The sequence below is a fragment of the Pseudomonas sp. Yb2C2 genome (assembly GCF_052112325.1).
GTDB classification, from domain to species: Bacteria; Pseudomonadota; Gammaproteobacteria; order Pseudomonadales; family Pseudomonadaceae; genus Aquipseudomonas; species Aquipseudomonas marginalis.
This window is the reverse complement of sequence record NZ_JAVAJK010000004.1, coordinates 335,071-380,382: the sequence shown is the minus strand read 5'-3', so window position 1 is coordinate 380,382 and position 45,312 is coordinate 335,071. Positions and strand designations below refer to the sequence as shown.

Below are 45,312 nucleotides of genomic sequence, written 5' to 3'. Positions count from 1 at the left end.
GACCATAGAGCATTGGAACCACCTGATCCCATCCCGAACTCAGCAGTGAAACGATGCATCGCCGATGGTAGTGTGGGGTTTCCCCATGTGAGAGTAGGTCATCGTCAAGATTAAATTCCGAAACCCCATTTGCGAGAGCAGATGGGGTTTTGTTTTGGGCGGTCGAAAAGTGCGGAAAGATGCACGACAAATTTGCACAGTTATTTCTGAACCAGACCACTAGAATAGGCACCTAACCTTTTTTAGAGTCAGAGCCCTATCTATGCCGGATCCGGTTGATGCCCTTGAGGTGTCGGATTTACCACTGGACAACTTGGTGGCATGCCATGAGTGCGACTTGCTGATGCGCAAACCCATGCTCGCCCTCGGTGAAAAAGCCCAATGCCCGCGTTGCGGTTATGAACTCTACGCTCACCGCCATAATGTCGTTGAGCGCAGCCTCGCTCTGGTACTCGCCGCGCTGTTGCTCTACGTCCCGGCGAACTTTCTGCCCATCATGCAGCTCAATCTGCTCGGGCAGTCCTCAGAGGACACTGTGTGGAGTGGCGTAGTCGGTCTATTCGATACCGGGATGCAAGGCGTCGCCGCCGTGGTGTTCCTATGCAGCATGGGTATTCCGCTGCTCAAGCTGCTTTGCCAGCTGGCGGTGCTGCTCAGTATTCGTTGGAAGATCGGCCGTAGTTACGGCCTGCTGCTGTACCGCATTTACCACCACATGAAAGATTGGGGAATGTTGGAGGTCTACTTGATGGGCGTACTGGTGGCGATCGTGAAACTCGCCGACATGGCCTCAATCACCATCGGCCTGGGTCTGGTTTGCTTTGTCAGCCTATTAATGGTTCAGGTTCTGCTTGAGGTGGTGATGTCGCCGCACCAGATCTGGCAAGCACTGTCAGGGGAAGATGATCATGCGGGCGATTGATGCGGGCATTCTGATTTGTACTGAATGTCACGAGCTGAACAAACAAGAGCCTGACACCGATGAGCAAACCTGCACCCGATGCGGTGCGCTGATCCACGGCCGTCGCCCCAACAGCCTCACTCGCACCTGGGCCTTGCTGATCACGGCGGCCATTCTGTATATCCCCGCCAACCTGTTGCCGATCATGACCGTCAACTCCCTCGGCCAGGGCGAGCCAAGCACCATCATGGCCGGTGTGATCCAGTTGGTGCAGCACGGCATGTTCCCGATTGCGGCTGTGGTGTTCATCGCCAGCATCCTGGTGCCGACGTTCAAGCTGGTGGGCATTGGCCTGTTACTGTTCTCGGTTCAACGTCACCAACCGCTTTCCGCGCAGCAGCGCATTATCATGTACCGCTTTATCGAATTCATTGGCCGCTGGTCCATGCTGGATATCTTCGTGATCGCCATCCTGGTGGCGGTCGTAAACTTTGGGCGGCTTGCCAGCGTCGAGGCCAACCTCGGCGCTGCAGCGTTCGCCAGTGTGGTGATCTTGACGATGCTTGCCGCAGTAACTTTTGATCCCCGACTGATTTGGGATAATACGGAGTCGGACGACGACCATGAGTGATTTGCCTAAAGCTAAAACCCGCCCGGCCTCCAACTGGTCAGCCATTTGGGTTCTTCCCCTGATTGCCTTGATCATCGGCGGTTGGCTGGGGTGGCGTGCCTATTCCCAGCAGGGTATTGAGATCCAGGTGCGCTTTGAAAGCGGCGAAGGCATCCAGGCCAACAAAACCGAAGTGGTCTACAAAGGCATGTCCGTGGGTAAGGTCAAGACCCTTGCCCTTGACGACGAGGGCAATAATCGCGGGGTGATTGCCACCATCGAGATGAACAAGGATGTCGAGCAATACCTCAAGACCAACACGCGTTTCTGGCTGGTCAAGCCCAGTGTCAGCCTTGCCGGTATCACCGGCCTGGAAACCCTGGTCTCGGGTAACTACATCGCCGCCAGCCCCGGTGACGGTGAGCCCACACGCAAATTCAAGGCGCTCTCCGAAGAGCCGCCTTTGTCCGACGCCAAGCCTGGCCTGCACCTGACCATCAAGGCCGACCGCCTCGGCTCGCTCAACCGTGGCAGTCCGGTGTTCTATAAGCAGATACAGGTCGGCCAGGTCAAAAGCTACTTGCTCTCCGAGGACCAGAGCACCGTCGAGATCAAGGTCTACATCGAGCCGACCTACGCCAACCTTGTGCGCAAACACACCCGTTTCTGGAACGCCAGCGGCATCAGCATCGATGCCAATCTCTCCGGCGTGAAGGTGCGCAGCGAATCCCTCTCCAGTATCGTCGCCGGCGGCATTGCCTTCGCCACGCCGGAGAATCGCAAGGACAGCCCGCCGACCGATCCGAGCCTGCCGTTCCGCCTGTACGAAGATTTCGATGCGGCCGCTGCCGGTATCAAGGCCAAGGTCAAGCTCACGGACTTCGAAGGCCTGCAAGCCGGTCGTACACCGGTGATGTACAAAGGCATTCAGGTGGGCAGCCTGAAAACCTTGAAGATCGACCCGGACCTGTCCAGCGCCAACGCCGAGCTGACCCTCGACCCATTGGCCGAAGACTACCTGGTTCAAGACACCCAGTTCTGGGTGGTCAAACCTTCCATCTCGCTGGCCGGCATTACCGGCCTGGAAGCCCTGGTCAAAGGTAATTACATCGCCATTCGTCCTGGCGACAAAGGCAGCGCCCCGCAACGCGAATTCGTCGCCCGCGCCAAGGCGCCACCGCTGGACCTGCGTTCCCCGGGCCTGCACATGGTGCTGTTCACCGACAACCTCGGCTCCCTGGATGTCGGCAGCCCGATACTCTACAAACAGGTCAAGGTCGGCTCGGTGCAGAGCTACCAGTTCTCGCGCAAGAACAAGCAGCTGGTGATCGGCGTTCATATCGAGAAGGAATACGAAAACCTGGTTAACGGTTCGACACGTTTCTGGAATGCCAGCGGCGTGACCCTGACCGGCGGCCTCACCGGTGGTATCCAGGTGAAGAGTGAGTCCCTGGCCAGCCTGATGGCCGGTGGTATTGCCTTCGAAACACCGCAGCCGAACGTACCACTGAAAAAGCGCATTCCACGATTCCGCTTGTTTGCCGACCGTGAGGCGGCCAATCAGCATGGCACCCTGGTAACCATCAGGGTCGAGCGTGCTGACGGTATGCGTCCAGGCACACCGGTACGTTTCAAAGGCCTGGATGTGGGCAAGATCGAGAGCGTGGACCTCAGTGCCGATATGCAATCGGTGCTGCTCAGCGCACGTATTACCCAAGTAGCGGACCGCATCGCGCGCGTCGGCAGCCAGTTCTGGGTGGTCAAGCCAGAACTGGGCCTGATGAAAACCTCCAACCTGGAAACCCTGGTCACCGGGCAATACATCGAGGTGCAGCCGGCTGCGAAAAACGCCGGTCCACAGAAGAGCTTCGTCGCACTGGCCCAACCCCCTGAAGCTGTCCGCCAGGAGGCCGGCCTGAGCCTGACACTCAGCGCCGCACGCCGTGGCTCGTTGAAGGAAGGTGTGCCGGTGACCTACCGTGAAGTCACCGTGGGCAAAGTGACCGGCTACGAGTTGGGCCAGACCGCCGACCGTGTACTGATCCACATCCTCATCGAACCCAAGTACGCGCCGCTGGTACGCAGTGGCAGCCGCTTCTGGAACACCAGCGGCTTTGGCCTCGACTTTGGCCTGTTCAAGGGGGCGACGGTGCGCACCGAGTCCCTGGAGACTCTTGTGGCCGGCGGTATCGCATTTGCCACGCCAGACGGCGAGCGTATGGGCAACGCCGCGCGGCCGCAGCAAACCTTCCCGCTGTTCGACAAATTCGAAGAGGAATGGCTGACCTGGGCACCGAAAATCCCACTCGGCAAATAAAGCTACAAAAAAGGCCGCGATCCATCGGATCGCGGCCTTTTTGCATTTCAGCGCAAAACGTCAGACCTCATCCAGCTCCGGCTCATCCGCCTGCACATTCACTGTCGCCTTCACCACATCATGGCGACGGATGTACTTCCAGTCCGCCTCATCGATGTAGATACCGTTCGGCCCGCTGCCGCCTTCCAGGTCGATTGCCACCTGGGCAGACACCTGTGGCTTCACACTGGCGAGGATCGGCACAAAGCCCAGTTGCAAACTGGTTTCCAGCAACGCCGCCTGGTTCTTCTCATCGATATCCGCTGCTTCGTCGAGGTAGTACGGCAAGCGCACACGCCCGGCCTGGTCACGGTCCATCAAGTGCAGCAACAAGTACATGTTGGTCAGCGCCTTGATGGTCATGGTGGTGCCGTTGGACGCCGCGCCGTCGATGTCGGTGTGGATCACCGGCTGACCGTGCACCTTGGTGATCTCGAAAGCCAGTTCGAACAGGTCCTTGAGGCCCAACTGGTTATGGTTGGCCGCCACCAGGCGGGCCAGGTATTCCTTGGCTTCTTCGTTCTTGTTGTCCTGCTCGGCACTTTGGCTGAGGTCGAACACCGACAGGGTTTCGCCTTCTTCGTACTGGCCAGCACTGTGGATGATCTGGTCGATATGTTTGAGGGCTTCCTTGTTCGGCGCGAGTACGATGCGGAAGCTTTGCAGGTTGGACACCTGACGCTTGTTGATCTCGCGGTTGAACAGCGCCAGCTGGTGTTCCAGGCTGTCGTAGTCGCTGCGGATATTGCGCAGGGTTCGTGCAATGTCAGTGACCGCCGCCCGGCGCGCCTTGCCCAGTGTCAGCGCCTCATCGGTGCGGTGCGCATAAGCGTTGATCAACAATTGCAGGCGACGCTCTACGTCATCCTCGCTGTCGAACTTGGCCACGCCCTTGAGGCGCACCTGAGCGTACAGCGCCTCGATCTGGCCATCGGCACGCAGCAAGCCCTGCCAGCTGTCCTGATAGTCATTGAGCAGCGGCAGCAGGTTATCCATGGAGTCATCGACCGGGTCCATGAACGGCGTGCCAAACGGCAAGTCGGCCGGCAACAGCTGCCGGCGGCGCAAGGCGTCATCCAGCGTACGTTGCTTGGCCTCCATATCGCCGATCTGGCGGCCCACCAGCTGCAGCTTGGCGGACAGTTGCTGGACGCGCTCGGTGAACGCATCGCTGGATCGTTTCAACTCATCCTGGGCCGCTTCCATCTGTGCCAGGTTTTCCAGTTTTTCGCCTTCTTCGGCACTCAGGGTTTGCGCGCGACGGAAGTCTTCCAGCGCCTTTTGCGCGTCCAGCACCTGCTGGTACAGCGCTTCGGTCTGGGTCTTGCTCGCCGCGCGGTCGGAGGCCACGGCTTGCTGGGTTTTCAGCTGCTTGAGTTCTTTCTCCAGGCGTTCCTTTTGGTCGCGCAACGCTGCGCGGTCCGCCAGGGCCTGCAGCGCCGGTGGTTCGATGTGGGAGATGTCGATGGACAGCCCCGGCACTTCAAAACGTTCGCCCTTGAAGCCATCGAGGATCTGCTCCAGGGATTTGACCCACTGGCCGTCCTCATCCAGCGTGATGCCGTGTTCACCCAATGGCAGGCTGAACAACGAACTGTTGAACAGGCGCATCAGGCGCTCGACGTCCTGCTGCGAAAACTCTTCGCGCAGCTTGGCATAGCTGTTGTTATCCGCGTGATCCAGCTGCTGCTTGACCGACTTCAAGCGTTTTTCCAGATCGCGCAGACGCTCGTCCAGATCCTCGGCGCTGAACTGCCGCGACTGCGCCAGTGCGCCCGCCAGTTCATCGTGAGCGTCCTTGGCCGCCAGCAATTGCTGCTCCAGGACCCTGACGTCATCCACCAGGGCAAAGCGATGCTTGAGCACCGACAATTCGCCCAGCCAACGCTGGATGCCGCTGATTTCCCGCTCCAGGCGCATCAGCTCCTGGGTGCCGCCACGCTGGTCGTTCTGCAGTGCGTCCTGCTCGTTGCGGTAGTGCTCGGCCTGGATGGTCAGCTCTTCCTTGCGCGCACTGGCATAGTCCGACCAGGTGCCGAGCAGCGAATCCAGCAGCGGCGACAGGCGATGCAGCTTGCCGCGCAGGGCGTCGCGCTGGCGAACGCCATTGGCCAGGGCTTCCACCAGCGGGCCGGCAGCGACCAGGGCGTTGTAGTCCTGCTCCATGCGTCGCACATCGCGGAAGGCTTCTTCGCACGCTGCGATGTAATCCACACTACCCGAACGCAGGCTGTGCTCGAACGCATCGAGGAACAGCTGCTTGAGCTTGGCCGCGGTGATTTCGCGCATGTGCAGCAGGTTGATAAACAACGCGCGGAAAGTTTTCAGGCTTTGCTCACTGGTGGAGCGCAGCGGGATCAGGGTCAGGTCCAGCGGGATCGACGTATGACCACCCACCAGCAAACGGCGCAGTTCATCCGGCTTGAGTTCGTAGGCTTTCAGGCCTTCGCGCTCAAGGTTGGTGAACAGCTCCTTCTGACGCAGGCAGGTGTCGTTTTTCTGATAGTGGGCCAGGTCCAGCTTGCCGGCGTAGGCAAAGAACTGGTGCCCGAAACCACCGCCCGGGCCGCGCCCGACCACGCCGATTACGTGGGGGCCATGGGGCAGGGAGACTTCCACCAGGATGTAGCTGGTGTCGGTGGCGAAGTAGAAGCGTCGCGATTGCTCCAGGGTGTACTTGCCGAAACTCATGTCCGACATGCGCGCCAGGATCGGGAACTGCAAGGCGTTGATCGACGCGGATTTACCCAGGTTATTAGCGCCATACACCGACAGCGGTTCTTCCAGCGGGAACAAGCCCAAGCTGTAGCCGGCAGTGTTCAATAGCGCGAAGCGGCGGATGCCGTAGCGTTCCTTGCTCATGCGTCGGTCTCCTGTTCTTCGGCAATGGCGCGGGCCAGTGCGTCTTCTTCGCTTTCGTCCGCGAAGTCGCTGAGGTCCAGCGGGTCATCGGTCTTCAGCAGTTTTTCATCGCTGTCTTCGTCAATGATCACCGGCACCGGCAGTGGCAACACGCTGTGTACGCTGGCCGCCAGGTCGCGGTCCTGCTGCACCGAAAGGCACACGTCGAGGAAGCGGTGCATCGGCGGCAGGAAGCGGTAAATGCCGTTGTCTTCGCTGGCAAAACCCAGCTGGGTCATACGGCGCATGATTTTTTCTTCGAGTTCTTCCTGGGTCTGCACTTCGGCCTGGATAAACAGGTCGCGGTACTTTTCCAGCAGGGACGGCAGTTCATCACGGCCGAGGCTGCCACCGTCGAGCACGGCGATCGGGTCGCGGCCCTGGTCGGCCAGGTGCTCGACAATGATGAAGGTGAACAGCGCCAGGCGCTGGGCGGTCTTGTTGACCTGCGCACTGGCAATCGCGGAGTCCGGCACGAAGTAGTAGAAGCCACGGGTATCGCACACCAGCTCAAAGCCCAGGGCCTTGAACAGCGTGCGGTACTGGTCCTGGAAGTTCGACAGTTGCGCGTACAGCTCGGGGTCGCGGCGGCTGACGTGGTAACCCTTGAACAGCTCGCGAAAGATCGGCGCCAGCTGGGACAGTTCGGATAGATCAAGATGCATGAGGTGTACTCGCAGGATGCTCGGCGGCGTCGGTGCCGGCCGGGAGCAGGGCGAATGAGCGCAGGCTGACCTGGTGCTCGTGTGTGTGGTAGTCGCGGCGTTCCAGGCGCTCGCGCTTGAAGCGTTTCTCCCGCGAGAGCCGCGAGAACCAGTACAGCAATTCGTCGGTGGCACCGTCCGGTTCCTGCTCCAGCAGCCAGGTCATCAGGTCCGGCATCGGCAGCGCGTCTTCGCAGCGCTCGAGCATTTCCTTGACCGTCCGAGGTGCGCGCTGGGCTTCGCCCTTGTGGGACTTGTGCGCCTTGGGGAACCGGGCCGGTTTCGGCTCGAAGTTCGCTAGGGCATACACATAGGCCTCGACCTGGCTGGCACTGCCGAGGAAGGTGCTTTGCGGTCGGGTAAACATCGGCATCGCCGCCTGCGGCACCGCGTCCAGGCCTTTACGGCGGATGGCCGACAGCGCCAGCGCCGCACCGCGGGTCACGGCATTGTGCCGACGCGCTTCTTCGCGCAGCGGCAACAGCAGCTCGCGGGCATGCCGCAAGGTCAGCTGGGCGCTGGTCTGCATTTCGAGGATGCGCGCGTGGGTGCGCAGCAGCATGTCGTCGTCCACCAGGTGGCCGAGGCGCTGTTGCTCGGTGAGCATGCGCAGCAGCACGTTTTCCACCTTGCGCACGCCTTGCTCGAAGGCACCGTCGGCGTTCACCAGCTGGATCATCGGTTCGACGTACTCGTCCCAGGTCGCCAGGACTTCGGCGTAACGCTGGCGCAGCGGGATCTGCCGGTCGCTGGTCTTGGCACGGTCGGCCACGGCCGCGAGGGCCTGTTCGTCGTTGGCGAGTTTTTTCAGTACGTCGCGTACGCGCATGTCGAGCAGGCGCAGTTGGCGGGCCAGGTCGTGGCCATCACGGATGTCGAAGGCATCCTGGATATAACCGGCCAGGCGCTCAAGATGGCGCAGGTAGGCTTCGATTTCCAGGCACAGGCCAAGCCGGTGCTCCTTGCGAAGATAAGCCAGGAAGTCGTGGATCTGCGCGTTGAGCTCGAAACGGTTCGGGCTCTTGGCGACAGGCACCAGGATATCCAGGCGAATCCACACGTCCAGCAGGCTGGTGATGTCCTGGGGCGTGCTGTCCAGTTGTTGGGCGGCCAGTTGTGCGCGCAGCTCGCCGAGGCTCAGGGTGCCTTGGTCGAAGTGTTCGCACAGTGGCTCAAGTAAGGCCCAGTGTTCGGCGAGGGCGCGCAGGACGCGCTTGGGTTCGATCATGGGAATGGCCGGCTGGTTGGCGATTAAAAGTCGCGATTGTACTGCATCAGGCGCGGGATTTATCCACAGCCGGTCAGTGCACAGTGGGCGATTGTTACCGAACAGCGGTAGAATCCCCGCTCTTTACTTATCCACAAGTGGCCGAGCTGTGCTTATCGAGTCCCGACGTCGCGCTTACTTGGCCGCCATGCAGGTGGTCAACTGGCTGCCCCGCACCGAACTGCCGTTCGCCGCCCCGTCGCGGCCCGAGCTGTTAGCGGCGCTTGAGCCCTATGAAGCGTTCGAGGTTTCGGGGGAGGAGGCGGCTGCACCGGTGGCCGTGGTCAAACCCGTACTGGAAGCTCGTCCTGCGGTTGAACGCGTCAAGGTCGAGGTGCCGCGCCCGGGGCCAATGGCCAAGCCCGTGGTGGCCGAAGCGGCTGCGCCGGTTGCCAAGGCCCCCGTGGTGCCGCCGCCACGCTTTGCCCTGCAGTTATTGCGGGCCGGGCGTTGCCTGCTATTGGTGGAGTTACCCACCGGCGAGCGCTTCCAGACCCGCGACCCCGCCTACATGCTGCTCAAGGACATGCTGCGCGCCGCCGGCCTGCCCGACAGCCCGCAAATCGTCGGCGACCCGGTCCGTTGGCCGCTGCTGGTACGCGGCACCATGGACCAGGGCCCGGAAGCGGCGCGGGATTTCGTGCAAGGCTTCGTCTCGGCACGCCTGGAGGACGAACCCTGCGTGTGCCTGTGGCTGATCGGCCTGCCCGCCGTACGGTTTGCCGGTGAAGCGAACGCCGAAGCCTGGTACCGCGAACTGCAGGTCGAGGGCCTGGGCTCTGTATGGGCCCTCCCGGGCCTGGAATTATTAATGGAAGAGCCACAGCGTAAGGCTGATGTCTGGCAAGCCATGCGCCGGCTGATGGCGCGCTGGAAAACAACCGATGAGTGAGGCTTTATCCTTCCGCCCGATGACCGAGGCCGACCTCGACGCCGTGCTGAAAATCGAATACGCGGCATTCAGCCATCCCTGGACCCGGGGGATCTTTCTCGACGGGCTGGGCAAGTACCAGATCTGGCTGATGTTCGAAGGCGAGCAGCAGGTAGGCCACGGCGTGGTGCAGATCATCCTCGATGAAGCGCATTTGCTGAACATCACCGTCAAGCCGGAAAACCAGGGCCGTGGCCTGGGCCTGGCACTGCTGGAACACCTGATGTCCCGCGCCTATGCCGCCAACGCGCGGGAATGCTTCCTGGAAGTGCGCGACAGCAATACCGGAGCGTTCCGCCTCTATGAGCGCTATGGCTTCAACGAGATTGGGCGTCGCCGGGACTACTACCCGGCTGTCGGCGGGCGCGAAGATGCGGTTGTCATGGCCTGCACCCTCGTCGATTAAACACACGAACCAATGTGGGAGGAGGGCAAGTCGAATCGTCGCACCGCACCTCCCACATTTGGATTTGCGCAGTGTCAGCGGTTTCCGTCTACCGGGTCCAGATCAGCCAGTTCCGCTTCATCCAGGCCATTTCCGCCGCCAATGTCATCTTCATCGACAATGCTCAGGTCAAAATCCGCCGGGTTGTCTTCCCCCGCCTCCCGAGCGTCCCGCGCACCGTCTTCATGGATCAGGGTTTCCGGGCTCATATCATCATCGGTCGACTCATGATCAGCCGTTGAAGCCCCGGTCAGTCCGGCCTCGCGCACCCGTTCGTCGGGCATCAGCTGTTCTCGCTCGCCACGGGGGATCTCATTGCCAATCTCCGCCGTCGGTTCTTCCTCGTCAAAATCCAGCTCGCGCATCGAGCCCATGCGGTCTTCGTTGTCGTCAATCGGTTCGGGCTGTGTAGCGCCGTAGGGACGTCGTGATTCAGTCATGGCCAATCCTCATACTGTGGGGCTTATAGTGTGTGGACAGGCATGGCCCCCCAAGATTCAAGTAATTGCCCGCCGGCTATCTTTATCATCGGCGTGACCCGGACGGGCGGTCGTCTGTCAAAGCTGCGCATCATTCCTGAGGCTTTCCCTGATGAACGAACTACAAGACCTGCTTGATAACAACGAACGCTGGGCGGATGCGATCAAACAGGAAGATCCCGAATTCTTCGCCAAGCTCGCCCGCCAGCAGACCCCTGAATACCTGTGGATCGGTTGTTCCGATGCGCGGGTACCGGCCAACGAGATCGTCGGCATGCTGCCCGGTGATCTGTTCGTACACCGCAACGTGGCCAACGTGGTGCTGCACACTGACCTCAATTGCCTGTCGGTGATCCAGTACGCGGTCGATGTACTCAAGGTCAAACATATCCTCGTCACCGGCCACTATGGCTGCGGCGGCGTGCGCGCCTCGATGCAGGACCGCCAGTTCGGCCTGATCGACGGCTGGCTGCGCACCATCCGCGATCTCTACTACGAAAACCGTGACGTGCTGGCCCAACTGCCGACCGAAGAGGAACGTGTGGACCGCATGTGCGAGCTGAACGTGATCCAGCAGGTGGCCAACGTCGGCCACACCAGCATTGTGCAAAATGCCTGGCACCGTGGGCAGAGCCTGTCTATCCACGGCTGCATCTACGGCATCAAGGACGGCCGTTGGAAAAGCTTGAACACCACCATCAGTGGCTTCGAGCAGCTGCCTCCGCAGTATCGCCTGCGTCCGCTGGGCGAAGCCTAAGGCCGTTTGCGGTCGCGCCAATGGGTCATGAACGCCTGGCCTTCGGCGTTCAAACACTCTGTGCTGCCGGTGATCCAGCCCCGGCAGTTCAGCTCGCCGCATTGGCAGGCGAACTGTCGGAACAAGGCGTCCTCGGTACTGGCGTAGTCCAGGGTCAGCGGGGCGCCAGCGACTATGGGCTGCACGGTCCATAGCTCCAGGTAGGTGGTGTCGAAAAACACATTCGGGTTGCAGGAGTGTCGCAGCAGGCCGCAGAACCAGCTGTCATACAGGTGGATGCGGGCGGACAGCTGCAGCGTACGTGGGCGTCGCTCGTTCACGGCGTAACCGGACACCCGGGCAATGCGCACGCGGCCGTCGAAACCCACGCGAGCCCTGACGCCGCCGCCGTCGCGCTCAACCTTAAAGTGCTTGGCCGAGGGATAGCCCTGTTCAACGAGCAGTGTCTTGAACGGGTACAAACCATCACTCACAGTGGTTTTAGCCTGGTCCATGGCTTGAGTTTTCATAACTCTCCTTGGTTAGGCTGCATCGACCTGCGGGTGGTGGCTGACTACCAGTCTTGCAGCGGATGGGCCCGGCTCAAGACTCGCTGAACGTGGAGCCGATTTCTACTGTCAACTTTGACAGTAGAAATCGGATTTTCTGCTGTCTACAGCGCAGGCGCCATGATGCTGGGGGCGGGCGCTGCGTTCTTCAGTTGCTTGAGCTGCGTCTTGATCGAAGGCGTGGCGCATTTGGCGTTCGCCTGTTCCGGGGTCAGGTTGCGCACCGAGGTGTAGAACAATTCGCAGGTCTGCTCTTTGCGCGTGACCTGCCAGGTGTTCATGCAGGCCTTGAGCAGCACATTCGGATCGCTCGCGGGTTTCTGGCCCATTCCGGCCTGCCAGCAGGCGGCGCTCAAGTCCTGGCCCATCACTTTTAAACCCGCGTCGTCGGCTTTCTGCTCGTTACCGTCATAGGTGTCCGGGCTGGCCGCGTACCAGATGTAGCTGGGGTGGTTGGCGCCCAGCACCGAGACGGTCTTGCCCGCGGCAGGGCTGATCTGCGCCAGGCCCAGTACACCCACGGTTTGTCCGTATTGCTGCTTGATCCAACTGCGCACCGGCGCGCCGAACGCGACCATTGGCAGCGAGCCGTTGGGGTGCAGGCTCAGTTCGCTGACCATGCGGGTCTGGTAGTCGGTGAAGTAGCCGTAGACGTTCTCCAGGTCCTTGCCCGCATTGGAAGGGGCGGCGATGGGGGCGATATCGATGATGGTCTGGTAGGCCGGGGTTTCGGTGGCCGGCACGCCGTTATCGGTGAGCAGGCTGGCCCAGCGGTCGGTGGTGGCCGACTCCAGGTAATCCTGGGCCTGGGTCAGCGAATAATCCGGCGGGAAATGCAGCAACTCGATGCTCTTGCGGTTTTCCAGGGCCATGCCCAGTGGCAGGAACAGGTACCAGTTGTACGCCCACTTGCCGTCGCTGTTGAGTCTGCTCGCGCCCTGGTAGGCCAGGTCAGCGGTATTGAGCAGCGCGGTCAGGGGCTGGCCGTAACTGTCGGGTACACCGCTGAAGGTCGCGGCGAGCTGCCCTTCATGGTTCTTGACGCTGACCTTGGCTCGGCTGTAGCCATCGCGCTGCAGGCTTTGGTTCAGGTAGTGCTCGGCGGTCTGCTCCAGCGTCCATGGCCGAAAGCAGATCACATTGCAGTTATTGGGGTAAGCGAACAACTGGGTCACCCGTTGAGTGCTGCCCAGCGGTACTTCGATGTCGGCGTGTACGACCGCACTGGCCATCAGTGCGGCCAGGGTGAAGGACAACCTGGTCGGTTTGAACATACTTGATTCCTTGTCAGCGAAAGCCCGTCTGCGCGGGGTGAAAGCCCACCTCCTCACAGTAGCGGTTGGCCAGGAAAACCGCGTGCTAAATCGCCAGGCATGTCGCTATTGGATAAGCGTCCTACACGCTGAACTGCAACGCGTTGCTCAAATCCCCCATGGGTTTCTGGCCTCGGGCAATCATGGCGTCATCGCGTTGCTTGAGCCCGTCCAGGGTCTCCAGCTGGAAGACCCGCGTAATCAAGCGCAGGATCGACGCGGTGTCGTACACCGTATGGTCCACGGTGCCTTTACGCGCGAAGGGCGAGACCACCAGCGCCGGAACCCGTGTGCCTGGGCCCCAGCGGTCGCCTTTGGGCGGGGCGACGTGGTCCCACCAGCCGCCGTTTTCATCGACGGTCACCACCACCACCATGTTTTTCCACTGCGGGCTTTCCTGCAGCACCTTCAAGGCGCGGACGATATGGCGGTCGCCCGACGCCACGTCGGCGTAACCGGCGTGCATATTCAGGTTGCCCTGGGGCTTGTAGAAGCTCACGGCTGGCAGCTTGCCGGCCTGGGCATCGGCGAAGAACTTATTGGTGCTCGCCTCATCGCCCAAACCGCCATCGCGCAGGCGCTTGTCACGCTCGGCACGGTTCTCGGGGCCCTGCTGCTTGAAATAGTTGAACGGCTGGTGGTGGTACTGGAAGTTAGGGATCTTCGGGATACCGCCCGAATCCTTGAACTGATCCAGCGTTGCCTGCCATGCCCCGGCGTACCACGCCCAGTCGACGTTCTTTTTCGACAGCTTGTCGCCGATGTGCTCATGGGTCTGCGGCACCAGTACGTTGGGCAGGTCGGCTTTTGCGTAGTCCGGGTTTTCCGGGTCACGAATCCAGGTTGGCCAATACGGCGGCGCCAGGGTGTTCACGCCGTAACCGTCCGGGGTCAGCGCGCTGGGGCCGAACTGCGGCGGGCCGGTCATGGCGCTCGCCGGGGATTTATCCAGCGGTTTGAGACGCGGGTCGGTGGGGTCATCGCTTTGCAGCGTGGCGATCTGCGCCTTGGCCACCGACTGCGCGGCATTCGGGTAGAACGGCGCGGTGGCGCTGATCAGGTATTGATGGTTGAGGAACGAGCCACCAAACGCCCCCTGGAAGAAGTTATCGCAGAGCACAAACTCCTTGGCCACGTCCCACAGGCGCAGGGAATAGCGACTTTGGGCGTAATGGCCCATGACCAGGCCGCCGGAGTCGGCCCAGGCGACGAAACCGTCGTTCTTGCCGCCGTTGATCTGCATCTGGTTCTGGTAGAACACGTGCCACAAGTCGCGGGTGACCAGGCTCAACGGCAGGTCTTCGGCGTTCGGGCCCTTGAGGGCGAACGGGGCGTTGGGCAGGTTTTCCTGGAATTGCACTTCGCTGGGGTAAGTCACCCCGTCCACGCTTTGCGGGCCCACTTGCAGCACACCGCCCCAGGCCGGGGGCAGGGTGGTCAACAGGCTGCCGTCGCGGTCGCGTTGCTGTGTGTCGGCGGCGGAAAGCGCCGACAGCGGTTTCTCAACGCCTGGGAAGTCCGCAAACAGATTGTTGAAGCTGCGGTTCTCGGCATAGATCACCACCACGGTCTTCACCTGGTCGTGCAATGCCTTGTCCAGCTCCTGGGGCGTGAGCGGCCGCGCTACCGGCTTGCCCGGCGTCTCACTGCTGTTGCCGCAGGCACTCAAGGTCGCGCCAACCCCCAACACCGCCGCGCCCCCCAGGAAGCGCCGACGGCCGGTGTCTACCGGCGGTTGGGCCATGGAGTCGGGGGAAGGGCGGTCTTCGTGATCATCACTCATTGCGGGGAGTCCTTGCTGGCGAGATGTTGCAAGATATTTCGCAGGACGGTAGCAATGCAATGTGACGGAATTAAGGCAGCTGCAAGCCATCAGCCTCAAGCTACAAGCTTGAAGCTAACGACTTGAAGCTTGCAACTGATCCTACGGCATGACGGGCGGCAAATACTTCAACGTCGTCCCCAACGCCCACAACAGGAACAACACCAGCGGCGTGTGCACCAGCAACTGCACAAACGAAAACCCGATCAAATCCCGCGCCTTCAACCCCAACACTCCCAGCAACGGCAGCATGTAGAACGGGTTGATCAGGTTCGGCAGCGCCTCGGCCGCGTTGTAGATCTGCACCGCCCAGCCCAGGTGGTATTGCAGGTCATTGGCCACTTGCATCACATAAGGCGCTTCGATGATCCACTTGCCGCCGCCTGACGGAATAAAGAAGCCCAGCACCGCCGAGTACACGCCCATCAGCAGTGCATACGTGTCGTGGGAGGCGATGGACGTGAAGAAGGTCGAGATATGGTGCGCCAGGGTCTGGCCGTCGCCGCCCTTGACCACGGTCATCAGCGCCGCAATCGAGCCGTACAGCGGGAACTGGATCAACACGCCGGTGGTGGTCGGCACTGCACGGGCCACCGCATCGAGGAAGCTGCGCGGGCGCCAGTGCAGCAGGGCACCGACCATGATGAACAGGAAGTTGTAGGTGTTCAGCCCCGAAATCGCGCTGATCGCCGGCTTGGTCGAGAACTCATGGAACAACCAGCCCGCCGCCAGCAATGCCAGCAGAATGGTCAGCAACGGGCTGTGTTCCAGCCATTCGCCGGGGCGGCCCGGTGGTTGCAGCTTGGGCAGGTTGAAGGCCGGGTCGACGCCACAGGCCTTGGCATCACGGGCGCTGTTGGGGCCGGGCGCGGTGGCGTAGGCGATGATCAGCGACACCACGATCAGCGCCAGCAACAGCACGCCGGATTGCCACAGGAAGATCGTGTCGGTAAACGGGATCACCCCAGTGATCGACAGGATCGACGGCGGCAAGCTGGCCGGGTTGGCCTGCAATTGTGCGGCTGACGACGACAGCCCCAGCGCCCACACCGCGCCCAACCCAAGATAGGCCGCCGCACCCGCAGCACGGTAGTCCATGCGCAAATCCGTACGACGGGCCAGCGCACGCACCAGCAAACCGCCGAACACCAGGGACAGGCCCCAGTTGAGCAATGACGCCACCATGGAAATCAACGCAACCCACGCCACGGCTGAGCGGCCGTTCTTCGGGATACGCGCCAGGCGGTCGATCAGCTTGACCGCCGGTGGCGAGCTGGCGACCACGTAGCCACCGATCACCACGAAGGCCATTTGCATGGTGAACGGGATCAGGCTCCAGAACCCGTCGCCAAAGGCCTTGGCGGCTTCGGTCGGCGCGGCGCCCATGCCCAGGGTCGCCACGGCGACGATGATCACGGCGAGGGCGGCGAACACCCAGGAGTCGGGGAACCAGCGCTCGGCAAAGTTCGAGCAGCGCAGGGCAAAGCGGGCATAGCGGCTTTCTTCGATAGCATCGGCCACGAGTCTTTCCTCTTGTATTTATTATGGTGTCGGCAATTTTTCGGCATGTTCCTCCACGGCCATTGATATGGGAATGCAGTTATCTTCATCGATCCATGAGGAAAACAAATATATCTGCCGCGATTGCCATCAACCGGCTCAGCTCATAACCTGCACGCCATTTTGTTTGTCTGCCGAGCCTCAACATGACTGCCACCTCTGTTCCACAGGCGCAGCGTTTTTCCCGCTCCGACTACAAGACCCTGGGCCTGGCCGCCCTGGGCGGCGCCTTGGAAATCTACGACTTCATTATCTTTGTGTTCTTCGCGCTGACCCTCAGCCAACTGTTCTTCCCGCCGGAAATGCCCGAGTGGCTGCGCCTGCTGCAAAGCTTCGGCATCTTCGTCACCGGCTACCTCGCGCGTCCGCTGGGCGGCATCCTGATGGCGCACTTCGCCGACCACCTGGGGCGCAAGCGCGTGTTCAGCCTGAGCATCCTGATGATGGCGTTGCCGTGCCTGCTGATCGGGATCATGCCCACCTACGCACAGATCGGTTATTTCGCACCGCTGATCCTGCTGGTGCTGCGCGTGCTGCAAGGTGCGGCGGTGGGCGGTGAAGTACCCAGCGCCTGGACCTTCGTCGCCGAACACGCACCGCGCAACCATCGTGGTTATGCCCTGGGCTTCCTGCAAGCCGGCCTGACCTTCGGCTACCTGCTCGGTGCGCTGACTGCCACGCTGCTGGCACAGGTCTTCACCCCGGCCGAAATCCTCGACTACGCCTGGCGCTTCCCCTTCCTGCTCGGCGGTGTGTTCGGCGTGATCGGCGTGTGGCTGCGGCGCTGGCTCAGCGAAACCCCGGTCTTCCTCGAAATGCAGGCCCGCCGCCAGGCCGCTGCCGAGCTGCCGCTGCGCACCGTACTGCGTGACCATCGCGCCGTACTGTTGCCGGCGATGATCCTCACCTGCGTGCTCACCTCCGCCGTGGTGGTGCTGGTGGTCATCACCCCGACCATGATGCAGAAAACCTTCGGCATGAGCCCCAGCCACACCTTTGCCTTGAGCGCCCTGGGCATCGTCTTCCTGAATATCGGCTGCGTCCTCGCCGGCCTGCTGGTGGACCGCATCGGCGCCTGGCGCGCGGTGCTGGTCTACAGCCTGCTGCTGCCGGTGGGTATTTTCCTGCTGTACGCCAGCCTGATCAGCGGCGGCATCTGGCTTGGCGCGGCGTACGCGCTGGCGGGCTTGAGTTGCGGGGTAGTGGGCGCGGTGCCGTCGGTGATGGTCGGCCTGTTTCCGGCGCAGGTGCGGGTGTCGGGCATTTCCTTCACCTACAACATCGCTTACGCACTGTGGGCGAGTACCACGCCGCTGATGCTGATCGCGCTGATGCCGACCAGCCCGTGGATTTGCGTGGGGTATTGCGTGGTTATGGGCGCGGTGGGGGTGGGGTGTGTAGCGCTGTTTGGCAAGCGCCACACCTTGGCGGCCTGAAGGTCAGGTCAAGAAGTGCCACAGCAACAGCGTACCGACCAACCCGACCACCGAAACAATCGTCTGCAACACCGACCACACCCAAATCGTCTGCTTCAGCTGCAAGCCAAAGTACTCGCGCACCATCCAGAACCCCGCATCATTGACGTGGCAGAAGAACACCGAACCTGCGCCGATCGCCAGCGCCACCAGTGAGCTTTGTGTCGCCGCCAACCCGGCCATCATCGGCGCGAGGATGCCGGCGGTCGTGGTGGTGGCGACCGTGGCCGAGCCGGTGGCCTGGCGCAGCGCCACGGCGATCAACCAGGCCAGCAGCAGGTACGGCATGTGCGCTCCTTCGGCGACTTTGCTGATGGTTTGGCTGACGCCGGCATCCAGCAAGGTTTGCTTGAGGCCGCCGCCGGCGCCGATGGTCAGCAGCAACACGGCGATGGGGGCAAGGGCCTTGCGCAGGGTGTTGCCGACCTCAGCGCGCGGCATCCCGGCGGCCCAGCCCAGGCAGATCACGGCGGCGATCACCGCCAGGCCCAGGGCGATCAGCGGTTCGCCGAGGAATTTCAGGGTCAGGCCCACGCTGCTTTCCGCTGGCAGCGCGACTTTGGCCAAGGTGCTGCCGAGCATCAGAATTACCGGCAACAGAATGATCAGCAATGACACGCCAAAGCTCGGCTGGCGCGGGGCCTTGGGCGGGGCGCTGAACAGCGCGCCAATGTCGGCCGGCTCATCCACATGCAGGCGCTTGGACAGCCAGTTGCCATAGAGCGGCCCGGCGAGGATCACCGCCGGCACCGCCAGGCAAAAGCCCAGCAACATGGTCAGGCCCAGGTCGGCGTGCAACGCGCCCACCGCAATCAGCGGCCCTGGGTGCGGTGGCATCAAGGCGTGCAAGGTGGTCATGCCCGCCAGCGCCGGGATGGCGATTTTCAACAGCGGCTGGTTCGAACGTTTGGCCATCACAAAGATGATCGGCACCATCATCACCAGGCCCACTTCGAAGAACAGCGGCAGGCCGATCACCATCGCCACCAGCGCCATCACCCATGGCAACGACTTGCCCTTGCCCAGCCCGAGCAGGGTGGTGGCGATGCGGTCGGCCGCGCCGGATTCCGCCATCAGCGCACCCAGCATCGAGCCCAGGGCAATGATGATCCCGGCTTCACCGAGGATCGCCCCGGCGCCCTTGCTGAAGGCCTTGGCCACTTCTTCCGCTGGCAACCCGGCGCCGAGCCCGGCGATAAAGGTGCCGATCAGGATCGACAGGAACGGCGGCAACTTGGTCGCGCTGATCAGCACGATGATGCTGGCGATGGCCAGCAGTACGCAGAGCATGAGACGGGTGTCGTGAACCATCCACGCGGCAGTCGATAACGCCAAGGCGAGACTCCTTATCGAACAGGTTGGGAAAATTGTTTCTTTTTGTTTCCTGGCCCAAAAGCATACCTGATAACGCCCGCCCCAGAGCCATTGCTGTCGGATTTGTAATCTTTGCTCCACCGCTTTGATAAGTCGCGAACGCTACATTCTCCCGGCTTTTACTTTCTGGGCGTGGAACTCTCGTTATGGCAATTTCCGTTAGAAAGCTGGTGGGGGCGACGCTGTTGTGGGGAGCTGCCAGCATTGCCCAGGCACAAACCCTCACCCTCGACGCGGCCCTGCAAACCGCCTTCGCCAACAACCCCGACCTGGCGGCCGCGCAATGGGAAATCGAGATCGCCGCGGGCGGTCGCCAGCAGGCCGGGTTGATCCCCAATCCGGTGGCGTCCTGGGATGCCGAAGACACACGTCGCGATACGCGTACCACCACCCTCAAGCTCAGCCAAACCCTGGAACTGGGCGGCAAGCGCGGTGCCCGCATTGACGTGGCGACGCGTGCCCAGGACGCCGCCGTACTGGCCTTGGAACAGCGCCGCAACACGCTGCGCGTCGAGGTGATCGACGGCTACTACGGTGCCCTGCGCGCCCAGGAACGTCTCGACCTGGTGCAGCGCTCCCTGGCCTTGGCCGAGCGCGGGCTGGTGGTCGCCAACGGCCGCGTGACTGCCGGCAAATCCTCACCGGTGGAAGCCACGCGGGCCCAGGTGCAGTTGTCGGAGATCCGCCTCGAACTCAATCGCGCACACATGGGCCTCACCGACGCCTATCGCCGCCTGGCCGCCAGTACCGGCAGCGCGGCGACCGACTTCCAGACTGTCGCCACGCCAAGCCACTCCACACCGCCGTTGCCGTCCGCCACACAACTGTTGGCGCGCCTTGAGCAGACCGCCGAACTGCGCCTGGCCGAACTGCAGATCGTGCAGAACGAAGCCAGCGTGGGCCTGGAAAAAGCCCAGCGTATTCCCGACCTGGATGTGTCCATCGGCAGTCAGTACGACGCCAGTGTGCGCGAGCGGGTGAACCTGGTCGGCGTGTCGATGCCGATTCCGTTGTTCAGCCGCAACCAGGGCAACGTACTTGCCGCCACGCGCCGTGCCGATCAGGCCCGCGACCAGCGCAACGCTGCCGAATTGCGCCTGCGTACCGAAACGCGCCAGGCCCTGGACCTGTGGCAAACCGCGAACAGCGAAGTGCGCGCATTCAACCAGCAGATCCTGCCCGCCGCCCAACGCGCGGTGGACAGCGCCACCCGCGGCTTCGAGATGGGCAAGTTCAACTTCCTCGACGTGCTCGACGCCCAGCGCACCCTGATCGCGGCGCGCACCCAATACCTTGCGGCCACCGCCCAGGCCACCGATGCCTGGCTGCGCATCGAACGGATTTACGGCGACCTCGCCCGGTTTTGATTTTTTCTGGAGTGCCTTATGAATAAACGACACGGCGTGGCGCTTGCCGTCGCCTTGGGCCTGATGCTGTCCGGCGTGGCCAACGCCGAGGAAGAAGAAGGCATGCTCGAGCTGACTGAACAACAAATCCAGGCCGCCGGTATCGAGCTCGCCGAGGCCCAACCCCGGTCGATCAGCACATTGCTGACGCTGCCGGGGGAGGTGCGTTTCGACGAAGACCGTACCTCGCATATCGTCCCGCGCGCGGCCGGTGTGGTGGAATCCGTGAAGGTCAATCTTGGCCAGGCGGTGAAGAAGGGCGAGCTGCTCGCGGTGATCGCCAGCCAGCAGATTTCCGACCAGCGCAGTGAGCTGGCGGCCAGCGAGCGTCGGGTTGAACTGGCGCGTATTACCTTCCAGCGTGAACGCCAGTTGTGGCAGGACAAGATCTCCGCCGAGCAGGATTACCTGCTGGCGCGCCAAACCCTGCAAGAAGCTGAAATCGCCTTGAACAATGCCCGCCAAAAGATGACCGCGCTCAGCGGCAACACCGTGCTGGCCGGCGGCAATCGTTACGAACTGCGTGCGCCGTTCACAGGCGTGGTGGTGGAAAAGCACCTCGGTGTCGGCGAGGTGGTGAGCGAGACCAGTAACGCCTTCACGCTGTCTGACCTGTCCCAGGTGTGGGTCACCTTCGGCGTATTTCCCAAGGATTTGAACAAGGTCCGGCTCGGCAAACCGGTGAAAGTCAGCTCCACGGAAATGGGCACCGATGTGCAGGGCAGCGTGGCCTATGTCGGCAATTTGCTCGGCGAGCAAACACGCACCGCCACCGTGCGTGTGACGGTGCCCAACCCCGACGACGCCTGGCGCCCAGGACTGTTCGTCACCGTGCAACTGGCCACGGACACCTACCAGGCCAAGGTCACCGTGCCGCAAACGGCGATCCAGACCGTCGAGGAAAAACCCTCGGTCTTCGTACGCACGCCTGACGGTTTTATCACCCGCCATCTTGAGCTTGGCGCCAGTGAAAACGGCTACGTCGAAGTGCGCCAGGGCCTGGAGGCCGGTGCTCAGGTGGCCACCACCGGCAGCTTCATCCTCAAGTCCGAATTGGGCAAGGGCTCGGCCGAGCACGCCCATTGATCCTGCGAGTGATTTCCCATGTTTGAGCGCCTTATCCAATTCGCCATCGAGCAGCGCATCATCGTGCTGCTGGCGGTGCTGTTGATGGCCGGTGTCGGCATTGCCAGCTATCAGAAACTGCCCATCGACGCGGTGCCCGACATCACCAATGTACAGGTGCAGATCAACTCGGCGGCGGCCGGTTTTTCGCCGCTTGAGACCGAGCAGCGCATTACCTTTCCCATCGAAACCGCGATGGCCGGCTTGCCGGGGCTGCAGCAGACCCGTTCGCTGTCACGCTCCGGCTTGTCCCAGGTGACGGTGATCTTCAAGGACGGCACCGACCTGTTCTTCGCCCGCCAGTTGGTCAACGAGCGCCTGCAAGTGGCCCGCGAGCAATTGCCTGTGGGGATTGAAACCGCGATGGGGCCGATTTCCACCGGCCTCGGGGAAATTTTCCTGTGGACCGTGGAGGCCGAGGAGGGCGCACGCAAGGACGACGGTACGCCCTACACGCCGACCGACCTGCGGGTGATCCAGGACTGGATCATCAAGCCGCAACTGCGCAACGTGCCCGGTGTGGCCGAGATCAACACCATCGGCGGCTTCGCCAAGGAATACCAGATCGCCCCCGACCCCAAGCGCCTGGCGGCCTATAACCTGACCTTGAACGATCTGGTCACGGCGCTGGAGCGTAACAACGCCAACGTCGGTGCCGGCTACATCGAGCGCAGCGGCGAGCAATTGTTGATCCGCGCGCCGGGGCAGGTGGCGTCCATCGACGACATCGCCAATATCGTCATCACCACGTCCGACGGCACGCCGATCCGTGTGCGCAATGTCGCCCAGGTCGAGATCGGCCGTGAGCTGCGGACCGGCGCCGCCACGGAAAACGGCCGTGAAGTGGTGCTGGGCACGGTGTTTATGTTGATCGGAGAAAACAGCCGCACGGTGTCCCAGGCGGTGGCTTCCAGGCTCGAACAAATAAACCGTTCGCTGCCCGAAGGCGTGGTGGCGGTGACCGTCTACGACCGCACCAACCTCGTCGAAAAAGCCGTTGCCACCGTGAAGAAAAATCTCTTCGAGGGTGCGCTGCTGGTGGTCGCGGTGCTGTTCCTGTTCCTTGGCAATATCCGCGCGGCGCTGATCACCGCGATGGTGATTCCCCTGGCGATGTTGTTCACCTTTACCGGCATGTTCACCCACAAAGTCAGCGCCAACCTGATGAGCCTCGGCGCGCTGGACTTCGGCATTATCGTCGACGGCGCGGTGGTGATCGTCGAGAACGCCATCCGCCGCCTGGCCCATGCGCAGCAGCGCCATGGTCGTTTGCTGACCCGCAGCGAGCGCCTGCACGAGGTGTTCGCGGCGGCCAAGGAAGCGCGGCGTGCGCTGATCTTCGGGCAGCTGATCATCATGGTCGTGTACCTGCCGATCTTCGCCCTCACCGGGGTGGCCGGGAAGATGTTCCACCCCATGGCGTTTACCGTGGTGATTGCGCTGCTGGGGGCGATGATTTTGTCGGTGACCTTCGTACCGGCGGCGATTGCGCTGTTCGTCACCGGCAAGGTCAAGGAAGAAGAAAACCTGGTGATGCGTACCGCACGCCGGGCCTATGGGCCGGTGTTGGATTGGGTGATGGCGCGCCGGCCACTGGTGTTCGGCTTGGCCGTGCTGGCCATTGTTGCGTCGGGCGTGGTGGCCAGCCGCATGGGCAGTGAGTTTATACCCAGCCTCAGTGAGGGCGACTTCGCCCAACAGGCCCTGCGCGTGCCCGGCACCAGCCTGACGCAATCGGTGCAGATGCAGCAGCAACTGGAAAAAACCTTGATGGCCCAGGTGCCGGAAATCGAACGGGTATTCGCCCGTACCGGCACGGCGGAAATCGCCTCCGACCCGATGCCGCCGAATATTTCCGACAGCTACGTGATGCTTAAACCGAAGGCGCAATGGCCGAACCCGAATAAATCCCGCGAAACCCTGATCGCCGATATCCAGCGCGCCAGTGCGATTGTGCCGGGCAGTGCGTACGAGCTGTCGCAACCGATCCAGCTGCGTTTCAACGAGCTGATTTCCGGGGTGCGCAGTGATGTGGCGGTGAAGGTGTTCGGCGACGACATGGCGGTGCTCAACACCACCGCCGCAGACATTGCCGAGACCTTGCAAGGCCTCGATGGCGCTTCGGAAGTGAAGGTCGAACAGACGTCCGGCCTGCCGGTGCTGACCATCAATATCGACCGTGACAAGGCCGCGCGCTTTGGCCTGAATGTCGGCGATGTGCAGGACACCATTGCCGTCGCCGTCGGTGGGCGCCAGGCCGGTACCCTGTATGAAGGTGACCGGCGTTTCGACATGGTCGTGCGCTTGTCCGACGCGCTGCGTACTGATATCGACGGCTTGTCGCGGCTGTTGATTCCAGTGCCGGCACTGGCCGGGAATGCGGCGGGGCAGTTGGGGTTCATTGCGTTGTCCCAGGTCGCCAGCCTGGACCTGGTGCTCGGCCCGAACCAGATCAGCCGCGAGAACGGCAAGCGTCTGGTGATCGTCAGTGCCAACGTGCGCGGGCGGGATATGGGGTCGTTCGTGGAAGAGGCCGAGGCGGCGATCACGGCGCAGGTGAAAGTCCCGGCAGGTTACTGGACCACCTGGGGCGGCCAGTTCGAACAGTTGAAGGAAGCCGCCGAGCGTTTGCAGATCGTGGTGCCGGTGGCGTTGCTGCTGGTGTTCGGGTTGTTGTTCATGATGTTCAACAACCTCAAGGACGGACTGCTGGTGTTTACCGGGATTCCGTTCGCGTTGACCGGCGGGATCATGGCGCTGTGGTTGCGCGATATTCCGCTGTCGATCTCGGCAGGCGTGGGCTTTATCGCCTTGTCCGGCGTGGCGGTGCTCAACGGCCTGGTGATGATTGCCTTCATCCGCAACCTGCGCGAGGAAGGACGCTCGCTGTCGGTGGCTATCCACGAGGGTGCGCTGACCCGCCTGCGCCCGGTATTGATGACCGCGCTGGTGGCCTCCCTGGGGTTTATCCCCATGGCCCTGGCCACCGGCACCGGCGCCGAAGTGCAGCGTCCGTTGGCGACGGTGGTGATCGGCGGGATCATTTCTTCTACCTTGCTGACCTTGCTGGTGCTGCCGGCGTTGTACCAGTGGGCCCATCGCCGGGAAGAGGAAACACCAGGTTGAACCGTGTGAACCGGCCGGGCTGGCTGCTGACGTGGGCGTGCCCCTGATGCAGCTGCATGATCGACTGCACAATGGCCAGCCCCAGCCCGGTGCCACCTTCGGCGCGGGTGCGGCTGCTGTCGGCGCGGTAGAAACGTTCGAACAGATGTGGCAGGTGGTGTGCTTCGATGCCGCGCCCGGGGTTGCCTACCGACAACGACGCGCTCTGGTCATAGGTCTCCACCAGCAGCAGAACGCTGGAGCCTTCGGGCGTGTGGCGGATGGCATTGGACAGCAGGTTGGAAATGGCTCGCTGGATCATCAGGCGATCGCCCGTTACCCAGGCGTCGCCGCGCAGGCTGAGGGTCACGTGTTTGTCTTCGGCGCTGAGGGCGAACAGCGCCATCACCCGTTGTGCTTCTTCGCCCAGTGACACCGGGCCAAACCCGGCCCGCGCCGCCGGATGGCTGACCTGGGCCAGGAACAGCATGTCGGAGACGATGCGCGACAGGCGTTCCATTTCCTCGGTGCAGGATTCCAGCCCCGCCTTGTACTCCTCCGAGGGCCGTTCGCGGGACAGGGTCACCTGGGCCTTGCCCATCAGGTTGGTCAGCGGCGCGCGCAGCTCGTGGGCGAGGTCGTCGGAGAACTGCGACAGCTGCTGCACACCGGCGTCCAGGCGACGCAGCATTACGTTGATGCTTTGCGCCAACTCGCCCAGCTCCTGGGGCAGGTTGTCGATGGATAAGCGGTGGGTCAGGTCCTGGGTCGTTACCTGGGCCGCGACATGGCTGAACTGCTTCAACGGTGCCAACCCACGCTGCACCAGCCACCAGGCGCCCATGCCGATCAGGATCAACAGCATCGGCAGGGCGATGAGGGTAGCGCGCAGGTAGGCACTGAGCAGGGCCTGGTCATCCCTGCGGTCCAGCGACAGCAACACCCGTACGCGCTCGCCGCTGGCCAGGCGCATCAGGCTGGAGGCACTGAGTACCTGGTTGCCGTCTTGGTCTTGCCAATTGAGGTAACCGAGGGTTTCCCGGGGGGAGAAGTCGGTCAGCAACGGTTCCTGGGGTTTGGCACCGACACTGAGCAGCACCGCGTTATCGGGTGCGGTGCCGACGATGGTCAGGTAGAAATTGTCGTGGCCCATCACCAGGTCCAGCAACGAGTGGGGACGGGCTTTGATTGCGTGGGTGTCCAGGCCCAGCGCGAGGCTGTGCTGGAGCTGTTCCATCTTGCTTTCCAGGCCCTTGCGCGCGAGCTTTTCCAGCTCATGGGTCAAGGCCAGGTAGGCCAGGGTCGCCAGCAGCACCACCAGCCCGGCGCCCATGAGGCTGACCGTCAGTCCCAGGCGCATCGACAGGCTGCTGGTCCTCATTGGCGCGCCTCCAGCACATAACCCACGCCGCGAATGGTGTGGATCAGCTTGACCTCGCTCTGGTCATCGACCTTGCCCCGCAGTCGGCTGATGGAGACCTCGACCACGTTGGTGTCGCAGTCGAAGTTCATGTCCCACACCAGCGAGATGATCTGCGTGCGGGTCATTACCTCGCCGGCCTGGCGCATCAACACATGCAGCAGGGCGAATTCCTTGGTGGTCAGGTCGATACGCCGGCTGCCGCGATAGGCGCGATGGCGGCGCGGGTCCAGCTCCAGGTCCGCGACGCGCAGCACATCCGGCAGCGGGATATGTTCGCTACGGCGCAGCAAGGTGCGCACACGGGCCAGCAGTTCGGGGAACTCGAAGGGTTTGACCAGGTAATCGTCGGCGCCCATGTCCAGGCCCTTGATCTTGTCGGCCAGGCGGCCGCGCGCGGTCAGCATCATCACGCGCTGGTTGCCGTCCCGGCGCAGTTGTTCCAGTACCTCCCAGCCGTCGGTGTTGGGCAGGTTCACGTCGAGGATCACCAGTTCGTAGGTGTGCTGCCGGGCCAGGTGCAGGCCGTCGATGCCGCTGGCGGCGCAATCGACGACGTAGCCACTTTCGGTCAGGCCTTGCTGCAAGTAATCGGCGGTTTTCTGCTCGTCCTCAACCACAAGGATACGCATGGGGATTTACCTTCAAGGAAAACGAAAGGAGATGGCCTCATAGAGGCTTGAATAGGCTGTAGGAAAACTCTGAAGCCTGAAGTAGCTTTAGGGTCAAGCCGCGTCAGGCCGGTGCGACGATTCGTCACTGACCGGGCACGCAAAAAAAACGCCCCGGCTGGGGCGTATAAAATTCATCTCTGTTCCAAAGGAGCTACACAAAAGCCGCAGAGATGAGAAGTGTTCGATGCGCAGTATAAAAAGTGCAACTTAACGAGAAGGTGAGGCCGATATTACAGTTCTGACAGACTTCAACCTGTGAACAGATGTAGGGCATCGGCAAGTGAATGTAAGCGCGTCTTAAAGCACCGCCAGTGGGTATTCGATAATGACGCGGACTTCTTCAAGGTCGGACTCGAATGAACTTGAGCGCACGGTGGCCTGGCGCAGACGCAGTGATAAATCCTTCAAGTTGCCGCTTTGCACCACGTACTTGGCTTCGATATCCCGCTCCCAGCGGCGCTGGTCGGTGAGCGGATCGCCGGCGGCATCGCGGCGCATATACACCGCGTTGGCGTTGCTGTAGTCGGCGCCGGTGCCCTTGCCGTAGCGGGTCATGAACGACAGGCCGGGAATGCCGAATGGCTGCATGTCCAGGTCGTAGCGCAGCATCCACGAGCGCTCCTTGGGCGAGTTGAAGTCGCTGTACTGGATCGAGTTGTTGAGGAAGATCGAGTCCGACTGGCGCAGGTAATCGAAGTCGTCATCGCCGTTGTTGCGCTGGTGCGACACGGCCAGGCTGTGGACGCCCACCTTCACGCCGAGCCGGGCGCTCCAGATGCTGTTATCGAATTCACCCAGCAGCTTTTTGCCTTCGTCCACGGCCTTGTAGTAGTTGATGTCGCCGAACAGCGAAACGTCTTCGTTCAGCGGGTAACTGGCGGCGCTGCCGACGTAGTACTGGTCCCAGGCGTCCTTCAGGCGGCTGCTGTACAGGCTCAGGCTCAGGTGTTTGTTCACGGTGTAGTCGCCGCCGAAGTAGCCGATCCAAGGTGAATCGACCGGGCCGGCGTAAAACGTTGCGAACCCTTTGTTCATGCCGCTTTCGTTGGGTTGGCTCATGCCGCTCAAACGCCCGCCCTGCAAGGTCAGGCCTTCCAGGCTGGTGTTCTGCAGGGTCACGCCACGGAAGCTTTCCGGCAACACCCGCGAATCGCCGTAGGCCACCACGGGAGTCAGCGGGAACACGTCGCCGGCCTTGATCACCGTGTCCAATACCCGCAGTTTCGCCGCGCCGCCGACCTTGCTGTAGTTGTCTTCGGGATGGTTGTTGCTGTCCACCGGCAGCACGCCGAACGAGCCCTTGCCGCCGCTGCGGCCGGTGCTCGAGTCGAGTTTCACGCCGACCATGGCGAAGGCGTCCAGGCCAAACCCCACGGTGCCCTGGGTAAAGCCGGATTCGAATTTACCGATCAGTCCCTGGGCCCAGGCTTCGGAATAGCCATTACCGGTGGGGCTGGATTGGCCCTTGCGGTCATCGCGATTGAAGTAAAAATTGCGCGCCAGCACGTTCACGCTGCTGCCTTCGATAAACCCTTCAGGTTTGTCTTCCGCGGCCGCGGCTGCCAGGGGCAATGTGGCGATCAGTGAAAGGGGAAGGGTGTAGTAACGGATCCGCATGTTTCGCTCCTCGGTGTTGGCAGTTATCAGCTTCTTATGGAGGCGGGCGTTCTTATTGATCTGGCCCGGGCTGATAGTTGCAAACCGTGGATAACGATTGGGTGGCGTGAACATTACAATTCTGGAAGCTCGTCGCCACCTAACAAATAAGTAATGTTCTGGTGAACATCGCGTCAGGGTTCGTTCGTTAGTCTCGGCACTGAACTTTCAGTCGAGGAATAGGTGATGAACTTTTATAAAACCGCTCTGGGTGTATTAACGGCCGTCCTGTCTTTCGGTGCATTGGCCGAAGGCGGCGGTGATCGCACCTTTGCCCTGATGATGGAGCGCAATGAAAAGGCCATGGCCGATTACGCCGTGAGAAACGGCAAGCCAGTGCCCCAAGTGCAGGCGTATCGCTATGGGATGAAGCTGGACATTGCCAAGGTGGTCAACGTGACGCCGCCGATCCGCGCGTGCAGTACCGTGCCTTCGCGCATGACCTATGAAGACTCCAGCGGCAAGCTCACTACGTTGGAGTACCAAGTCATGGGCGTGTGTCGAAATAACGGCAGTTAAATATGCTGGCGCTCAACGCGTAGGACGATTCACTAACCAACTGTCGAGCTGATCCATAGGGCTGACGCTTGGGGTATCGTAGGCTTTTTCGTTTGAAGAGCCGATCCTCCATGAGCCCTACTCACTGCCGCCCCGTTCCGCTGTCCAAGGCCTACCGTTTGCTCAATCACGGGCCAACCGTACTGGTGAGCGCGGCCCACAACGGCCAGCGCAATATCATGGCGGCCGCCTGGGCCATGCCGCTGGATTTCGAACCGCCGAAAGTCGCGGTGGTGTTGGACAAGGCCACCTGGACTCGCCAATTGCTGGAAGGCTCCGGCACCTTCGTGCTGCAGGTGCCCTGTGTGGCCCAGGTCGACCTCGTGCAGACGGTCGGCAGTACCACCGGCACCGAGCGTGACAAGTTCGCCGCTTATGGCCTGCAAACCTTCAGCGGTGAACACACGGAGGCGCCGTTGCTGGAAGGCTGTGTAGCCTGGCTGGAATGCCGCTTGCTCCCCGAGCCCCACAACCAGCAGACCTATGACCTGTTCCTCGGCGAAGTAGTTGCGGCCTATGCCGACGAGCGCGTGTTCAGCGAAGGCCGCTGGCACTTTGAAGGGCATGATCAGTTACGCACCTTGCACCATGTAGCGGGTGGGCATTTCCTGAGCATCGGCGAGCCCATCGATGGGCATTCGCTATAAGCGCACTCAGCGCCCGAGCATCTTCACCCATCGCGACGGCGGCATACCGTAGGTGCTGCGAAATTGCCGGGTCATATGGCTCTGGTCGGTGAAGCCGGCGGTCAGCGCCGCGTCCACCAGCGACTGCCCCTGCGCCAGCAGACTGCGCACCAGGTCCAGCCGGCGCATCGTCAGGTAGCGATAGGGGCTGGTGCCGAACAGCACGCGAAAGTCCCGTGACAATGCCCAGCGGTCGCGGCCGGCGTGGTCGGCCATTTCGTCCAGGGTGATGCTGCGGCCCAGGGCGCTGTGGATAAACTCGCGGGCGCGCTCGGCGGCGACGTAATCGAAGGTCTTGCGGCTGACGATGGCGCCAGCGGCGTTGCTCAACGTGTGGGCCAGGTCGAACATCGCGTCCTGTTCCTGCAACGGGTCAATCGGATGATCAAGGTTCTGCAGCAGCACTTCGCTGGCGCGGAACAGCCTTGGGTCAGTGGATAAACCACTGGGGATAAACGGCAACGGCTTGCCGCCAAGGATCTGCTGGATCAGCGACGGCTCCACGTAAATCATTCGGTACTTGAAACCCTCGTCACTGCCGGCGTGACCGTCATGGGTCTCATCGGGGTGAAGCACCATGGTGGTGCCGGGCAGGCTATGGATCATGTCGCCGCGGTAGTGAAAACTCTGCACGCCAGACAAGGTACGCCCGATGGCATAGGTGTCGTGGCGATGGGGGGCGAAGGCGAAACCGGCGAAGTACGCCTCGATACGGTCCAGGCCGCTGGCATGGGGGGCACGGTGCAGCCAGTCGAAGTTGCGGGTCGGTTTGCCCATGGTGGCTTGTCACAAAAAGAGGTGGAAACACGTTAACCCAGTCTGCATCCCTTGTCTGCCGGGGTCTTGTACGTTTGTGCAGGCGGCGGGCGAGGTCTATGCTCCCTGCTCGTGCCCTGCGCTGATGGAACCGCCCAATGGAATTTATCAACCCCACCTATGTGGCGCCTCTGGTCTCGCTGGCCCTGCTGTGGACGGTGGCGGTGGTGACGCCGGGTCCCAACTTCTTCAATACCGCGCAGTTGGCCGCCAGTTGTTCGCGCCGTCATGGCGTGGTGGCGTCGGCGGGCGTGGCTACCGGCACGATCATGTGGGGGCTGGCGGGTGGGCTGGGCATCAAGTCGCTGTTTACCGCCGCGCCCATGTTGTACCTGGCGTTCAAGATCATCGGCGGCTGCTACCTGATTTACCTGGGGCTGAAACTGTTCAAGCGCTCGGCACCGGCGATGGGCCAGAGCTTGTTGCCGGACGAAGCGCGCCGCTCGTTGTTTTCCGCCTGGCGCCTGGGGTTGCTGGGCAACCTGTCCAACCCCAAGGCCGCGTTGTTCGTCGCCACCATCTTCGCCTCCACCATGCCGCCGTCGCCGTCGCCGATGCTGCTGACCCTGGCGGTGATCACCATGGCCAGCTTGTCGTTCAGCTGGTATGCCTGCGTGGCCCTGGTGTTTTCCAGTGCGCACATGGCCAACCTCTACAGCCGCTCGCGCAAATGGCTCGACCGTTTTGCCGGCGGTTGCTACGTGTTGTTCGGCGCACACCTGGTAGCGAATCGCTGACCGTCCGTGGTAAGAAGCCTTACTTTCAACAGTGAGGCCGGGTCATGAGCAAGGTGCGGGTAGGGATTATTTTTGGTGGCCGTTCGGCCGAGCACGAAGTCTCGTTGCAGTCGGCGCGCAATATTGTCGATGCACTCGACCGCACACGCTTCGAGCCGGTTTTGATCGGCATCGACAAGGCCGGCCACTGGCACCTCAACGACACCTCGAACTTCCTGATCAACCAGGAAAACCCGGCACTCATCGCCCTTAACCAATCCAATCGCGAATTGGCGGGGGTACCCGGCAAGGCCAGCCAGCAGGTGGTGGAAACCTCCGGCAACGGGCTGCTGGCACACATCGATGTGATCTTCCCCATCGTCCACGGCACCCTCGGCGAAGATGGTTGCCTGCAAGGCCTGTTGCGCATGGCTGACCTGCCTTTCGTCGGCTCCGACGTGCTCGGCTCGGCAGTGTGCATGGACAAGGACATCAGTAAACGCCTGCTGCGCGATGCCGGCATTGCCGTGACCCCGTTCATCACCCTGACCCGCAGCAACGCCGCGCGTACTTCCTTTGACACAGCGGTGAATAAACTCGGCCTGCCAATGTTCGTCAAACCGGCCAACCAGGGGTCTTCGGTGGGTGTGAGCAAGGTTGGCAACGAGGCTGAGTACCACGCCGCGGTTGAACTGGCCCTGGGTTTTGATCAAAAGGTGCTGGTGGAGTCGGCGGTCGAGGGCCGCGAAATTGAATGCGCCGTGCTGGGCAACGAAAACCCTGTCGCCAGCGGCTGTGGCGAGATCGTGGTGAACAGCGGCTTTTACTCCTACGACAGCAAATACATCGACGGCCAGGCGGCCCAGGTGGTGGTGCCGGCCGACATCAGCCATGCAGCCAGTGAGCGGATCCGCCGCTTGGCCCTTGAGGCGTTTGAAGTGTTGGGGTGCGCAGGGTTGGCGCGGGTCGATGTGTTCTTGACCGACGATGGTGAAGTGCTGATCAACGAAATCAACTCACTGCCCGGCTTCACTCGCATCAGCATGTACCCCAAGCTGTGGCAGGCAGCGGGCATGAGCTACAGCGAGCTGGTGAGCCGGTTGATCGAGCTGGCGTTGGAGCGGCATGCGGGGCGGAAGGGGTTGAAGATCAGCCGTTAACGGATGGGATAAATACCTGTGGCGAGCGGGCTTGTCCCGCGTTGGGCTGCGTAGCAGCCCCAATAAGAGCGCTGCAGTGTGCCAAGCAGGTCCGGGGCTATGTTTTGGGGCTGCTTCGCAGCCCAACGCGGGGCAAGCCCGCTCGCCACAAGGGCGCGTAGGTTCGTCAGGGTCTACGAGCAATCCACGAATAAATCAACGTCTTCGCTTCCTCCGGCTGATGCGTCCTTCTGCGGTAGCTGGCAAACGTCGGCGACGTACAGTAGGTGCAGACCTCGCTCACGTCGATCTGCTCACGCTTGACGCCCGCCGCTTGCAGCAGCAACAACCCATACCCGCTCAAGTCAAACCACGCACTGCCTGCTTGCCGTGCATGGGGCGGGGTAATTTCCGGGGACCGCAGCGGTGCCGGTTGCACGAAGCACCACGGTGCCTGGGCGTGTTGCCACAGGTGCCCTTGGTCACTCTGGAACTCGGCGATAAACCCTTCGCTCACTTCATAACAGCACGGCTTGATCGAGGGGCCGATAGCCACCTGCAGCTGGTCGGCTGCAATCCCTTCGGCGGCAAAGCGCTGTATGACGTTGGCGATAATCCCGCGTTGCAGCCCCTTCCAGCCGCCATGGACTGCGGCCACCCGTTCGCCCGTTTTCGACGCGAACAGAATGGGCAGGCAATCTGCGGTGATCACCGCGATCGGGTGAGCGTGGTGCGTCAACACACCATCGGCCTCGATCGTATTGGCCACCTGGCCGGCCTGCCATTCAATCACCGAGGCGCTGTGCACTTGCTTGCAGATGAACACTTCATCCGGGCGCCGTGGGTCATCGATCGAACAGAAACTGTGGTCGATGCCAGGGATGGCAGCGAGATTTTCAGCCTGATGCAAGGGATCACCTCCGTTCAATAAAGTCAGTCGCCGAGCGCTTCGCCTTCGCGCCGAGGGTCGGCGCCGCCGCTGAGCGACACCTTACCCTGGGCGTCCCGCTTGAGCACGATGGCCTGGATGCCGCTGGTCATGTCTATCTCGCTCAGCTCATGGCCCTTGTCCTTCAACACCTGCTTCAGGCCTGGGCTGAACAAGCCCGCCTCCAGCTCGGTAGCCCCATTGCGGCTGCCGAAATTGGGCAGGCCGATGGCGGTTTGCGGGTCGAGGTTCCAGTCGAGCATCGCCACCAGGGATTTGCTCACGTACTCGATGATTTGCGAGCCGCCCGGCGAACCGAGCGTAGCCAGCAATTCACCGCTCTCGCGGTCGAACACCAGGGTCGGCGCCATGGCCGAGCGCGGGCGTTTGCCGGGTTGCACGCGGTTGGCGACCGGCTGGCCGTTTTCTTCGGGGATGAAGGAGAAGTCGGTCATCTGGTTATTGAGCAAAAAGCCTTGGACCATTACATGGGCGCCAAACGCGGCTTCCACCGTGGTGGTCATCGACACGGCGCCGCCCAGGTCATCGACGGCGACGACTTGTGACGTGGAGATGCGCAGTGGCGAACGGTCTGGTGCGTAGGCGACTTGAATACCCGCCGGTCGGCCCGGCTTGGCGATGCCCATGCTGCGCTCGCCGATCAGCGTGGCACGCTGTGCGAGGTAATTCGGAGCCACGAGGCCGGCCACCGGCACCGGTGTGAAGTCCGCATCGGCCACGTACAGCGCGCGGTCGGCAAAGGCCAGGCGACCGGCTTCGGCGATCAGGTGCACGGCCTCGGGCGTGGGCTCAAGCCCGGCAGGCGAGGCGCTTTTTATCGGTGTCATCGGCGCGATGGCCAGGTGCGGGTCGCGGGCTTCCAGGGCCTGCAATGTGCCGAGCATCTGCGCCACCGCAATCCCGCCTGAGGACGGCGGCGGCATGCCGCAGACTTTCCAGCGCTTGTAATCGGTGCACAGCGGCACGCGTTCCTTGGCGACGTAGCCCTTGAGGTCGGCTTGAGTCAGGCTGCCCGCATTACGGTTGCCCTGCACCTTGCGCGCAATCTCATCGGCAATCGGCCCGTGGTACAAGGCGTCCGGTCCTTCCTTGGCGATGCGCTTGAACACAGCGGCCAGCGCCGGGTTTTTCAGTCGTGTACCGGTGGCTTTAGGCGTGCCATCGGCATTCAGGAAGTAGGCCGCCATCTCCGGCGATTGCGGGATAAAGCGGTCAGCGGCGATCAGGCTGTGCAAGCGCGGTGAAATCGCGAAGCCCTGCTCCGCTAAGCGAATCGCCGGCTCGAACAGCTGGGCCCATTGCAGGCGGCCGGTCTTCCTATGGGCCATTTCCAGGGCCCGCAGCACCCCTGGCGTGCCCACCGAACGCCCGCCGATCTGCGCGTCGGTGAAGGCCATCGGCGTGCCGTCGGCGTTCAGGAACAACCGCTCGGTCGCCCCGGCCGGGGCCGTTTCCCGCCCGTCATAGGCGCGCACGTTTTTCCCATCCCACAGCATGATGAACGCACCGCCGCCAATGCCGGAGGATTGTGGTTCCACCAGGGTCAACACCGCCTGCATCGCAATGGCAGCGTCAATGGCCGACCCGCCCTGGCGCAACATCTCGCGTCCGGCCTCGGCCGCCAGCGGGTTGGCAGCGGCGGCCATATGGCGCTCGGCATGGCGGGTGCTGAGGTCGGTGCGATAGCCCGAGCCCAACTCCGGTGCCGGTGGCTGTTCGTTGACCGGGGTGTGGCAGGCAGCCAGGGCAAGGGCTGCCGCCATGAGCGACAGTTGGCGGCGGGAAATCGAAAACACGTGCTGAACTCCGTTCATTGTGCGAATGATCTGTTGTCCATGGGGCGCTGCGGTTTACAGGTAAATCGTGCCTTGCATGTACAACACTGCCTTGCCGGAAATAATCACGCGGTCGCCCTGCAGCTCGCAGTGCAATTGGCCCTTGCGCTGGCCCCCTTGCTCGGCCGTCAAGTGCGATTTGCCCAGGCGCTCGGCCCAGAACGGTGCCAGCGAGGTGTGTGCCGAGCCGGTGACCGGGTCTTCATCGATCCCCACATTCGGCCCGAACCAGCGCGAAATGAAATCAAACCGGGTGCTCTTGGCGGTGACTGCAATCCCGCGCTTGGGCAGGCCCTTGAGCCGCGCAAAGTCAGGCGTCAGCGCGGCGACCTGGGCTTCGTCGTCCACCAGCACGATGTAGTCATCGGTGCCGAACACGTCGGCGCTCTCGATCCCCAGGGCACTCAACATTCCAGCGGGCGGTTCGCAACGCTGTGGTTGCCGGGCGGGGAAATCCATCGCCAGTTCATCGCCGTTGCGCGTCACCCGTAGCTCGCCGCTGCGGGTGGCAAAGCGCAGCACCTGGGGTGCATCCGCCAGCGCGTGAATCAACACCCACGCCGTCGCCAGCGTGGCATGGCCGCACAGGTCGACTTCGACTTGCGGGGTAAACCAGCGCAACTCGTAGAACCCATCGCGGGGCACGAAGTAGGCGGTTTCGGATAGGTTGTTTTCGGCGGCGATATGCTGCAGTTGCTCATCGGGCAGCCACTCGGTGAGCGGGCACACCGCGGCAGGGTTGCCGCCGAAGGCATGTTGGCTGAAGGCGTCGACTTGGTAGATGTCCAGTTTCACCGTGAAGCACTCCGTGCGTGGGGGGAGGCTGGACACTAACAGTGGTAAGGGAGGGCGTCAAAAGCGGCCTACCCCGGGATAGGCCGTGTGGCTCAGGCAATCAGAAGTCCCAGCGCGTGGTCAGCATGAAGTGACGCGGTGCGCCGTAGATGGCAGAGTTATAGAAACCCACGTTGGTGTAATAGGGCTTATCGAACACGTTATTGAGGTTCAGCGTGGTCGACAGGTTTTTCGTGAATTGGTAGCGCGTCATCAGGTCCACCACCCAGTAGGACTCCTGGGAAAATTTCTCGGTGGTGTTTTTGGGGCTGTTGTAGATGTCCTGCCACACCGTATTCTGCCAGCGCAGGCCACCGCCGACGCTGACTTTGTCCAGCTCGCCCTTGAGCTTGTAGATCGTGAACATGCTCACTTGATCCTCGGGCTCGAAGGTCGAGATTTTTTTGCCGGCGTCGTCGCGTACCACCTTGTGGGTGTAGCCGCCCTGCAACTGCCAGCCTGGAGCGATTTCGCCGGACAGTTCCAGTTCGTAGCCCTTGGTCGTCGCGTCGGTGCCCTTGAAGGCAAAGTTGGGCGGTGTCGGGGTTTGGTTGTTGTACGCATCGTCGGGCAGGGAGCGGTTGCTTTCCTTGACCTCGAAGTACGCCAGACTGGCGTTCAGGCGCCCGTCGAGGAACTCACCCTTGAGGCCCACTTCATAGTTCTCGCCTTCGTCCGGGTCAATCAACTTGCGGTTACGGTCGAGGTTGTAGCTTTCCTGGGGCATGAAGACATCGGTGTAGCTGACATAGGCCGACAGGTTGTCCGTGAGGTCATAGATGGCCCCGGCATAGGGAATGAAGCGTCCGGTTTCACGGTAGGTATCGGTGCTGCCGGTCAGGGTGTAGTCGACCACGCGCCCGCCGAGCAACAGTTTCAGGTCGTTGCTGAGGTTCCAGCGGGTGGTGAGGTACATGCCGGTCTGGCGAATGGTGTCGTCGGTGACTTGGGAGGCCACGCCCCAGTCGGGCTTGGCCAGGTTGCCATGCCAGTTGACGTAGTCGACCAGGTTGGCGGTGGGGAAGGTTTCGTCCCAATAGCCCTTGCCCTTCCAGTGGGCGGTGCTGATGGATCCACCGACCACCAGGTCATGTTCACGCCCGAGGAAATTGAACGGGCCGCTGATATACAGGTCGGCCGAGTCGCTGGTGGTTTCGCCCTTGTAGCGCTGGGCGTTGATATTGGCAGTGCCGTCCGCCGCCGGCTGGTAGAACTGGATCGCACCCATCTGGGCGTCGTAGCCGTTGAGCTTGTGGTCCAGTTGCAGTTTGGTCACCCAGCCGTCGCCGAGGTCGTGCTCCAGGTTCGCGAACACCGTGCGGGTGTATTGCTGCCAACTGCTCCAATCAGTGGCATTGCTGAAGGAGCGCTTGGCATTGTTCAACTCGCCGGCATAGTTGAACAGCGGGAAGCTGCCGGACCAAGTGGAGCCTTTGGGTTTGCTGTCCTGATAATCGGCGCCCACGGTGAGCAAGGTGTCGGGTGACAGGTCGAATTCGAGAATGCCGTAGAACACCGAGCTTTTGTTCGAGTAGCGGTCGATCCACGACTTGTTGTCCTGATAGGCCGCCACCGCACGCCCACGCACATTGCCGGTTTCGGTCAGCGGGCCGCTGACGTCCACTTCCGTGCGGTAGTGATCCCAGGTGCCCGCCGCCGTGGTGATGTGGCCGAGAAATTCCGCCGTAGGCTTCTTGCGCACCAGGTTGATGGTGCCGCCCAGGGAACCGGCGCCGCTGAGCAGGCCGGAGGCACCCTTGAGCACTTCGACCCGGTCATAGATCGCCATGTCGCTCAGGGTGTTGCCCGCCGAATAGGCCACGTTGCGTACGGCTGAGGGAATACCGTCGTACTGGAAATTGTTGATCGAAAAACCGCGCGAGTAGTAATTGCTGCGGTCGGTGTCGTAGGCCGACACGGTAATGCCAGGGGTATGGCGCATCACGTCGTCGACACTGTCAAGGGCGAAGTCATCCATGTGCTGGCGGGTAACGACACTGATGGACTGCGGCGTTTCACGCGGGGTCAGCACCAGGCGCGTGGCCGTGGCGATGGTGCCCGGGGTGTAGGAGCCGGTGCCTTCGGTGACGGTGCCCAGTTGGTTGCTGATCACGGTGGTGGTGCCCAGTTGCAGGGCCGCGCCGGGTTGTGCGGTGCGGGTCAGTATGACCGCGTTGGGACCATTGAGCTCGAAGCTCAGGGGCGTGCCTTTGAGTAACTGGGCCAGCGCCTCCAGAGCGGTCATGCGGCCGCTGACGCCAGGCGACTCGACGCCTTGGGCCAAGTCCGCCGCATAGGCAATTTGCAGCCCGCTCTGCACACTCAATTGATCCAGGGCATTGACCAGCGACTGACGCGCTATGGCAAAGCTGCGGGTATCTGCTGCTTCACGAATGGCCGGCTTGCCCGCCGGTTCCACGGCAACCGCAGTGTTGCACGCCAGGCAGACGGCAAGCGCAAGGATGCTACGGGCGTGGGTCGGATTGAGTGCTGGAAAGTACATGTGAGCCCCGTTAGAAATAGGAATGATTTGCAAAGGCAAAGTTCTTGACGGGTTGAAGCTTCGAAAGCCGTAAAACTTTTTGCGACGGTGTCAGGGGCTCTGTATCAGCGAATAATCAGGATGCCACCCGGCAGGCGCTGGATGTGGGTGGAAGTGACTCTACTCAACGCCTGCACGATCGCCTGGGGGTCATCCAATTGGTAATTGCCGCTGACCCGCTCACCGGCAGCGGTATCGTTCAATAGCAGGATCGGTGAGGGGTAATAGCGACGGATCTCTGACAACACCTGTGCCAGCGGCGCGTTCTGGAACGACAGCCGTCCGTTGATCCAGGCCATCTGCTGTTCGCCACCTTCCAGGGACAGCGGTTGCAGATGCCCACCCAGCAACTGTTGCCAGTTGCCCGCCTGCAACAGGCTCTGTTCGCCCTTGCGGTTGGCGAAGCGCACCTGGCCTTGTCGCACGGCGACGGTGACGCCCCCGTCGCGCTGGCTGACGCTGAATTGCGTGCCGACTACGGTCACGCTGGCCTCGGAGGTTTCGATGCTAAGAGGGCGCTCTGAGTCGTGTGCGGCTTCGACGTAGAGCTCGCCACGCAGCAGCTTGATGCGGCGATGAGCGCCGTCGAAAGCGATGCTGATTGCGCTGCGGCTGCCCAGCACGATGTGCGAGCCGTCCTCCAGGTCAAAGCGTTCCAACTGCGCAACGTCGGTCATGTGGTCAGCCTGCAGGCGCATCGGCACATCGGTCATCCAGCCGATGCCCAGCGTGATCAACACGGCAGCGGCGGCAGCCATGAAGCGTGTCTTGCGGTGCGTGGCGGCTTGCGGGGCAGGGGGCAATTCCAGGTCGCTGGCGAGGTTTTTCAAGGCTTGCTCGAAGGCGCGGCTTTCCCACATCGCGGCCAGTTCCGCATACGCCGTGGCGTGCCGGGGATCCGCATCACGCCACTGCTCAAAGCGCTGGCGGGTGATGGGGTTGCGCACCGTCTCATCGCGCAGGGCGAACCAGTCGGTCGCCTGCTTACGTATGGCATCGGGGGTGTCGGCGCGATCAATCATGGTCGGTCGTTTGCTTGACGCAGGCAGTGAGGGCTTGGCGCAGATCTTTTTCCACCGTGCTCAACGACACCTGCAGGCGTTGGGCGATTTCGCTTTGGGACAGGTCATGCAATCGATGCAATACCAGGATTTGTTGCTGGCGTTTGGGCAAGGTAGCGAGCACCTGTTGAAACTGCAGCAGTTGTTGTTGGCCCTGGGCCTGGCTCTCCGGACCGGGTGCCGTGGTGGGCACCTCGACAACCAGGCTTTCGGCCAGATGGCACTCATAGCGCCTTTTACTGCGCACACTGCGCAGATGATCAAAAGCCAGGTACTGCGCAGTTTGATAAAGAAACGGCTTCAAGTGTTCGATAGGGCGAGCGTACAGCGCTTTCGCCACCTTCAGGTAGGTTTCCTGGGCCAGGTCCTCCGCCTGGCTCGAACAGCCGACGACGCGCGACAGCATACGGATTAACGCACTGCGCTGCCCGATAAAAACGGCGCTGAGTTTTTCCTGATCCCCTGGCGTCCCTGTCTCCATGGCCCCGATACCCTGATGCGGCGTTGCGCGAATAGCAGGCATATTAATGAGAAGCGGTCTCATTTGATAGGGCGGCGGGTGATTTGTTTGGAGAGCAGTCCTGCCGGGCGTGTCATGGGTTCGACCGGCGCGTCAGCCCAGCCGCAACACCATAGCTCCACTGGCAATGATGCACGCAGCCATGATGCGGCGGCGGGTCAGTTGCTCTTTGAGCACCAGTGCCGAGATCACCACGCCAAACAGGATCGACGTCTCCCTGAGCGCCGAAACCGTGGCGATCGGTGCCGCCGTCATTGCCCAAAGCGCCAGGCCGTAGGACACGACGGTGCCGAAGCCACCGATAACACCTGGGCGCCAGTGGCGCGCCAGATAGCGGCAGAATTCGCGCCGCCTGACGGCAAATGCCCATACGGCAAGCGCGATGCCGGTGAGCAGGAATATCCACAGCGTATAGGCCGCCGGGGCGCCGGATTTGCGCACACCCACACCGTCGATAAGGGTGTAGCCGGCGATGACCGCCGCGTTGACCAGCGCCAGGAGCATCCCTTTTCGCTGACCGATGCTGGGGGCGGCAGCCATGCTCAAAATGCCGATGCAGATGATGGCAATGCCGAGCCAGGCAAATGAGGACAAGGATTCGGACAACAGTCCCACGCTCGCTGTCGCCACCAGCAACGGCGCGGTACCGCGCATGATCGGGTAGGTCTGGCTCATGTCGGCAATGCGGTAAGTCGAGGCGACCAGCACGAAATACACCACCTGCAAAATCACCGACGCGCCGATGAAGGGCCAACTTTCCTTGGCCGGCAGCTCCAGAAACGGAATGACCGTCGATGCGATCAGCGATGCAATGGACGCGATCATGCAGGTGGTCAGCAGCTTGTTGTCACCGCCCTTGACCACGGCATTCCAAGTCGCGTGCAACGCAGCGCCCAGCATGATGATTGCGAACACATCAAGGCTCATGAAGGGACATCCTATTGGCTAAGTTCTGTATCCAGGAGGGGGGCTGCGAGTATGCCCCAGGCACTTTCTTCAAGGCATAAAAAAACGCTCTACCTTTCGGTAAGCCGTTATCAGTAGCGGGTTACGCGTCAATTGAGGGCAAATGCTGTTCGATTACGCCTGGTCGCTCCATGCCCGGATATGTTTCAACGCCAGGCGTTATCGAGTAGCCCTGAATGAGATTTTTGCTCAGAACACCTGCAACAGTCGAACGTTGATGCGGGCGCTTTCCTTGAAGCCATTTTCCACCTCAAGATCGCGCCCGAGCGCCACCAGCACCTGCGTCTTCGGGCGGATGAAGTAACTGCCACCCACGCTGATTTTTCGTTGCCGAGCCTCGTCGTCGCTGTCAACGCCATTGACTCGGGTCTCACCGCCCCAGGTCTGCGACAGGCCGACGAAAGCGTTGGCTCCGGGCGTGAACTGGTAACGCAAATATCCCTGCCCCTGGTAGAGCTGTTTCTGTTTGAGCGTGTCGCCGGCAGCGCCGTAGTTGTCGTTCTTGCCGTGGAACATGACGTCGCCGGTCAAATCGACATACCAATTGTCGGTCAGCCCTTTGACGAAACCTACCTGTAAATCAAATTTCCAGCGGTTCTCACCCAGATTGAGCGGGCGGTCGTGGCTATAGCTACCCGTTGGAAGGTACAGATAGGGCGCTATGGCTAGATAGGTGCGAGACGCTGAGTCGTTGATCAACCAGATTGGTGCGGCCAGGATAATGTCACCTACCCCGCTGGTCTTGCCCAGTGCACTCGTGTCGCGCCCGGCATCCAGCCGGCCAAACGGTACCAGGATCTGGGGGCCTACCGTCAGCCCGCCAATCGTGGTGTAGTGCACCAGCCTCCCGATACCGACATCCGAGACCAGCCGAGGATCCCGCGCCGTCTGCCGTCCCTGGGCATAGAGTTTGTTGCGCTCGGCATGCTGCAGGTACAGCAACCCCGCCGTCGTACCCTCCGGCGCCGGGACGAAATCACCGATGTCCACATCGATGGCGCGCGCGGTCATCGGCACCATCGTGACCATCGGTAGACAGGCCAAGGCCAATACCTTGTTCATGCAGCTCAGGGGCGAGTGGGTACCGGCCTTTGACACGTGGCCGGTCCTGCGGGCGACGCTGGAGAATGCTTGGGTCATTACGGAAGTCCTCTCTCGAGTAGTCATCTGTCATTGATCGGTCGGCGAAGTGCGGCGACACAGGACAACGCGGCAGTGCGCATGACAAAGATAGGGGGGACGTGCCCCAAGTCGCTTTGTTGGGGCGGTCATTCGTTGTGCTGGGAAGGACAGTTGCTCGGCGCTTACGCCTCGTGGCCTGGGGGCCGTTTCAATTGCGTGCCTCTGCGCCGGCCATGGCGTCGTAGGCCGGCGAGCGCAGCAGCGCATGGAGTTGTCGGCGGCGGACCCCCACGTTGCCGCCGTCGTACAGGGGAAAACACAGCGCGTCCTGCATCAGGCCGGCCAACGGGTAGAGGTCGGTATAGGCATCGACACCGACAACGCGCATGGCATCGTAGACAGCCTGAACGCACAGTTCCGAACAGTGAACCTTGGTGATGATGGCCAGTTCGCGGCTGCGTCCCTGGGTGATATCGAGCTGGTGACAGGCTTTCCAGGTCAGGTAGCGCGCGGCCTCGATGCGCATCTTGATATCGGCCAGCATGAAGCCAACGTTCTGGTGCTCAATCACAGGCACCGTGCCGGAGCGCTTGTCGGTGCGGGCAAACTTCAAGGCGACGTCGAAGGCCGCGCGCATCACACCTACGCAGGCCGCGCCGATGAGCGCCGCAGTCCAGGAGAAGGCATCTTCCACCATGGCAATGCCATCGCCCGGCTTGCCCACAATATTGGCCGCCGGCACGCGCACATTGTTGAAATGGATGCGCGGCGAGATCGTCGCGCGATGGCCGACGGTATCGAGAAAGCCCGCGATCTCGATGCCCTGGGCGCTGCCGGGCACCATGATGACCGCCAGCGATTGCTGCGGCGGCAGGGCCGCATCGGTGCGGCATATGACGCTGTACAGGTGCGCGCCCTTGCCGTCCCAACCGGTGCCGTTGGTGGTGTAGTGCTTTGCGCCGTTGATGACCCATTCGTCGCCTTCGAGGCGGGCGAATGTCTGCACGCCGGCGGAGGGGGCGGAGCTGTCGTAGTTAGCGCCGCCGGTGACCTCAGTGAAGGCCAGGGCGGCCAGGCGCGAGCCATCTTCGACGAAGTCCGGCAGGAAGCGGCGCTTCTGCTCCTCGGTGCCGTGGTGCAGCACCGCGTGCAAACCCAGGCCGGTGCCCAGCAAGGCCGAAGGCAAGTTGACGTCGGCGGCGGCGAGTTCTTCGGCAGCCAAGGCAAAATCCAGCGTGGTCAGGGCGCTGCCGCCGAACGAGGCGGGCAGCAACGCCTTGATGAAGCCGGCGTCGACCATGGCATCGTAGAACGGCCGCGTGGCGTAGAACCGGTCTTCCGGTCGCGCGATTGGGGCGATGGTGGGGGCGACCTTGCTGAGGACTTCGGCGGCGAAGGTTCGCGCGCTTGCCTGTAAAGCCTTCTGTGATTCGGTGAGCTGGAAATCGATAGCCATGGGAAGCGACCTTTCTTGCGGTGGGTTAGGTAACGGACAACCCATCGTAGGCAGCCGGACTGCCTCGGTCTCGCTGGAGCGTGCAAGCCCAATTGACGATCTGTGCAACAGGAGGCACACATGACACGTCTGAGCGGCCCGCCCTACCGTGACATTGGCTCAGAAATCAGTCGCTGGCTTGCGCTCGCGATGATTGTCTTTTGCGCCACTGAGGGGGGACCGCAGGATGCAAGTCTGGACTACCGAAGCGTGCGTGCAGCGCGAAAGATTCAGCTACTGGCGTGAGGTCCTCTGCGAAGCCTTCGTCTCGCTCAATCCCATCCTCAAGCAAGAGCCTGCAGGATCGGACTTCACGGGCGAGGTGAGCTCCCGGCCCCTTTCCATGAGCGCGCAGACCCGCGTGTTTTCCCGTGCGCAGTTCGTCCAACGACGTTGGGATGAAATCCGCCGCAACCCGGTCGAGTTCTGCTTCGCGAACTTCCAGTTGGAAGGGTCATGCGTGGTCCGTCAGGATGGGCAGGAGACACTGGTGATGCCCGGTGACTTCTCCGTCGTGGACTCCACGCGTCCCTACTTTCTCGATTTCAGGGAAGATTGGCGCGTGCTGTCATTCCGTATACCCAGGGAGCAACTGGTGTCCAGGCTCGCGGCACCGCGCCAGGCGACAGCACGCTGCGTCAGTGGCCTGATCCGGGAGCTGCGCTTGCGGCACAGCGCGCGCGATCTCTGCAGTTCCGGCCATCCTGGCGTGCTCGCCGTAGCGCTGCGCTGGGGATTTAACGATGCCTCGCATTTCTCCCGGTTGTTCAAGCAACGGTTCGGGATCTCCCCACGCGGACTCGCAGCCAGCGTCGAAGGTGAAGCCAAACCAGGAACGAACAGTTGTGGATCGGTCCAGGATCTTCTGATCAGGTGAAGACAAGGTTCAGGAACTACAAAGGCGATCAAGGTGCGAGGTGCCGGGATGCGACGCGGCGCAGGGTGACCTGCGGTCATCTGTTGGTAGTCCCCGTTCATCACGGCGCGTTTCGCCATGAATATGGAGCCAGCGGTACTCCCAGGACTGACTTGCGGGGGCTATTTCTGAAACGCATCAACTACCTCCAGTTTTGCTCACGAGGTGTTGAGGTCGTTCTCGCTCTTGATGCCCCGAGCATTGCGGTCTTCGATGCCCGGGGACAGTCTGGATTGGACTGGCGTCTGTCGACTCAGGCGGTCTGGTACAGACGGCGCTCGACCAGCCTGCTGTTACGCAGGCGATGCGTTGCCTTGGCACCGGCCAG

The 45,312-nt window shown here is 62.0% G+C and carries 38 protein-coding genes and 1 rRNA gene (1 of these 39 only partly in view); 16 read left to right on the top strand and 23 right to left on the bottom strand.

Annotated features, from left to right (window positions below):
- The 4 genes from rrf to Q8X51_RS08060 form a co-directional block, all read left to right on the top strand.
- Window positions 1-110 (top strand): 5S ribosomal RNA (gene rrf, locus Q8X51_RS08075); the annotation flags it as partial.
- A gap of 152 nt (window positions 111-262) precedes the next feature.
- Window positions 263-922: a paraquat-inducible protein A gene (locus tag Q8X51_RS08070; RefSeq protein ID WP_065923981.1), complete on the top strand. Its 660-nt coding sequence runs from the start codon at window positions 263-265 to the stop codon at window positions 920-922.
- On the top strand, window positions 909-1,532 hold the full coding sequence (locus tag Q8X51_RS08065) for a paraquat-inducible protein A (RefSeq protein WP_407693066.1): 624 nt from the start codon (window positions 909-911) through the stop codon (window positions 1,530-1,532). The genes Q8X51_RS08070 and Q8X51_RS08065 overlap by 14 nt, the downstream gene beginning before the upstream one ends.
- On the top strand, window positions 1,525-3,828 hold the full coding sequence (locus Q8X51_RS08060; RefSeq protein ID WP_065923983.1) for a PqiB family protein: 2,304 nt from the start codon (window positions 1,525-1,527) through the stop codon (window positions 3,826-3,828). The genes Q8X51_RS08065 and Q8X51_RS08060 overlap by 8 nt, the downstream gene beginning before the upstream one ends.
- Window positions 3,829-3,888: 60 nt before the next feature.
- On the opposite strand, the gene mksF is transcribed toward Q8X51_RS08060, so the two are convergent.
- The 3 genes from mksF to mksB are packed head-to-tail and all read right to left on the bottom strand — an operon-like array spanning window position 3,889 to window position 8,700.
- Window positions 3,889-6,729, bottom strand: coding sequence for an Mks condensin complex protein MksF (gene mksF / locus Q8X51_RS08055; RefSeq protein ID WP_074843607.1), 2,841 nt, complete (start codon window positions 6,727-6,729; stop codon window positions 3,889-3,891).
- Window positions 6,726-7,433 (bottom strand): Mks condensin complex protein MksE, encoded by a 708-nt coding sequence (mksE, locus tag Q8X51_RS08050; RefSeq protein WP_065923985.1) that lies wholly within the window; start codon window positions 7,431-7,433, stop codon window positions 6,726-6,728. Before mksE ends, mksF begins: the two co-directional genes overlap by 4 nt.
- Window positions 7,423-8,700: an Mks condensin complex protein MksB gene (mksB, locus tag Q8X51_RS08045; RefSeq protein WP_065948505.1), complete on the bottom strand. Its 1,278-nt coding sequence runs from the start codon at window positions 8,698-8,700 to the stop codon at window positions 7,423-7,425. The genes mksE and mksB overlap by 11 nt, the downstream gene beginning before the upstream one ends.
- A gap of 187 nt (window positions 8,701-8,887) precedes the next feature.
- Here mksB and Q8X51_RS08040 point away from each other — a divergent pair, with 187 nt between their 5' ends.
- A complete protein-coding gene (locus tag Q8X51_RS08040; RefSeq protein ID WP_051429386.1) occupies window positions 8,888-9,631 on the top strand; it encodes a hypothetical protein in 744 nt (247 codons plus the stop codon).
- Window positions 9,624-10,076, top strand: coding sequence for a ribosomal protein S18-alanine N-acetyltransferase (rimI, locus tag Q8X51_RS08035; RefSeq protein WP_003188286.1), 453 nt, complete (start codon window positions 9,624-9,626; stop codon window positions 10,074-10,076). Before Q8X51_RS08040 ends, rimI begins: the two co-directional genes overlap by 8 nt.
- Before the next feature lie 74 nt (window positions 10,077-10,150).
- Here rimI and Q8X51_RS08030 read toward each other — a convergent pair whose 3' ends face one another.
- Window positions 10,151-10,555, bottom strand: a complete 405-nt coding sequence (locus Q8X51_RS08030) for a serine kinase/phosphatase (protein ID WP_065923988.1) — start codon at window positions 10,553-10,555, stop codon at window positions 10,151-10,153.
- A gap of 151 nt (window positions 10,556-10,706) precedes the next feature.
- Here Q8X51_RS08030 and can point away from each other — a divergent pair, with 151 nt between their 5' ends.
- Window positions 10,707-11,351: a carbonate dehydratase gene (gene can / locus Q8X51_RS08025; RefSeq protein WP_003188288.1), complete on the top strand. Its 645-nt coding sequence runs from the start codon at window positions 10,707-10,709 to the stop codon at window positions 11,349-11,351.
- On the opposite strand, the gene Q8X51_RS08020 is transcribed toward can, so the two are convergent.
- From Q8X51_RS08020 to Q8X51_RS08005, 4 genes are all read right to left on the bottom strand, one after another.
- On the bottom strand, window positions 11,348-11,860 hold the full coding sequence (locus Q8X51_RS08020; RefSeq protein ID WP_065948503.1) for an SET domain-containing protein-lysine N-methyltransferase: 513 nt from the start codon (window positions 11,858-11,860) through the stop codon (window positions 11,348-11,350). The two genes, can and Q8X51_RS08020, sit on opposite strands and share 4 nt — an antisense overlap.
- Window positions 11,861-12,003: 143 nt before the next feature.
- Entirely contained in the window at window positions 12,004-13,173 is a 1,170-nt protein-coding gene (locus Q8X51_RS08015) for a hypothetical protein (protein ID WP_065923990.1), read from the bottom strand.
- 121 nt (window positions 13,174-13,294) lie between these two features.
- A complete protein-coding gene (locus tag Q8X51_RS08010; protein WP_407693067.1) occupies window positions 13,295-14,995 on the bottom strand; it encodes an acid phosphatase in 1,701 nt (566 codons plus the stop codon).
- Between the two features lie 141 nt (window positions 14,996-15,136).
- Complete coding sequence (locus Q8X51_RS08005; RefSeq protein ID WP_027606949.1) at window positions 15,137-16,555, bottom strand: short-chain fatty acid transporter; 1,419 nt, start codon at window positions 16,553-16,555, stop codon at window positions 15,137-15,139.
- A 185-nt stretch (window positions 16,556-16,740) separates the two neighbouring features.
- On the opposite strand from Q8X51_RS08005, the gene Q8X51_RS08000 reads away from it, so the two are divergent.
- Entirely contained in the window at window positions 16,741-18,030 is a 1,290-nt protein-coding gene (locus Q8X51_RS08000; protein ID WP_407693068.1) for an MFS transporter, read from the top strand.
- A gap of 3 nt (window positions 18,031-18,033) precedes the next feature.
- Here Q8X51_RS08000 and Q8X51_RS07995 read toward each other — a convergent pair whose 3' ends face one another.
- Window positions 18,034-19,404 (bottom strand): GntT/GntP/DsdX family permease, encoded by a 1,371-nt coding sequence (locus Q8X51_RS07995; RefSeq protein ID WP_407693069.1) that lies wholly within the window; start codon window positions 19,402-19,404, stop codon window positions 18,034-18,036.
- A gap of 185 nt (window positions 19,405-19,589) precedes the next feature.
- Between Q8X51_RS07995 and Q8X51_RS07990 the strand changes: the two genes are divergently transcribed.
- From Q8X51_RS07990 to Q8X51_RS07980, 3 genes are read left to right on the top strand one after another with little or no spacing between them, the layout of a single operon-like run.
- Window positions 19,590-20,810 (top strand): TolC family protein, encoded by a 1,221-nt coding sequence (locus Q8X51_RS07990; RefSeq protein WP_323145783.1) that lies wholly within the window; start codon window positions 19,590-19,592, stop codon window positions 20,808-20,810.
- An 18-nt stretch (window positions 20,811-20,828) separates the two neighbouring features.
- Window positions 20,829-21,935 (top strand): efflux RND transporter periplasmic adaptor subunit, encoded by a 1,107-nt coding sequence (locus tag Q8X51_RS07985; RefSeq protein WP_137212642.1) that lies wholly within the window; start codon window positions 20,829-20,831, stop codon window positions 21,933-21,935.
- Between the two features lie 18 nt (window positions 21,936-21,953).
- Window positions 21,954-25,100, top strand: coding sequence for a CusA/CzcA family heavy metal efflux RND transporter (locus tag Q8X51_RS07980; protein WP_407693070.1), 3,147 nt, complete (start codon window positions 21,954-21,956; stop codon window positions 25,098-25,100).
- Here the strand turns inward: Q8X51_RS07980 and Q8X51_RS07975 are convergent.
- From Q8X51_RS07975 to Q8X51_RS07965, 3 genes are all read right to left on the bottom strand, one after another.
- Window positions 25,024-26,460: a heavy metal sensor histidine kinase gene (locus tag Q8X51_RS07975; protein ID WP_407693071.1), complete on the bottom strand. Its 1,437-nt coding sequence runs from the start codon at window positions 26,458-26,460 to the stop codon at window positions 25,024-25,026. The two genes, Q8X51_RS07980 and Q8X51_RS07975, sit on opposite strands and share 77 nt — an antisense overlap.
- Window positions 26,457-27,131, bottom strand: a complete 675-nt coding sequence (locus tag Q8X51_RS07970; protein WP_027606942.1) for a heavy metal response regulator transcription factor — start codon at window positions 27,129-27,131, stop codon at window positions 26,457-26,459. The genes Q8X51_RS07975 and Q8X51_RS07970 overlap by 4 nt, the downstream gene beginning before the upstream one ends.
- A gap of 339 nt (window positions 27,132-27,470) precedes the next feature.
- Window positions 27,471-28,790: an OprD family porin gene (locus tag Q8X51_RS07965; RefSeq protein ID WP_407693072.1), complete on the bottom strand. Its 1,320-nt coding sequence runs from the start codon at window positions 28,788-28,790 to the stop codon at window positions 27,471-27,473.
- Between the two features lie 225 nt (window positions 28,791-29,015).
- On the opposite strand from Q8X51_RS07965, the gene Q8X51_RS07960 reads away from it, so the two are divergent.
- A complete protein-coding gene (locus Q8X51_RS07960) occupies window positions 29,016-29,348 on the top strand; it encodes a DUF2790 domain-containing protein (protein ID WP_065923999.1) in 333 nt (110 codons plus the stop codon).
- Window positions 29,349-29,458: 110 nt separating this feature from the next.
- A complete protein-coding gene (locus tag Q8X51_RS07955; RefSeq protein WP_407693073.1) occupies window positions 29,459-30,034 on the top strand; it encodes a flavin reductase family protein in 576 nt (191 codons plus the stop codon).
- Between the two features lie 6 nt (window positions 30,035-30,040).
- On the opposite strand, the gene Q8X51_RS07950 is transcribed toward Q8X51_RS07955, so the two are convergent.
- Window positions 30,041-30,850: an AraC family transcriptional regulator gene (locus tag Q8X51_RS07950; RefSeq protein WP_407693074.1), complete on the bottom strand. Its 810-nt coding sequence runs from the start codon at window positions 30,848-30,850 to the stop codon at window positions 30,041-30,043.
- Between the two features lie 137 nt (window positions 30,851-30,987).
- On the opposite strand from Q8X51_RS07950, the gene Q8X51_RS07945 reads away from it, so the two are divergent.
- Both Q8X51_RS07945 and ddlA read left to right on the top strand, forming a co-directional pair.
- A complete protein-coding gene (locus Q8X51_RS07945) occupies window positions 30,988-31,626 on the top strand; it encodes a LysE family transporter (protein ID WP_065924002.1) in 639 nt (212 codons plus the stop codon).
- A 44-nt stretch (window positions 31,627-31,670) separates the two neighbouring features.
- On the top strand, window positions 31,671-32,765 hold the full coding sequence (ddlA, locus tag Q8X51_RS07940; protein WP_407693075.1) for a D-alanine--D-alanine ligase: 1,095 nt from the start codon (window positions 31,671-31,673) through the stop codon (window positions 32,763-32,765).
- A 166-nt stretch (window positions 32,766-32,931) separates the two neighbouring features.
- On the opposite strand, the gene pgeF is transcribed toward ddlA, so the two are convergent.
- From pgeF to Q8X51_RS07895, 9 genes are all read right to left on the bottom strand, one after another.
- Entirely contained in the window at window positions 32,932-33,654 is a 723-nt protein-coding gene (pgeF, locus tag Q8X51_RS07935) for a peptidoglycan editing factor PgeF (RefSeq protein WP_407693076.1), read from the bottom strand.
- A gap of 23 nt (window positions 33,655-33,677) precedes the next feature.
- Window positions 33,678-35,507 carry a gamma-glutamyltransferase gene (gene ggt / locus Q8X51_RS07930; RefSeq protein WP_407693077.1) on the bottom strand — a complete coding sequence of 610 codons (1,830 nt, stop codon included), beginning with the start codon at window positions 35,505-35,507 and terminating at the stop codon, window positions 33,678-33,680.
- A 36-nt stretch (window positions 35,508-35,543) separates the two neighbouring features.
- Entirely contained in the window at window positions 35,544-36,323 is a 780-nt protein-coding gene (locus Q8X51_RS07925; protein WP_065924006.1) for a PhzF family phenazine biosynthesis protein, read from the bottom strand.
- A gap of 100 nt (window positions 36,324-36,423) precedes the next feature.
- Window positions 36,424-38,865: a TonB-dependent siderophore receptor gene (locus Q8X51_RS07920; protein WP_065924007.1), complete on the bottom strand. Its 2,442-nt coding sequence runs from the start codon at window positions 38,863-38,865 to the stop codon at window positions 36,424-36,426.
- Window positions 38,866-38,969: 104 nt separating this feature from the next.
- Window positions 38,970-39,926 (bottom strand): FecR family protein, encoded by a 957-nt coding sequence (locus tag Q8X51_RS07915; protein ID WP_407693078.1) that lies wholly within the window; start codon window positions 39,924-39,926, stop codon window positions 38,970-38,972.
- Window positions 39,919-40,446, bottom strand: a complete 528-nt coding sequence (locus Q8X51_RS07910) for an RNA polymerase sigma factor (RefSeq protein WP_065948510.1) — start codon at window positions 40,444-40,446, stop codon at window positions 39,919-39,921. Before Q8X51_RS07910 ends, Q8X51_RS07915 begins: the two co-directional genes overlap by 8 nt.
- Before the next feature lie 132 nt (window positions 40,447-40,578).
- Complete coding sequence (locus tag Q8X51_RS07905) at window positions 40,579-41,412, bottom strand: EamA family transporter (RefSeq protein WP_065924009.1); 834 nt, start codon at window positions 41,410-41,412, stop codon at window positions 40,579-40,581.
- 228 nt (window positions 41,413-41,640) lie between these two features.
- Window positions 41,641-42,591, bottom strand: coding sequence for a transporter (locus Q8X51_RS07900; RefSeq protein WP_235865543.1), 951 nt, complete (start codon window positions 42,589-42,591; stop codon window positions 41,641-41,643).
- Between the two features lie 190 nt (window positions 42,592-42,781).
- Complete coding sequence (locus Q8X51_RS07895) at window positions 42,782-44,029, bottom strand: acyl-CoA dehydrogenase family protein (protein WP_407693079.1); 1,248 nt, start codon at window positions 44,027-44,029, stop codon at window positions 42,782-42,784.
- 226 nt (window positions 44,030-44,255) lie between these two features.
- Between Q8X51_RS07895 and Q8X51_RS07890 the strand changes: the two genes are divergently transcribed.
- Window positions 44,256-44,945 (top strand): helix-turn-helix domain-containing protein, encoded by a 690-nt coding sequence (locus Q8X51_RS07890; RefSeq protein ID WP_323145775.1) that lies wholly within the window; start codon window positions 44,256-44,258, stop codon window positions 44,943-44,945.
- Between the two features lie 292 nt (window positions 44,946-45,237).
- Here Q8X51_RS07890 and Q8X51_RS07885 read toward each other — a convergent pair whose 3' ends face one another.
- A protein-coding gene (locus tag Q8X51_RS07885; protein ID WP_065924012.1) for an energy-coupling factor ABC transporter permease crosses the window boundary here: on the bottom strand, window positions 45,238-45,312 show its end. 603 nt of this gene lie beyond the right edge of the window; 75 of the gene's 678 nt are visible here — the last part of the coding sequence; its start codon lies off the right edge, out of view; the stop codon is at window positions 45,238-45,240.

Coding starts and splice junctions, on each gene's coding strand:
- Q8X51_RS08065 (WP_407693066.1), top strand. CDS start 909: ATGCGGGCGATTGATGCGGGCATTCTGATTTGTACTGAATGTCACGAG.
- rimI (WP_003188286.1), top strand. CDS start 9,624: ATGAGTGAGGCTTTATCCTTCCGCCCGATGACCGAGGCCGACCTCGAC.
- mksB (WP_065948505.1), bottom strand. CDS start 8,700: ATGATCGAACCCAAGCGCGTCCTGCGCGCCCTCGCCGAACACTGGGCC.
- Q8X51_RS07915 (WP_407693078.1), bottom strand. CDS start 39,926: ATGATTGATCGCGCCGACACCCCCGATGCCATACGTAAGCAGGCGACC.
- Q8X51_RS08070 (WP_065923981.1), top strand. CDS start 263: ATGCCGGATCCGGTTGATGCCCTTGAGGTGTCGGATTTACCACTGGAC.
- Q8X51_RS07975 (WP_407693071.1), bottom strand. CDS start 26,460: ATGAGGACCAGCAGCCTGTCGATGCGCCTGGGACTGACGGTCAGCCTC.
- Q8X51_RS08000 (WP_407693068.1), top strand. CDS start 16,741: ATGACTGCCACCTCTGTTCCACAGGCGCAGCGTTTTTCCCGCTCCGAC.
- Q8X51_RS07985 (WP_137212642.1), top strand. CDS start 20,829: ATGAATAAACGACACGGCGTGGCGCTTGCCGTCGCCTTGGGCCTGATG.
- Q8X51_RS07960 (WP_065923999.1), top strand. CDS start 29,016: ATGAACTTTTATAAAACCGCTCTGGGTGTATTAACGGCCGTCCTGTCT.
- Q8X51_RS07900 (WP_235865543.1), bottom strand. CDS start 42,591: ATGACCCAAGCATTCTCCAGCGTCGCCCGCAGGACCGGCCACGTGTCA.
- Q8X51_RS07920 (WP_065924007.1), bottom strand. CDS start 38,865: ATGTACTTTCCAGCACTCAATCCGACCCACGCCCGTAGCATCCTTGCG.
- Q8X51_RS07890 (WP_323145775.1), top strand. CDS start 44,256: ATGCAAGTCTGGACTACCGAAGCGTGCGTGCAGCGCGAAAGATTCAGC.
- Q8X51_RS08060 (WP_065923983.1), top strand. CDS start 1,525: ATGAGTGATTTGCCTAAAGCTAAAACCCGCCCGGCCTCCAACTGGTCA.
- Q8X51_RS08015 (WP_065923990.1), bottom strand. CDS start 13,173: ATGTTCAAACCGACCAGGTTGTCCTTCACCCTGGCCGCACTGATGGCC.
- Q8X51_RS07965 (WP_407693072.1), bottom strand. CDS start 28,790: ATGCGGATCCGTTACTACACCCTTCCCCTTTCACTGATCGCCACATTG.
- Q8X51_RS07895 (WP_407693079.1), bottom strand. CDS start 44,029: ATGGCTATCGATTTCCAGCTCACCGAATCACAGAAGGCTTTACAGGCA.
- Q8X51_RS07970 (WP_027606942.1), bottom strand. CDS start 27,131: ATGCGTATCCTTGTGGTTGAGGACGAGCAGAAAACCGCCGATTACTTG.
- Q8X51_RS07950 (WP_407693074.1), bottom strand. CDS start 30,850: ATGGGCAAACCGACCCGCAACTTCGACTGGCTGCACCGTGCCCCCCAT.
- Q8X51_RS07980 (WP_407693070.1), top strand. CDS start 21,954: ATGTTTGAGCGCCTTATCCAATTCGCCATCGAGCAGCGCATCATCGTG.
- Q8X51_RS08020 (WP_065948503.1), bottom strand. CDS start 11,860: ATGAAAACTCAAGCCATGGACCAGGCTAAAACCACTGTGAGTGATGGT.
- mksF (WP_074843607.1), bottom strand. CDS start 6,729: ATGAGCAAGGAACGCTACGGCATCCGCCGCTTCGCGCTATTGAACACT.
- Q8X51_RS07990 (WP_323145783.1), top strand. CDS start 19,590: ATGGCAATTTCCGTTAGAAAGCTGGTGGGGGCGACGCTGTTGTGGGGA.
- Q8X51_RS07945 (WP_065924002.1), top strand. CDS start 30,988: ATGGAATTTATCAACCCCACCTATGTGGCGCCTCTGGTCTCGCTGGCC.
- mksE (WP_065923985.1), bottom strand. CDS start 7,433: ATGCATCTTGATCTATCCGAACTGTCCCAGCTGGCGCCGATCTTTCGC.
- Q8X51_RS08030 (WP_065923988.1), bottom strand. CDS start 10,555: ATGACTGAATCACGACGTCCCTACGGCGCTACACAGCCCGAACCGATT.
- Q8X51_RS07905 (WP_065924009.1), bottom strand. CDS start 41,412: ATGAGCCTTGATGTGTTCGCAATCATCATGCTGGGCGCTGCGTTGCAC.
- Q8X51_RS07955 (WP_407693073.1), top strand. CDS start 29,459: ATGAGCCCTACTCACTGCCGCCCCGTTCCGCTGTCCAAGGCCTACCGT.
- ddlA (WP_407693075.1), top strand. CDS start 31,671: ATGAGCAAGGTGCGGGTAGGGATTATTTTTGGTGGCCGTTCGGCCGAG.
- Q8X51_RS08010 (WP_407693067.1), bottom strand. CDS start 14,995: ATGAGTGATGATCACGAAGACCGCCCTTCCCCCGACTCCATGGCCCAA.
- Q8X51_RS07910 (WP_065948510.1), bottom strand. CDS start 40,446: ATGGAGACAGGGACGCCAGGGGATCAGGAAAAACTCAGCGCCGTTTTT.
- Q8X51_RS08040 (WP_051429386.1), top strand. CDS start 8,888: ATGCAGGTGGTCAACTGGCTGCCCCGCACCGAACTGCCGTTCGCCGCC.
- can (WP_003188288.1), top strand. CDS start 10,707: ATGAACGAACTACAAGACCTGCTTGATAACAACGAACGCTGGGCGGAT.
- ggt (WP_407693077.1), bottom strand. CDS start 35,507: ATGAACGGAGTTCAGCACGTGTTTTCGATTTCCCGCCGCCAACTGTCG.